Source organism: Micromonospora sp. NBRC 110038 (assembly GCF_020884815.1).
Classification (GTDB): domain Bacteria; phylum Actinomycetota; class Actinomycetes; order Mycobacteriales; family Micromonosporaceae; genus Micromonospora; species Micromonospora haikouensis.
Genome location: NZ_BBOL01000009.1, coordinates 160,866 through 216,426 on the forward strand (window position 1 = coordinate 160,866; position 55,561 = coordinate 216,426).

Consider the following 55,561-nt stretch of genomic DNA (forward strand, 5'->3'; position numbering starts at 1 on the left):
GCGGCTACCACTGTGGCTCCGACCGCGTCGTGTCCGGCGACTACTCCGTGGTGGAGTCCACCCGGGACAGCTCGGGGCTGACCCTCGACGCGTCCGGCCTGGACGTCGGTGACTTCAGCGTGAAGTCGGGCGGCCGCACCCACGACCTGCGTTCGTTCTCGGTCTGGTGCGTGCAGCAGTGCACCGCCGGCACGGCCGACACGCGGGACATCAGGGAGATCATCTATTCCCCCGACGGCAAGACGGTCAAGCGGTGGGACCGGCTCGGCAAGCGCAGCACCGGCGACAGCTCCCACCTCTGGCACACCCACTTCAGTTTCTTCCGCGACTCGACCAAGGCGGGCCGGGACCAGACCCCGCTGTTCCGCCGCTACCTGACCGAAATTGGGCTGATCAGCCCCCCGACACCGGAGGACGACATGAGCGAGAAGGCCGAGAACGAAATCCACCAGGTCTACCTAGGCACGTTCTACGGCGGGAGCAGCATGGGCCGAGCCGTCGACCCCGACGGCGCCGGTCCGGCGGGGGCCAGCAACAGCCTCGTCGCCAAGCTCGACTACCTGATGGCCCGTTTGGACGGCGTCGTCGCCGGGGTCACCACCCTGCAGGGCAAGGATTGGACGGACGAGCCCGCCATCATCGCCGGGGTGCTCGCCGGCCTGTCCCCGCAGCGGCTCGCCGAGGCGCTGGCGACCGCCGGGCTCACCCCGGCGGCCATCGCGGCGGCGGTGCCGCAGGACATGGCCCGCAAGGTCGTCGACGAGTTGACCGCCCGGCTGTCGAGCTGACGTCGTGTGGACCTGGCGACTCTCGTCCCGCCCGGCGGCCTCGGTGCGGTCGGAGCCGGCGGGTTGCTCGTCATGGTCGTCCTGTACCTCCTCAACGCGAACCGGGCCGACCGCAAGGAGTACCAGGAGGCCATCGACCGGGCCGAGCGGCGCGCCGACGAGGCGGAGGTGCGCCGCTCGGCCGCCGAGGCCCGGCTCGACACCCTCCAGCAGGCTGTGGACGAGGCGCGATCCGCCCGGCGGGCGGCCGAGGACCACGCCGACTCCCTGCTGCGGGAACTGACGAGACTGCGTCCGCACGAGCCAGGCGGTGATGCGTGACCGACGAGACCCTTCAGCTACGGCTACGGATGAACCGTCTGGGCCGCCGCCGCGCGGTGATCGCCGTCGCGGCGACCGCCCTCATCGCCGCCACGATCGGCTGGTGGGCGGCGTCGATGGGGCGGCAGACCGTCCAGCAGCAGCAGCGGGCGGCCACCGCCGTGTCCGGTGCCGAGCAACTGTGCCAGCAGGTCCGGCAGCTCGGCGGGACGTGCGTCTTCGACCCGGAAGACCTGAAGGGCGTACCCGGGGATCCCGGGCCGGCCGGTCCGCCGGGACCACCAGGGGTGCCCGGCCTCGACGGTGCCGCCGGTCCCACCGGTCTGCCGGGACCGCGCGGTGAGCAGGGCCCGCAGGGACCGCAGGGGCCATCCGGCCCCACCGGTGCGGTCGGCCCGAGCGGCCCTACCGGCCCGACCGGTCCGACTGGCCCCGGTGGCCCGCCGGGGCCGCCCGGTCCGGAGGGGCCCAGGGGCGAGGCGGGCCCGCAGGGGGAGCGGGGGCCGCAGGGCGAGGCCGGGCCGGGCGGCCCGAGCGGCCCGCCGGGGCCCTGGTGCCCTGACGGTACGACCGCACAGGTCGTCACCGTCGTCACCGCCGACGGCCCGCAGCGCATCGTCGCCTGCGTGACCGAATGAACGACCGATGTCCGCGACCGAGCCCCTAGGAGGCCCGTCATGCCCGAGTCCGTTCCCGTTCCCCTTCCCGCGCACGCGGCGGCGGCCTCCGAGCCGCTGCTGACCGTCGGCGGGGTCACCGCCGCCGGTGCCGCCGTGCTCAGCCTGCTGGTCGCCTTCGGGCTGCCGGTGTCGGCCGACCAGCAGACCGCGCTGCTCGGCCTGGTCGCGGTGCTCGCCCCGCTGGTCGTGGCGGTGCTTGCCCGTGGCCGGGTGTACTCGCCGGCCACCGTGGCCGACCTGCTGGCCCGCCACCGGTAGCCGCCCCGCCCGCCGGCCGGGGGAGGATGTCGGTGCCCCCCGCTAACCTGCGGCTCATGAGCGTGTCGGTGGACGGTGTCGCGAAGCTGCCCGGTGTCGAGGACGAGGCCCGGTTCTGGGCCATGGTGGAGGCCGCGTGGGAGCGGCTGGGCCCCGAGCCGGCGGCGCTGCGCCGGGCCCTGCGGGAGCGGGACCCGGCGGCCGGCGACGTCGACCCGTACGCCCTCGACGAGTGGTTGGACCCGTTCGTCGACCAGCTGCGCGCCCTCGCCGCCGACCTGTCGAGCGAGGAGCTGACCGCCCTGGACCGGGTGGTCGAGCGAAAGCTCTACGACCTCGACCGCGCCGACATCCACGCCGTCACCGACGGCTCCGACGACGGCTTCCTCTACGCCCGGGGCCACATCGTCGCCCTCGGCCGCGAGTTCTACGAGGCGGTGCGGGCCAACCCCGACCTGGCGGTCACCGACGCCGAGTGCGAGAGCATCTGCTACCTGTTCGCGCACCTGCACGACAAGCGGTTCGGCGACTGGCCGCACACCGGGTCGGGCATCTCCCGGGAGTCGTTCGGCAACGCCGACGGCTGGCGGCAGTAGCTCAGAACGCGCAGTACATGACGTGCAGGCCGACCCGGCCCAGGGCAGGGTGCGCGAACGCGCCGGGTACGGTGCCGACCACCTCGAACCCGAGCCGGCGATAGACCCCGACCGCCGCGCGGTTGGATTCGGCCACCGCGTTGAACTGCATCCCGGCGTAGCCACGCCCGCGTGCCCAGTCCAGCGCGTGCCGGCACAGGGCCGTGCCGACCCCGCGCCCCCGGGCGTCGGCGGCCACCATGAAACTCGCGGTGGCCACGTGCGATCCCGGCCCCGGCCGGTTGGTGCCCATCTTGGCCGTGCCCAGCACCCGGTCACCGTCGACCGCCACGACGGTCCGCCCGGGCGGGCGTTCCACCCAGATGTCGTACGCCTGCCCGGCGGTCGTCGCCGGGTCGTAGGTGAAGGTGTCCCCGGCCCGGACGACCTCGGCGACGATCTCCCACACCCGGGGCCAGTCCGTGTCGGTGAACTCCCGGATCAGCACGCCCGCGACGCTACCGCAGGGCGGCGCCGGTAGTGCTGGCACCACCATGGACGGTGGTGTCCCCTGGACGGCGGTCGGGCAGTGGGCGGCAATGACCCGGCCCCGGATGGTCGACATGCTCGAATGCATGACGACGACGCGGAACACCACCCCCAAGCAGTCCCGCCTGATGCGCGCCACCGCGATCCTGGCGACCGCCGCGGCCGTGCTGACCGCCCCCGGGGTCGCCACCGCCGCCGGGGCCGACGGGCACCCGGCCGCGTTCGCTCCCGCCCAGCGGGGCGGCAACCCCGTGCTGGAGGACGTCGCCCGCCGGATGATGGCGGTCGGCCCGCCCGGGTACGCGGCCCGGATCGGCGACGGCCACCGGGTGACCCGCACGGCCGCCGGCCTCGCGGACATCTCCACCGGGCGACGCATGGCCGCCCGCGACCAGTTCGAGGCGGGCAGCAACACGAAGACGTTCACGGCGGTGCTCGCCCTGCAGCTGGTGGACCGTGGGCAGCTCAGGCTGGACGCGCCGGTCTCCCGGTATCTGCCGCAGGTCGTGCCGAACGGCCGGAACATCACCGTCCGGATGCTGCTCAACCACACCAGCGGCCTGTTCAGCTACACCGGCGACGAGGCGTTCATGGCCGGCCTGGCGAGCGACCCGCAGCGGGTGTGGACCCCACAGGAGCTGCTCGCCGTGGCATTCGCGCACGAGCCGAACTTCGCGCCGGGCACGGGCTGGTCCTACTCGAACACCAACTACACGCTGCTCGGGATGATCATCGAGAAGCTGACCGGCAGGGGCCTGCCGGAGCTGGTGCGGCAGCGCATCGCCGCGCCGCTGGGCCTGCGGCACACCTACTTCGCCGACCCGCGCGCGGTCCACACCGGCCCCGGCTACGCCCACGGCTACGGGGTCAGGCTCGCCGGCCCGCAGCCCGGCTACGTCGACACGGCCACCTGGCCGATCGGCGGCTGGGGCGGCGCCGCCGGGGCCGTCATCTCCACCACCGACGACCTCTCCCGCTTCTTCTCCGCCGTGCTGCGGGGCGAGCTGTTCTCGGCCGAGCAGCTCAGGCAGATGACGACCACGGTCGAGCTGCCGGCGGACTTCCCCATGAAGGGCGGCTACGGCCTCGGGCTGATCAGGCTCGACTCGGCGTGCGGCACGGTGTGGGGCCACGGCGGCGACACCCTCGGCCACCACAGCATCGCCCTGGCGACCGCCGACGGCCGGCGCACCGTGGTCAGCGTCGCCAACGCGGAGCCGTTCGACGCCGAGCCCAACGCCGGCTGGGACCGCTACTACCGGGTGGCCATGGCCGCCACGGACGCGTCCGTCTGCGCGATGCTCGGCAGGCCGGTGCCGGCCTCCGTGCTGGAGGACCTGCACAGCGTGGGTGGCTGACGAGATCACGTCGGGGAGGTGGCGGTATCCGGAGACGGGGATACCGCCACCTCCCCGACATTCGCGTCAGCCGTAGATCTTGCGCTCGTACGCCGGGCCGTAGTAGACCTCCAGGTCCGCCAGGCTCTCCGTCGGGACCTCGAGCTCCTTGGCCAGCCGGGCCCGGGACGGCACCGCGTCGGGCCGCCAGGTCTCCGGCCGCCACAGCTCCGAGCGGAGGAACGCCTTCCCGCAGTGGAAGAAGATCTGCTCGATCTCCACGACGATCGCCAGGACGGGCCGGTGGCCCCGGACCACCATGTCGTCGAAGAACGGGGCGTCGCGCACCAGGCGGGCCCGGCCGTTGATCCGCAGCGTGTCCGTCCGGCCGGGGATCAGGAAGATCAACCCGACGTGCGGGTTGTCCACGATGTTGTGGTAGCCGTCCGCCCGCCGGTTGCCCGGCCGCTCCGGGATCGCGATCGTCGTGTCGTCCAGGACCAGGGCGAAGCCGGGCGGGTCGCCCTTCGGCGAGACGTCGCAGGCCCCGTCCGCGCCGGCCGTGGCGACCAGGCAGAACGGCGAGGCCGCCAGCCACTGGCGGTCCCGCTCGTGCAGGGCCTGCCGTTCCTTGGTCACCGCCCGGGGCAGCGGCGCCCCCAGCAGCTCGCGCAGTTCCTCGTGCGAGGTGATCTCCACCGTCACGTCAGCCTCCCCGTAACCGTTGACCCCGGTGGCGGCCCGCGGCGGCGCTGCCCGGCCCGTCGGGTCGAGCCTAGGCGAAGCGCCGCGAGCGCGAGGTTTGTCACCCGGCGTCCCGGGTACGGCCCCACGCAGCGCCGCCGAGCCCCACCAGCAGCCCAGCCCGGAACAGCAGCCCAGCCCGCAACCGTGCACGGACCGACCGACGGAGGCCGCGATGGAGAGCCGACTCAAGGTGCTCGGGCACCCCGTGCACCCGATGCTGATCACGTTCCCCGTCGGCCTGCTGGTCACCGCCGTGATCTTCGACGTCGTCGACACCGTCGGCGGCCCGGCCTTCCTCGGCGAGGTGGCGTACTGGAACATCACCGTCGGCCTGATCGGTGGCCTGCTGGCCGCGGCGGCCGGCGCGTTCGACCTGCTGGCCATCCCCACCGGCACCCGCGCGAAGCGGGTGGGCCTCACCCACGCCGCCGCCAACCTCGCGGTGATCCTCCTCTTCGCCGCCGTCTGGGTGGTCCGGCTCAACGCCGAGTCGCGGGCCGCTGGCGGCGCGTTGATCGCCATCGAGGTCGTCGCGCTGGCCATCCTCGGTGCGAGCGCCTGGCTCGGCGGCGAGCTGGTCGACCGGCTCGGCGTCGGCGTCGACACCGACGCCGGCCTCGACGCGCCCAGCTCGCTGCGGGCCCAGGCGGCCGGCCAGCGGATGCGAGACGTGCGATGAGCCAGCAGTCCGAGGGCCGTGGCTGGCGCGGCCGGCAGCAGAGCTGGGACCCGATGGGGGAGCTCCAGTCGCTGCGCGCCGAGCTGAGCCGCCTCGTCGGCGGCGGCCGGTCCGGCCCGCCCGAGGTGGAACTGGGCGAGACCGCCGACGGCTGGGAGGTCGTCGTCCGGCTGCCCGGCGTGGCCCCCGAGGAGGTGGCCGTCGAGCTGGACGACCGGGAGCTGTGCGTCCGGGCCCGATCGGAGGCCGAGGTCAACGCCGACCAGGGCATCCCCGGCGGCTTCGAGACCCGGGGTTTCGAGTACCGCGTCGGCCTGCCCGCCCGCGTGGATCCCGACCGCATCGACGCCGTGATGGACCACGGCCTGCTCCGGGTCCGGCTGCCCCGGGCGGCCCGGCCCACCCCGCGCACCATCACCGTCGGCCGCACCGGCTACCGGGGAGCCGACGGGGGCCCGGCCCACCGGGGAGCCGGCACCGGCCCGGGCCACCGGACGAGCACCGGCTCGACGGGCACGCCCGCCCCCGTCGATTCCGCCGCCGACCGGGAGCTGCACCACCCGGACACGGCCGTCGACGAGATCGACCGGCCGTAGCGGGTCGGGCAGAGATGGTCACCCCGTCGACGTCCGGCCCGCAGGGCGGTGCCGCCGCACCGGCCGCGCTGGGTGAGCGCGTCCCCGACGTCGCGCGGATCGCCGTGCTGCGCGCCAACGCGCTCGGCGACTTCATCTTCATCCTGCCCGCGCTGGAGGCGCTGCGCGCCGCGTACCCGCAGGCGGAGATCGTGCTGCTCGGCGCGCCGTGGCACGCGCAGCTCTGGCGCGACCGGCCCGGCCCGGTGGACCGGGTGCTGGTGGTCCCGCCCGCGCCCGGCATCCGTGAGCCCGGCGCGGGCGAGCCGGAGACGTCGATGGCCGACTTCCTGGCCGCCGCCCGCGCCGAACGCTTCGACCTGGCGCTGCAACTGCACGGCGGCGGGGGCAACTCCAACCCGATCGTCGGCGGGCTCGGCGCGCGGGTCACCGCCGGGCTGCGCGCCGAGGACGCCCCGCCGCTGGACCGGTGGATCCGCTACGTCTACTACCAGCACGAGGTGCTGCGCTACCTGGAGGTGGTCGGCCTGGTCGGCGCGCCGCCCGCCGGGATCGTCCCCGTGCTGGCGGTCACCGACGCCGACCGGGCCGAGGCCGACGCGGTGCTCGGCCCGCCGGGGCGGCCCCGGGTGGCCCTGCACCCCGGGGCCACCGACACACGGCGGCGCTGGCCGGCCGAGCGGTTCGCCGAGGTGGCCCGCGCCCTGGCCGGCGACGGCTACGAGGTGCTGGTCACCGGCACGCCCGCCGAACGCGACGTGGTGGACCGGGTGGTCGCGGCGGCCGGCGTGCCGGTGCGCCCGCTCGTCGGCGCGCTCGGCCTCGGCGGGCTCGCCGCCTGCTACGCCGGCTGCGCGCTGGTGGTCTCCAACGACACCGGCCCGCTGCACCTGGCCGCCGCCGTCGGCACCCCCACGGTGGGGGTCTACTGGATCGGCAACCTGATCAACGGGGGGCACCTGCTGCGCGGCCGGCACCGCCCGATCGCCTCCTGGACGGTGCGCTGCCCGGTCTGCGGCGTCGACTGCACCCCCGGGATCTACCCGCACCGCCCCGGCGACGGCGAGTGCCCGCACCGGGACTCGTTCGTCGCCGACGTGCCGGCGATCGAGGTGCTGGAGGCGGCCCACGACCTGCTGGCCGGGTAAGGAAGGCCCCCTGTTGACGCATACGGTCGAGAAGGGTCCCCTGCTCACACCCGCTCGGGAGAGTCGGCGAGCACGACCTCCCACGCCTCGACGTCCCGCTCGGTGACCGTGGTCGGCGACTCCAGGTGGTAGGCGCCGCTGGGCAGGACGCCCGCGCCGCCGTGGCGCTCCAGCACCGCGAGCTGGGCGGCCACGTCCTCGCCCTGGTGGTTGGGCTGCACCCGCCGCCAGAAGTCGAAGCCGCCCGAGTCGACCAGCGCAGCCCGGTCGTACAGCACGCACCCGCCGACCCAGGAGACCTTGTACGCCCGCCACGCCCCCGCCGGCAGGCGCAGCCCCTCGGTGACGTGCAGCAGGTTCGCCGCCGAGTGGATCGACGCCCGCTCCCACTGCGGCGTGCCGGGGCGGACCCGCTCCGGCACCGGCCGGCCCGCCCACTCCTCGTAGTGCCGGTGGGTCTGCGGCCGGACGTCGTCGACGTACGACAGCCCGTGCACCGCGTTGCCGACGAAGCCGCAGCCCAGCTCGCCGATCGCGGTGACCAGCCGGCGCAGGGTCCCCGGCTCCAGCCAGACGTCGTCGTCGAGGCAGAGCACGTAGCGGGCGACCGAGGCGTCCAGCAGGTACGCCCGGTGCTCGGCCAGCCCGCGCCGGGGCAGCCGTCGGGTCAGCAGCACCGGGTGGCCCCGGTGGCGCAGCGCCCGCACCATCGTCGCGGCGGCCGGATGGGCGTACGCGGGGTCCCCGTCGGACTGGTCGCTGACCACCACGCCGAACCCGGCGACGCCCTCCTGGGCGGCCAGCCCGGCGAGGGTGACCGCCAGCTCGGCGGGCCGGTTGCGCGTCGGGATCAGCACGTCGAGCTGCCGCTGGCGGCGGAACCCGTCGGCCGTGCCGGGGTCGAGCGGTCGGCCGACGCCATCCGATGCGGAGGCACGCGGTCGGTCGACGCCACCCGTGCCGGGGTCGAGCGGTCGGTTCACGCCGGCCGGCCCGGCGTCGACGCCGTGGAACCGTGGGCGTCCACCTGCTCCGGCTCGCCCGGGACAGCCGATCGGCCGCGCGCGTCCACCCGCTCCGGCCCGCCCGGCACGGTCCCGTGGCCGTGCGCCCGGATGCGGTCGATGATCGCGGAGGTGGACCGGTCGGGCACGTACCCGAGGGTGCGGACCTGCCCGCCGAGCCGGCGCACCAGCGGGGCCTCCGGCACCATCTCCGGCGGGTAGTCGCCGCCCTTGACGTACACGTCGGGGCGGACGACCTCGATCAGGTCCGCCGGGGAGTCCTCCTCGAAGATCACCACGTGGTCCACGCAGGCCAGCGCGGCGAGCAGCGCGACCCGGTCCTCCACCGGGTTGACCGGCCGGTCCGGGCCCTTCAGCCGGCGTACGCTGCCGTCGGAGTTGACCGCCACCACCAGCAGGTCCCCGAGGGCCCGCGCCTGCTCCAGATAGCGCACGTGCCCCGGGTGCAGCACGTCGAAGCAGCCGTTGGTGAAGACCACCGACCGGCCCGCGCCGCGCTGGGTCTCCACGATGGCCGCCAGCTCGTCCGGGGCCACCAGCACGGGGTGCCCGGCGTCGTCGCCGCGCGCGCCGAGCGCGCGCAGCAGGTCCTCCCGCCGGCACACGCAGGTGCCGGTGTCGGACACGGTGATGGTCGCGGCGAGCTGGGCGAGCTGCGCGGCGGTCGGCAGGGGCGCGGTGGCGGCCAACGCCAGCGTCATCGCGGCCAGGTAGGCGTCCCCCGCGCCGACGGCGTGGCTCGCCGGGACCGGGGTGCTGTGGCTGCGCCGGGAGGCGCCGTCCGCGCCGCCGACCACCGCGCCCTCGGTGTCCAGGGTCACCGCGACCACGTCCGCGCCGGTGTGCGCGCGCAGCTCGGCGAGGCGGGCCTCGGCCAGCACGGCCCGGTCCACCCCCTCGCCGGCCAGGGCGCTCACCGTCACGCCGGTGCCGGTGACGCTGAGCCCGTCGCCGGTCATCGCCACCCGGTCCTCGCCGGGCGTCGGCTCGCCGGTCCCGCCCGTGGGCGGGCCGAGCGGCACCCCGGCCGGCGGCGGCGCGGCCCCCGGCACTCCGGCCGGTGCGGCGACCGCCGGGGATCCCGCCGCGCCCGGCGCGGTGCCCACGCTCAGCTCCGAGGGGCCGTCCGCCGGGTCGGCCGCCGGGTGGTCCAGGTGCAGGTGCGAGTCGGTACGCGAGGCGGCGCGGGCGAGCAGCCGGGTCGCCTCCGCGAAGCTGGGGGTGACCACGGTCGGCGCGAGCCCCCGCCAGTCGGCCAGGTCGTGGGCGTCGAGGGCGATCGTGGCGTACCGGTCGCGGGCGGCGACCAGCCAGGCGCGTACGGGCGCGGGCAGCGCGCCCAGCCCGTAGTCGCAGACCACCAGGGTCGGCGCCTCGCCCCCGGCGGCGGCCCGCAGCTCCTCGGTGGCGCACTCCAGGGCGGTGAGCAGCCGCTGCACCCCGTCGCCGTCGAGCGCGTCGTCGGGGTCGCCGGAGTCCTCGCGCAGCAGGATCTGGTTGCCGGCGAGCATCCGCCGCTTCACGGGGGTGTGCCGGCCGGGCTGGGCGACGGTGCGGTCCCAGACCCCGGCCCGGTCGAGGCAGTCGTGCAGCTCGTCCCCGGCGACGTCCGCGCCGACCGGGGCGACCAGCACCGCCCGCCCGCCGAGGGCGGCCACGTTGACGGCGGTGTTCGCCGCCCCGCCGGCCGCCGAGATGCGCCGGCGCAGGGTGAGGACGGGGGCCGGGGCCTCCCGGCAGAGCCGGTCGGACTCGGCGAACCGCCACTCGTCGAGCATGGCGTCGCCGATCACCAGCACGGGGCGGCCCAGCCAGCTCTCCACGACGGTGGCGAGCCGGCGCTCTTCCGCTGCTGCTCCTGCCATGCCACCCCGGGTCCCCCGGCCCTGCGGGATCAAACCTGGGCCAGTTTCGCCGCGGCGGGCCCGGGAACCGTCCAGGGGTACCCCCGAGAGGAGAGACACGACATGGCAGGCACGACACTGCAGGGCAAGCGGATCGCCTTCCTGGCCACCGACGGCGTGGAGGAGGTCGAGTACACCCGGCCGCGCGAGGCGGTCGAGAACGCCGGGGCGACGGCGGAGCTGGTCTCGCTCAAGCCGGGCAAGATCCAGGCATTCGACCATCTGGACCACGGCGGGACGTACGACGTCGAGGTGACCGTCGCCGACGCGGACGCCGGCCGGTACGACGGCCTGGTGCTGCCCGGCGGGGTGGCGAACCCGGACTTCCTGCGCACCGACCCGGACGCGGTCCGGTTCGTGAAGGCGTTCTTCGACGCCGGCAAGCCGGTCGGGGTGATCTGCCACGGCCCGTGGACGCTGGTCGAGGCGGACGTGGTGCGGGGCCGCCGGATCACCTCGTGGCCGAGCCTGCGCACCGACCTGACGAACGCGGGCGCGACCTGGGTCGACGAGCCGGTCGTCACGGACGACGGGCTGGTCAGCAGCCGCAAGCCGGACGACCTGCCCGCCTTCTGCGCCAAGATCGTCGAGGAGTTCGCCGAGGGCCGCCACTGACCCGCCGAGGGCCGCCACCGACCCGCCGAGAGCCGCCAACGACCGGATCCGCCTTCTTCCTCCCGCCCGGCCCGCATGATCCGCGCCGGGCGGGAAAGAAGGCGGGATGACCACGCAAGAAAGCCCGGTGTTGAACCCCCGGCAGCTACGCCTGCTCATGTTCGGCCTGATGACGGGCATGCTGCTCGCCGCGCTGGACCAGACCATCGTCGGCACGGCGCTGCCCACCATCGTCGGCGAGTTGGGCGGGATCGACCACTACTCGTGGGTGGTCACCGCCTACCTGCTCGCCTCCACCGCCTCCACCCCGCTGTACGGCAAGATGGCCGACCTGTACGGCCGCCGCCCGGTGTTCCTCTTCTCGATCGGGACGTTCCTGCTCGGCTCGCTGCTGGCCGGGCTGTCGCAGGACATGACCCAGCTGATCGTGACCCGGGGCGTGCAGGGCCTCGGCGCGGGCGGCCTGATGACGCTCGCGTTCACGATCATCTCGGACGTGGTGTCGCCCCGGGAACGCGGTCGCTACCAGGGCCTGTTCGGGGCGGTGTTCGGCATCGCCTCGGTGGCCGGGCCGCTGGTGGGCGGCTACTTCGCCGAGGCCAACTGGCGGTGGATCTTCTACCTGAACGTGCCGCTGGCGATCCTGGCCATCGTGGTCTGCTACCACGTCATGCGGCTCATCCCGTTCCAGCGGCGGGAACACGCGATCGACTGGCTCGGGGCGGCGCTGCTGGTCGCCGGGGTGAGCTGCCTGCTGCTCGCGCTGAGCTGGGGCGGCAACTCGTACGCCTGGGGCTCCGCCGTGATCGTCGGGCTGTTCGTGGCCGGGGCGGTGCTGGGCGGGCTGTTCCTGCTCCAGGAGGCGCGGGTCGCCGAGCCGATCCTGCCGCTGCGGCTGTTCCGTAGCCGGACGTTCGCGCTGGCCAACGGGGCCGGCTTCGTCCTGGGCCTGGTGATGTTCGGGTCGATCATCTTCATCCCGCTGTATCTCCAGATCGTCAAGGGCGCGTCGCCGACCCGCAGCGGCCTGCTGATGCTGCCGATGATGGCCGGCATCATCGTCACCTCGATCCTCACCGGCCGGGCGATGACCCGGATCGGCCGGTACAAGTGGTTCCCGGTCGCCGGGTCGGTGGTGCTGCTCGCCGGCATGCTGCTGTTCACCCGCCTGGCCGTCGACACGTCGTTGTGGGTGGCGTTCGGCTACCTGACGGTCATCGGCGTCGGGCTGGGGCTGTCCATGCAGTCGCTGATCCTCGCCGTGCAGAACTCGGTGGGCCCCCGGGACCTCGGCGCGGGCACCTCCTCGGCGACGTTCTTCCGGTCGCTGGGCGGCTCGTTCGGGGTGGCGATCCTCGGGGCGGTGCTGTCGTCCCGGCTCGCCGACCAGCTCGCCGCCCGGATGCCGGCCGCGCTCGCGCAGCTCCCGCCGCAGCAGCGGGCGGCGGTGCTGGCCGGCGGCGGGAACAACGTGTCGATCAACGACCCGGCGACGATCCTGGCCCTGCCCGGCCCGGTCCGCGCCGCCATCCAGGCCGCCTTCGTGGAGTCGCTGCACCTGGTCTTCCTCACCACCGGGCTGGTCGCCGTCGTGGCGGTGCTGGTGACCCTGGCGCTGCCGAACGAGAAGCTGCGCGGGGCCGGGCCGCGCGGCGCGTCGGGCGGGGCCGACCCGCTGGGCGGGAAGGCCCCCGCCCCGGGCGGCAAGCCGCTGGCGAAGGAGTCGCGGGACGAGGCCGCCGCCGAGATGGAGGCCAAGAGCCAGACGATGCTGTGAGAACCCGCGGCTACTTCAGGATCATCCGGTTGGCCTGCTCGAAGACGTCGAGGTCGGCGAGGGTCTCGGTGACGGAGGCCGACAGCGGGGCGGGGAACCGGTCGCGGTGGAAGAAGCCCGCGTCGGTGGTCTCGTCGGTGGCCCGGACCAGCTCGCCGTCCCAGTCCTCGACGCGGAAGGCGACGGTGAAGACCTGGTAGGTGTGGCCGTACATGTTGGTGGTGATCCGGTCGGGACCGGTGTAGAGGGCGAACGCGCCCACCCGCAGGGCGCGCAGCCCGGTCTCCTCGCGCACCTCGCGCACCGCGCAGTCGGCGATCGACTCGCCCAGCTCCATCGCCCCGGCCGGCAGGGCCCACTGGCCGTTGTCGGAGCGCCGGATCAGCAGCACCCGGCCGGCGCTGTCGCGGACCACCGCGCGAGCGCCGACGAACATCAGGGTGCGGTCACCGGCGAGGGCGCGAAGCTGCCCCACGTACGAGTCGGCCCAGGAGATGCTCACCCGGACAACCTAACGGGGGTTCCCAACGGATGACCGCCGACACTAGCTTGTTACCCATGCGTAGCACGATGATGGACGCTCCCCTCCAGGTCGCCCGGATCCTCGAACACGGCGCTACGGTGCACGGCACCGCCGAGGTGGTCACCTGGACCGGCGGCGAGCCCCGTCGCATGTCGTACGCCGAGGTGGGGCGGGCGGCGGCCCGGCTGGCCCACGCGCTGCGCGACGAGTGCGGGGTGACCGGCGACGAGCGGGTCGCCACGTTCATGTGGAACAACAACGAGCACCTCGTGGCCTACTTCGCGGTGCCCAGCATGGGCGCGGTGCTGCACACGCTGAACCTGCGGCTCTTCCCCGACCAGGTCGCCTACATCGCCAACCATGCGCAGGACCGGGTGGTGCTGGTCGACTCGACGCTGATCCCGCTGCTGGCCCGGGTCATCGGCGACCTGGCCACGGTGCGGCACGTGGTGGTCGTCGGCGGGGGCGACCCCGCACCGCTGGTGGCGGCGGCCGGCGACCGGATCGCCGTACACCACTGGGACGCCCTGCTGGCCGGCAGGCCGGAGGTCTTCGACTGGCCGGAGGTCGACGAGCGCGACGCGGCCGCCCTCTGCTACACCTCCGGGACCACCGGCAACCCCAAGGGGGTCGCCTACTCGCACCGGTCGATCTACCTGCACTCGTTGCAGATCTGCATGCCGGAGGGGTTCGGCCTCGGGCCGACCGACCGGGAGCTTGCCATCGTGCCGATGTTCCACGCCATGTCCTGGGGGCTGCCGTACGCGGCGTTCCTCTCCGGCGCGTCGCTGATCATGCCGGACCGGTTCCTCCAGGCCGCCCCCATCGCCGCGATGATCGCCGCCGAGCGGCCCACCCTGGCCGGCGCGGTGCCGACCATCTGGAACGACCTGCTGGCCTACCTCGACGAGCACGACGTGGACACCTCCTCGCTGAAGGAGGTCATCGTCGGCGGCTCGGCCTGCCCGCCCGCCCTCATGCACGCGTTCGACGAGCGGCACCACGTCGACGTCATCCACGCCTGGGGGATGACCGAGATGTCCCCGCTGGGCTCGGTCGCCCGGCCGCCGGCGGGGGCGACCGGCGAGGACGCCTGGCGCTACCGGTACACGCAGGGCCGCGTCCCGGCCGGGGTCGCCGCGCGGATCGTGGGTCCGCTGGGCGAGCCGCTGCCCGCCGACGGGGCCTCCGTCGGGGAGCTGGAGGTCCGGGGGCCGTGGGTGACCGCCCGGTACGTCGGCGACGACGCCCCGGACGAGGAGAAGTTCCGCGACGGCTGGCTGCGCACGGGCGACGTCGGGACGCTGTCGCCCGACGGGTACCTCACCCTCACCGACCGGGCGAAGGACGTGATCAAGTCCGGCGGCGAGTGGATCTCCTCGGTCGAGCTGGAGAACGCCCTGATGGCCCACCCGGCGGTGCTGGAGGCCTGCGTGGTGGGCGTGCCGGACGAGCGCTGGGACGAGCGGCCCCTGGCCACGGTGGTGGTCCGCGAGGGCGCCGAGGTGACCGCCGAGGAGCTGCGCGACTTCCTGGCCGGTTCGGTGGCGCGCTGGCAGTTGCCGGAGCGGTGGGCGTTCGTCGACGCCGTGCCGAAGACCAGCGTCGGCAAGTTCGACAAGAAGGTCGTCCGGTCCCGGTACGCCGAAGGGGGCCTGACTGTCCGGGAGTTGACAACGCCGTAACAATTTCAGGCGCACCGTCGCCTGAATGGGCAGGGATGTACTCCTAGACCTCCCTCCCCCCAAGGGCGGCCCCGGCGTTCGCACCGCGCCGGGGCCGCCCGCCCAGGGGCGGTTCACCCGCCCCTCCATTCTTGCGAAACTTGTTCGGCTCTGTCCTGGCGACGGGGAAAACAGCCGGTGAACGCGCCCGTTCGGTGCCGGTCCGGTCGGTGGCCGTCCTATCCGGCGCTCGCCCCCTCGGCCGTCGTGACCAGCACCTTGCCGACCACCGAGTTCTCCACCGCCTCGTGGGCCGCCGCCGTGGCTGCCAGCGGGTGGTGGTGCAGTGGCAGCCCGGCCTCCTCGCCCACCCGCACGGCGCCCTGCGCGGCGGCCGCCGACACGTCGGCGACGGCCTGCGCCTTGGCCACCGCCGGGGCGGTGTAGACCAGCACGAACTGCCAGCGGGCGTTCGGGGCCATCAGCGGCCGGATCGGCAGCGTCACCTCGCCCCCGCCGTCGTCGGCGTAGACGCAGACCGCCCCGCCGGCCCGCAGCAGCTGCACGTCGGCCGCCGCGTTGCGCGCCGCCGACACCTCGACGATCGTGTGTACGCCGTCCGGGGCGATCTTGCGGACCTCCTCGACGACGTCCTGCTCCCGGTAGTTCACGACGAACGACGCGCCGGCCGCCGCAGCGAGGTTGGCCTTCTCCGCGCTGCTGACCGTGGCGACGACGGTGGCGTCGGCCCAGCGGGCGAGCTGGATCGCCGCGTTGCCGACCGCCCCCGCCCCGCCCTGCACCAGCACGGTGTGGTCGGCCAGCGCCCCGGCGTGCAGCTTGCCCGGCATCATCTCCCCGGCGGTCAGGCAGCGGTGCGCGGTGAGGAACGGGATGCCCAGGGCCGCCCCCACGTCGAAGGAGGCGTCGCCGAGGGGCACCGCCTGCCCGACCGGCACCACCGTGTACTCGGCGGCGGTGCCCCACGGGCGCTGCCAGGCGGCCTCCCAGAGCCACACCCGCTCGCCGATCAGGTTCCGGTCGACCCCCGCCCCGACCGCCTCGACCACCCCGGCGCCGTCCTGGCCGGGCGTCTGCCAGCCCGCCGGCGGCGGCGAGGCCCGGCGGGCCTTCCAGTCGGTCGGGTTCACCCCGGAGACGGCCACCCGGACGAGCACCGCGCCGGGCCCCGGTTCCGGCACCGGCCGGTCCACCAGGCGCAGCACCGAGGCGTCGCCGTTGCTCTCGTACACGATCGCCCGCATCGCCGTCTCTCCTCACCCTCGCCTGCGGCGGGCCCGTCGCGGGCCCGTCCCCGGTCCGCTACCCGGGTGATCTCGCTTCATTCCGATCCCGCCCGCCACCGGAACCGTATAACCAGGTACACGGAGGTAGGGGAGTGCTGATGCGGGACAAACCGGTGGTGGGCGCGCTGCCGCCCCCGACGGGCCGGACCGGACCGGGCGCGGGCCGGGTGAGGTCGGACGCGGGCCGCGCCGACCCGCCGCGCGACCAACCCCCGCCGGCCCCCGACGACCCGGCCGGGCGGCGGCTGCCGTGGACGAGCCGGAGCCGGGCGATCTGAGCCCGCAGGGCCCGGCGGCCTACGCCGCCGGCTTCAGCACCACCTTCGAGTAGCCCGCCTCCCGCTGGTCGAAGCGCTGGTACGCCTCCGGCGCGTCGGCCAGCGGCAGCTCCTTGCTCACCACGAAGCTCGGCTTCGCCCGCCCCGCCATGATCAGGTTCCGCAGGTACTCGTTGTACGACTTCACGTTGGCCTGCCCCGTCCCCATCCGCAGGCCCTTCTCGAAGAACTTGCCGACCTTGAACACCAGCTCGCCCCGGCCCGCCCGCTCGTCCGGCGCGCCCGGGTCGTGCGCCAGGTACAGCCCGACCACCCCCAGCGACCCCGTCGGCCGCACGACGTCCACCAGGCTGTTCAGCACCGCCGCCGGGTGCTCCTCGCCGCCGGCCCCGGACGCCTGGTAGCCCACCGCGTCCACGCCCCGGTCGGTGCCGACCCCGTCGGTCTGCTCCCGGATCTGCTCGACCGGGTCGCCGGCGGTGAAGTCGACCGGGATCGCGCCGATCGACTCGGCCAGCCGCAGCCGGTCCGGGACCTTGTCCACCAGGAACACCTCGGCCGCGCCCATCAGCAGCGCCGAGTACGCGGCCATCAGCCCCACCGGTCCGCCGCCCATCACGGTGATGTTCTCGCCGGGGCGCAGCCCGGTCATCGCCACCCCGTGGTATCCGGTCGGGAAGATGTCGGCCAGCATCGCGAAGTCGTTCTCGTGCTCCGTGCCGGGCGGCAGTCGCAGGCAGTTGAAGTCGGCGAACGGCACCCGCAGGTATTCGGCCTGCCCGCCCCGGTACGGCCCCATCGCGACGTAGCCGTACGCGCCCCCGGCGAAGCCCGGGTTGACGGTGAGGCAGAACCCCGTCTTCCCCTCCCGGCAGTTGCGGCAGAACCCGCACGCCACGTTGAACGGCATCGAGACCCGGTCGCCCTTGCGGATGTGCACGACCCCGGGCCCGACCTCCTCCACCACGCCCATGTTCTCGTGGCCGAACACGATGCCCGGCTCGGCCAGCGTGCGGCCCTCGTACATGTGCAGGTCCGAGCCGCAGATCGCGGTCGTGGTGATCCTGACGATCACGTCGTTCGGCGCCTCGATCCGCGGATCGGGGACCTCGTTGACCGCCACCTCGTGCGGCCCCTGGTACACCACAGCTCTCATGCCACCGACGGTAGGCGGGCAAGCCGGGTGAAGGCCGCGATTCAGGCAGACCGGCCGCCCGGCCCGCATGGCCGGGCTGCCCGCGCGGTCAGCCGAGGTCGGCGACGACCTCCGGGGTCAGGTCACCCACCGCCGGCAGCACCACGGCCGCGAGCGCCTCGGCGTCCGGATCCAACGGGTACGTCCCGTGCGGCACCGCCACCACCCGCATCCCCGCCGCGGCGGCCGAGCGCACCCCGTTCGAGGAGTCCTCCACCGCCACGCAGCGCGCCGGATCGACGCCGAGCCGCCGGGCCACCTCCAGGTAGACGTCCGGGGCCGGCTTGCCCCGCTCGGTCTCCTCCGTCGACAGCGTCGCGCCGAACGCCTCCGTGAGCCCCGTCGCCGCCAGCGCCGCCGCGATCAGCCGCGTCGGCGAGGAACTGGCCAGCCCCAACGGCCACCGCGCCGCCAGCCGGCGCACCACCTCGTCGGCCCCGTCGATCACCGGTACGCGCTCGGCGTACCGCCGGGCCATCTCGTCGACCACCTCGACGGCGACCTGCTCGGCCGTCCGGTCGACGCCCAGCTCGCCGCTGAGGTAGCGGGCCCACTCGCCCGTGCTCATCCCCATCAGCCGTCGCTGGGTGTCGGGCTGCCAGGTGCCGCCGTGCGTCGCCACGTACGCCCGGCGCACCTCCTCCCAGACCGGCTCGGAGTCCACGATCACGCCGTCCAGGTCGAAGACCACCGCATCCGCCACGGGCACCATCCTGCCCGAGCCCTCACCCGCCCGCTTCCCGGGGCGGCCCGGCGACCACTGTCGGCCTCTCGGGCGGGCTGGCGTCGTCGGCGGGGCGGGTCAGGCCGGCAGCGGCGGCAGGCGGATCGGGTTCTCCGGCGGGATCACCGTGTGCCCGGCCCGGGCCAGCGGCTCCAGCAACTCCCGCAACCGGTCGGTGCGCTCCGCGCCGAGCGCCTGCCACGGGTGCAGGGCGGCCACGTCGGTGGCGTCCTCCACCGCCCGGAACTCCGCCCGGCCGTGCTCGGTCGGCTTCCCGTCCCCGGTCAGCCAGCCCCGCTCGGCGAGCCGCCCGGCCGCCGCCTCCCACTCCTGCGGCGACCAGCCCCGGCCCAGCAGGTTCAGCTCCGGCATGCCCTCGGCGACCCGCCAGGCGAGCGTCTCCACCGGGTCCAGGCCGGCGGCGACCAGCGCCGCGATGTGCCCGTCGCCCCGGTGCTCCCGCAGCGTCGTCGCGGCCTGCCACAGCCGGGCCAGCGGGTATTCGGCGGCCAGCAGGGCGGCGTTGGCCGCACCCAGCACCCGGCCCTCCGGCCGCGCCGCCCCGGCGGCCTCCGCGAGGTGCCGCTCCGGCAGCTCGTACGCCAGCTCCGCCAGCGCCTGCACGGCACCGGTGAGCCGGGCCCGCAGCGCCTCGGCCGGCGTCACCAACTGCCACACCGCCGGCACGGCCCGCGCCACCACGGGCGGGGCGAAGCTGAAGAACGCGGCCACCACCGGGGCGGCCTCCACGGCGCCCAGCGGGGCGGCCCGGCCGGCGAAGTAGCCCCGCCAGAAGCCGCGCAGCCCGACCGCCTCGAACGCCGCCCGCGCCCGGGGATGGAAATAGGTCACGGTGTGCACCGGCTCGAAGTGCGTCCACATCAACCGGGCGATCCCCGGATCGTCCAGCGCCGCCACGTGCACCTCCGCGTCGATGGGGTCACCGTGCGGCGGGCGGGACCGCCCACGGTGACCCCGAACCTACTGGTCGTAGGCGACGGGAAGAAAGACTGTTGTGAACTACCGCACCAGGTGCGGGCTACTGCGCGGCGAGCACGTCGACGACGAACCGCAGCGGTCCGGCCGGCCGGCCGCCCGAGGAGTCGTTGCCGTACGCCAGTTCGGCGGGGATGTCGAGCTGCACCCGGCTGCCCACCTTTACCCCGACGAGGCCCTGGTCCCAGCCCTTGATGACCTGGCCGACGCCGATCGGGAAGGTGGCCGGCTGGCCGCTGTTCCAGGACGCGTCGAACTCCTTGCCGTCGGCGTAGAACACGCCCACGTAGTTGGTGGTGATCTGCTGCCCGGCCTTCACCGCCGCGCCCTTGCCCTCGATCAGCGTCTTGACGGTGAGCTTCTTCAGCTCGCCCTTGCCCGCCTCGACCTTCGGCTTGGTGGCCAGCGCCGGGTCCGACCCCTCGGGCAGCTGCGGGGCGGGCGGCGCGGTGGGCGGCTGCTCCTCGGCCGGCGCGGTCGCCGACGGGGCGGAGGCGACCTCCTCCGGCGCGTCGTCCTTGCCCTGGTTGACCACCACGAACACGGTGATCAGCACGCCGACGACGGCGACACCGGCGAGCGCGCCGACGATCGACTGGAGGCGGCGCTTCTTCTCGGCGGCCTTCTTCGCCGCCAGCTGGGCGGCCAGTCGCCGCTCCGCCTTGCCCGGGCCCTGGCCCGCCGACCGGTTCTGCACACGCTCGCTCACGTCGACTCCCTGATCAAGAGGTGGGGGGCCCGGCGGCCGCTGCCTAGGCCAGCGCACACGGTACCCGCCCTGCTGCCCACGGTGCTGCCTCGGCCGCCACCCCACCGGTCCGACCGGCTGCGGTTGCCGGCGCGCGGGCGTCGACGGGGGTAGCTTGTCGACCATGGCGATCCTCACCGAAGAAGACCTGGCCCTGCTGGCCGAACCGCAGCTCGCCCACGTGGCCACCATCGAGCCCGACGGCAGCCCGCACGTCACGCCGGTCTGGGTGGACACGGACGGCGAGCACATCGTGTTCAACACCGCCAAGGGGCGGCAGAAGTACAACAACATCCAGCGGACCCCGATCGTGGCCGTCTCCGTGGTGGACAAGGCCAACGACTTCCGCACCCTGTGGGTCAAGGGCACCGCCGAGTTCGTCGAGGAGGGGGCCGACGCGCACATCGACAAGATGGCGCAGAAGTACCTCGGCCAGGAGACCTACCCGTTCGGGCAGCCCGGCGAGGTGCGGGTGATCGTCCGGATCACCCCCACCCAGAAGCTCGGCCGCGGCTGACCCCCACCTGCAAGGAAGGGCCCCCTGTCAACACCCGCGGTGAGAAGGGGACCCCTCTCCACCGTTTGCGTTGACAAGGGACCCCTCCTCACCCCCCGATGTACGCCGCGAGGTGCTCGCCCGTGCGCGTGGAGCGGGCGGCGGCCAGGGCGGCCGGCGTGCCCTCGAAGACGATCCGACCCCCGTCGTGGCCCGCTCCGGGGCCGAGGTCGACGACCCAGTCGGCGTGCGCCACGACCGCCAGATGATGCTCGACGACGAGCACCGACTTGCCGGCGTCGACGAGCCGGTCGAGCAGCCCCAGCAGCTGCCCGACGTCGGCGAGGTGTAGGCCGGCGGTCGGCTCGTCGAGGACGTACACGCCGCCCTCGGTGCCCAGGTGGGTGGCCAGCCTGAGCCGCTGCCGCTCGCCACCGGACAGCGTGCTGAGCGGCTGGCCCAGGGTGAGATACCCCAGCCCCACGTCGGCGAGGCGGTCGAGGATCGCCCGCGCGGCCGGCGTACGGGCCTCGCCGTCGCCGAAGAACTCCCGCGCCTCGGTGACCGGCATCGCCAGCACCTCGGCGATGTCCCGGCCGCCGAGGCGGTACTCCAGCACCGACGCCTCGAACCGCCGCCCCTCGCACTCCTCGCACACCGTGGCGACCCCGGCCATCATCGCCAGGTCCACGTAGACCACGCCCGCGCCGTTGCAGCCGGGGCAGGCGCCCTCCGAGTTGGCGCTGAACAGGGCCGGCTTCACGCCGTTGGCCTTCGCGAACGCCTTGCGGACCGGGTCGAGCAGCCCCGTATACGTCGCAGGGTTGCTCCGCCGCGAACCCCGGATCGGGCCCTGGTCGACCGACACGACCCCCGCGCCGGCCGGGATCGACCCGTGCACCAGCGAGCTCTTGCCCGAGCCGGCCACGCCGGTGACGACGACGAGCACGCCGAGCGGGATGTCGACGTCGACGTCGCGCAGGTTGTGGGTCGACGCGCCCCGGATCGGCAGCCGGCCCGTGGGCGTGCGTACCGTCTCCTTGAGGGCGACCCGGTCGGCGAGGTGACGGCCGGTCACGGTGCCGCTGGCCCGCAGCCCCTCGACGGTGCCCTCGAAGCAGACGGCGCCGCCGGCCGCGCCCGCGCCGGGCCCCAGGTCGACGACGTGGTCGGCGATCGCGATGGTGTCCGGCTTGTGCTCCACGACGAGCACCGTGTTCCCCTTGTCCCGCAGCCGCAGCAGCAGGTCGTTCATCCGCCTGACGTCGTGCGGGTGCAGGCCCGTCGTGGGTTCGTCGAAGACGTACGTGACGTCGGTGAGCGGGGAGCCGAGGTGCCGCAGCATCTTCACCCGCTGCGCCTCGCCGCCCGACAGCGTGCCCGACGGCCGGTCCAGCGACAGGTAGCCCAGCCCGATCTCCACGAACGAGGCGAGGGTCTGGTGCAGCTTGTCCAGCAGCGGCGCGACCGACGGCTCGTCGAGACCGCGGACCCACTCGGCCAGGTCGCTGATCTGCATCGCGCAGGCGTCGGCGATGTTGACGCCGCCGATCCGGGCGGAGCGGGCGGCCTCGCCGAGCCGGGTGCCGCCGCACTCCGGGCACGCGGTGAAGGTGACCGCCCGGTCCACGAACGCCCGGACGTGCGGCTGCATCGCCTCGCGGTCCTTCGCGAGGAACGACTTCTGGACCTTGGGGATCAGCCCCTCGTACGTGAGGTTGACGCCCTCCACCTTCACCCGGGTCGGCTCCCGGTGCAGGAAGTCGTGCCGCTCCTGCGCCGTGAACTCGCGGATCGGCTTGTGCGGGTCGAGGAAGCCCGACTCGGCGTAGACCCGCACCGTCCAGAAGCTGTCGGCCTTCCAGCCGGGGATGGTGATCGCGCCCTGGGCGATCGACTTCGAGTCGTCGAAGAGCTGGGCGAGGTCGAGGTCGGAGACCGTGCCCCGGCCCTCGCAGCGTGGGCACATGCCGCCGGTGCGGGTGAAGGTCTGCCGTACGGTCCGGCCGCCGCCGCGCTCCACCGTGATCGCGCCGCTCGCCCGCACCGACGGCACGTTGAAGGAGAACGCGGCCGGCGGCCCGACGTGCGGCTGCCCCAGCCGGCTGAACAGGATGCGCAGCATCGCGTTGGCGTCGGTGACGGTGCCGACGGTCGAGCGCACGTCGCCGCCCAGCCGCTGCTGGTCGACGACGATGGCCGTGGTCAACCCGTCGAGCACGTCGACCTCGGGCCGGGCCAGCGTCGGCAGGAAGCCCTGCACGAAGGCGCTGTACGTCTCGTTGATCAGCCGCTGCGACTCCGCCGCGACGGTGCCGAACACCAGCGAGCTCTTGCCGGAGCCGGACACGCCCGTGAACACGGTGAGCTGCCGCTTCGGCAGGTCGACGCTGACGTCCTTCAGGTTGTTCTCGCGTGCGCCCCGCACCCGGATCACGTCGTGACCCCCGGCGCCGCGCCGCGCGGTCGACTCCGACCCCGTCTCCGCGGCCATGCTCAGCGCAGCTCCTGGATCCGGACGAGGTTGCCGGCGGGGTCGCGGAAGGCGCAGTCGCGCATCCCGTACGGCTGCTCGGTCGGCTCCTGGACGACCTCGGCGTCGCTGGCCTGGATCTTCTCGAAGGTGCCGTCCAGGTCGGGCGTGGCCAGCAGGATCCAGCCGTACGTCCCCTTCGCCATCATCTCGGCGATCGTGCGCCGCTCGTCGTCGGTGATGCCGGGGTCGACGGCCGGCGGGGCCAGGAGGATGCTGGTGCCGGGCTGGCCGGCGGGGCCGACGGTGATCCAGCGCATGGTGCCCGTGCCGACGTCGTTGCGGACCTCGAAGCCGAGCACGTCGCGGTAGAAGGCGAGGGACTCCTCCGGGTCGGTGTGCGGCAGGAAGCTCGTGTGAATGGTGATGTCCATGCCGGTCACGCTAGTTGCGGGCGACTGACCTGTGCTTCTTGATTCCTGATCGGTCCGGCCGTCGGTCCGTGTCGCCGGTCCGGCCGCCGGGCGGCAGCCTAGGCGGGCACCGGGGTCAGGACGACGATCGCGGTGTCCCGGCCCCGGTGGGCGGCGAGGCCGTCCAGGTCGCCGTAGCCCCGGTAGTCGTGCAGCGCCGACCACAGCCGGTCGCGCTCGGCTCCGGTGGCCCGGTGGGCGGTCACCTCGCGGGACTCGCCGCCGAGGTCGACGGTCGCCCGCGGGTGGGCCTGGAGGTTGAGCCACCAGGCGGGGTCGGCCGCGTCCCAGCCGTTCATGGCGAGGGTGACGAACCGGTCGCCGTCGCGGATGTAGCCGACGATGACGGCGCGCGGCCGGCCCGAGCGGCGGCCGGTCGTGTGCAGCCGCAGCATGCCGAACCGGCCGCCCGGCGTCGGGGCGCTCAGGCCCACCCGGTCGGCGGTGACGCGCAGCAGGGCCTTGTGGCCCAGCCAGGCGCTGCGGACGAACCACCTCGGCGGGGGTTTGGGGGACGTGCCCATGGCAGCCTCTTTTCTACGGTGTAGGTCTACACCGTAGGGTAAGCCCTACGCCGTAGGGCGGCAAGTAGGATCCGAAGGTGCCCCGACACGCAGACGACCGCTCCGCGACCCGCGCCCCCGCCCGCCTCAGCCGGGAGGCGATCGTCGTCGCCGCGATCGGCCTCGCCGACCGGGACGGCCTCGCCGGGCTGAGCATGCGGCGGCTCGCCCAGCACCTCGGCGTGGACGCGATGTCGATCTACTACCACCTGCGCGACAAGGACACCCTGCTCGCCGCGATGGTCGACGCCGTCGCCGCCGAGATCGAGGCCGACGGCGAGATCGGGGCCGCCGCACTCGGCGGCGGGACCGGGGCCGGCGGCGAGGCTGCGGCCGGCAGCGGCCCGGCAGGCGCAGGTGCCCCCGGGCCGTGGACCGACCAACTGCGGGCGCTGATCATGCGGGCCCGCCGGACGATGCTGCGCCATCCCTGGGCGGCCCGCGTGCTGGAGGCCCGCGACACGCCCACCCCGGCCGTGCTGCGGCACATCGAGCGGGTGCTCGCCGTGCTGCGGGGCGGCGGCTGCTCGGTGAGCCTGAGCCACCACGCCCTGCACCTGCTCGGCAGCCGGATCCTCGGCTTCAGCCAGGACCTGTTCGACGACTCGCCGAACACCGCCGCGACCGGGGAGGCGGCCGCCGCGCAGGCAGCCGCCTGGGCCGAGAGCATGCCGCACATCGCGGAACTCGCCGTCGCGGTCTCGCACAGCGGGGCCCTCGGCGGCTGCGACGACGAGGACGAGTTCGCGTTCGCCCTCGACCTGCTGATCGAGGGGCTCGACCGCCGGCGGCTCGCCGAACAGGGCTGACTGCGGGGCCGATCCCGGAACGACCCGGCTAGGCGGTCTTGCGGGGCGCCGCCTTCTTCGGGGCGGCCTTCCGCGCCGGAGCCTTCTTCTCGGCCTTCGCCCCCGCCGCCTTCGTCGTGGCCTTCCCGGGGGCCGCCTTCTGCGTACCCCCGGTGGCCTTCGCGCCCCCGGCGGACCCGCCGCCGCTCCCGCCGGTCTTCTTCGCCGCCGGCTTCTTCTCGGCAGCCTTCCGCGTCGGGGCCTTCGCCTCCTTCGCCGCCTTCGTGGCCTTCTGCGCCGACCGGGCCGACGTGATCGGGGTCGGTTCGCCGCCGCGCTCCGGCTGCTCCCCGCGCGCCGCCCGGGCCCGCTCCACCGACGCCTTCAGCGCCGCCATCAGGTCCACCGCCGCCGCCGGGGCCTCCTCGACCTCCTCCGGCGCGACGACCTCCCGGCCCTCCACCTTCGCGTCGATGACCTCCTGCAACGCCGCCCGGTAGTCGTCGGTGAAGACCTCCGGCTCGAACTCGCCCGCCATCGAGTCGATCAACGAGCTGGCCATCGCCAGCTCCGGCGGCCGGACCTTCAGGTCCTCGCCCAGGAAACCGAAATCGGGGGTACGCACCTCGTCCGGCCACAGCATCGTGTTGAGCAGCAGCACCCCCTCGCGCACCCGCAGGGTCGCCAACTGCTCCCGCTGGCGCAGCGCCACCTTGACGATCGCCACCCGCTCCGAGTCGGCCAGCGCGTCGCGCAGCAGCACGTACGGCTTCGTCGCCGCGCCCTCCGGCTCCAGGAAGTACGCCTTGTTGTAGAGGATCGGGTCGACCTGCTCCGCCGGGACGAACTCCAGCACGTCGATCGCGCGTGACGTGGTCAGCGGCAGGTCCGCGAAGTCCTCGTCGGTCAGGATCACCATCTCGCCGCCGCCGATGTCGTACCCCTTGGCGATGTCGTCGTAGGTGACCTCCTCACCGCACACCGAACAGGTGCGCTTGTACCGGATGCGCCCCCCGTCCTCCCGGTGCACCTGGTGGAAGCGGATGTCCTTCTCCTCGGTGGCCGAATAGAGCTTCACCGCGATCGAGACCAGCCCGAACGAGACGGCCCCCTTCCAGATCGCCCGCATCCCCCGCTCCTCTCCCCGGCTACAGATCAGGATCGCAAAGGATCGAAGCGGGCGCGATGACTTCTGTTGCCCTACTACAGTCAGGAAATGCCCGGCGCGCCGCTGAAGCCGATGCTCGCGACGACCGGCCCGCTGCCCGCCGGCGCCGACTGGGCGTACGAGTTCAAGTGGGACGGCGTACGCGCGCTCGCCGACATCGTCGGCGGCCGGCAACACCTGTACGCCCGCTCCGGCGTGCAGATCACCGCCGCCTACCCGGAGCTGATCACCCTCGCCGAGCAGGTCGACGACGCCCTGCTCGACGGCGAGGTGGTGCTGCTCGACCAGGCCGGTCAGCCCTCCTTCACCGCGCTCGCCGAACGGATGCACGTGCGCAATCCGGCGAAGGCGGCCCGGCTCGCGGCGAGCGTACCCGTGACGTATCTGATCTTCGATCTGTTGCGGTTGCGCGGCGCGGACCTCACCGGCCGGCCCTGGCGCGAACGCCGCGACCTGCTGGAGGGCCTCGGACTCGGCGGCGCCCGGTGGGCCGTGCCCCCCGTCTTCGCCGACGGGCCCGCCACCTACGAGGCGGCCGGCGAACACGGCCTCGAAGGGGTGATGGCCAAGCGCGCCGGCTCGGCCTACCGGCCCGGCGTCCGCTCGCCCGACTGGGTCAAGGTCAAGCTGGAGGTCACCGGCGACTTCGTCGTCGGCGGCTGGCGGCCCGGGGCCCGCAAGATCGGCGGCCTGCTCGTCGGCGTGCCCCGCCCCGACGGCCGGCTCACCTACCGGGGCCGCGTCGGCGGCGGCATCGGCGCGGCCCTCGAACGCGAGCTGCTGCGCGAGCTGGAGCCCCTGCGCTCGGGAAGCTCCCCGTTCGCCAGCGACGTGCCCCGCGAGGATGCCCGGGGCGCACACTGGGTACACCCCAGGGTCGTGGTGGAGGTGAAGTACGGCCAGCGCACCCCCGACGGCCGGCTGCGCTTCCCCCGGGTGCTGCGGCTGCGCCCCGACAAGCAGCCCGAGGAGGTGGACGATGCCGGCTGACCGGCTCAAGGTCGACGTGCAGGGCCGCGCGCTGGAGCTGTCCAACCTGGACAAGGTGCTCTACCCGGCCGCAGGCTTCACCAAGGGCGAGGTGATCGACTACTACACCCGCATCGCCCCGGTGCTCCTGCCGCACCTCGCCGACCGGGCACTCACCCGCATCCGCTACCCCAACGGCGTCGAGGACAAGAGCTTCTTCGAGAAGAACGCCCCCGCCGCCACCCCCGCCTGGGTACGCACCGAGAACCTTCCCGCCCCCGGCTCCACCAAGGGCCGCGAGACCATCGACTACGTGGTCGCCGACGACCTGCCCACCCTCGTCTGGCTGGCCAACCTCGCCGCCCTGGAACTGCACACCCCGCAGTGGAAGATCGGCAGCCACCCCGACCTGCTGGTCGTCGACCTCGACCCCGGCCCCCCGGCCGGGCTGCGCGAATGCAGCCAGGTGGCGCTGCTGCTGCGCGACCGGCTGGCTCTCGACGGGCTCGACTCCTATCCGAAGACGTCGGGCAAGAAGGGCATGCAGCTCTGCTGCCCGATCGCCGGCACCCAGTCCTCGGACACGGTCTCCGACTATGCCCACCGGGTCGCCCGCGAGCTGGAGGAAACCCACCCGAAGCTGGTCGTGTCGAAGATGGCGAAGAACCTGCGCGGCGGGAAGGTCTTCATCGACTGGAGCCAGAACAACGCGGCGAAGACGACCGTCGCCCCGTACTCGCTGCGCGCCCAGCCCGTGCCGGCGGTGTCGACGCCGCTGACCTGGGACGAGGTGGCGGCCGGCGCGGCCGGGAAGCGCCCGGCTGCCCGCCCCTACACGGCGGAAGAGGTGCTCAAGCGGGTGGACAAGCACGGCGACCTGCTCGCCGACGTGCTCACCGCCGGCCCCGAGGTGTAAGGAAGGGCCCCCTTTTAACGCATACGGCATAGAAGGGCACCCTTCTCACCGCCGCTCGCGGCGCAGCCGCAGGAACGCGCCGCCGACCAGGGCAACCGCGATGACGCTGACCGCTATGTCGCTGACCAGGGCCATCACCGGCGACGACGGCGCGTAGCTCGGCACGACGTAGGCGAAACTGGCGGCGGAGAGCAGGCCGGCGGACCAGGCGGCGAGGACGTGCCGCTGACCCCATCCAGCCCGCCGCGACCACCCGACCACCAGCGCCACGATGCCTGCGGTGAGCATCGTGCGCAGCGCCACCCCCGCCCAGCCGGGCACCAGGCCGACGGTGGCGTGCCCGGCGTACACCAGGATGCCGACCCACAGCGGAGCCGGCGCCGCCCGCCGGCCCGGAGCTGGCGCGGGCCGGTCGCGACGCCAGCGCGGCAGCAGCGCGGCGGCGACGAGCGCCAGCACGACCAGCACCGCGAAGACGAGCTGGGCCGGGGCGAGCACGAACCCCTTCCGGCCGTCCTCGCTGTCGGCGAAGATCAGCAGGCTGCCGGCCAGGTAGAGCGCGCCGACCACCAGCAGGCCGGGCCACCGCAGCCAGGGCCGGTGCCGACGGTACGGCGAGACGAACGACTCCACGACCGCGATCGGCGCGCAGATGCTCAGCGCGACATGATTCCCGACGTAGTCGAACGCCTGCCCGACGCTGAACCCGAGCACCGGCACCCGGGTCTGCGCGGCAGCGGCGGCGAAGTCCGCGAACTCCGTGTCGTCGAGGAAGCCGGTGTTGAACAGCGACTGGTCGACCAGCCCGGCCTGGACCACCCCGAACGCGGCGGCCAGCAGGACTATCGCCGGCCAGCCGCCGCCGGTGCGCCGGGCCGTCTCCCGCACCAGCAGGGCGGCCCCGCCGTACAGCGGGCTCAGGAAGATCAGGACCAGCGGGTAGTCGGTGACGACGAACCCGCCCCAGGAACACTCGGCGGCCCACGGGGCGAGCACGAACAGGGCGAGCACCGGCGCGAGCCGACGCCAGCGGCCCGGCGTCGGTGGTGGCTCGCTTCCCTCGGCAGGTGAGGCGGTCCGTGGCTCCCCGTGACCAGTCATCCGTCCACTGTCCGGAGTCGACGGTCGTCGGGCAACGGCCGTAGGTCTAGGCCGGACACACCAAGGTCTACGCCCCCGGTGGCTTGCGCCGCTCGTAGGCCCGCTGGTTGCGGCGGGTCGCGCACGGCGCGAGGTGGTCGCTGGGCAGGCCGCACCGCGCGCCGCCGGCCAGCCGCCGGTCACAGAACACCCGATGATGTACGCGCTGGTCGTCCTCGGTCGACACGGTCACCTCCCCGACGTCGACACACCGGGTGAGCTGGGCCAGGACGCGCGCCGCCGTGCGGGCGAGGATCCGGGCGCGGAGCAGGTCCGGCACGACGATCGGCACGTGCACCACCCACCTGCTGTTCGGCCCTCTCATCGGCCGACCGGTTCGTGGCGGCTCGCAGGCTCGTACGAGTCGGATGCTCTCGGGACGGGCTGTGATCGCACTCGGGGCCGCCTTCCGCTCGGAGGTCGGGGTGGGCCCTGCCGCCGCAGCCTCGTTCGGCGGGTACGGCGGCAGGGCGTGTCGGGGTGCCCGGGGTGGCCGGGCCGGGGGAGTCCGGCCACCCCGGGCTGGGGGAATGCGCTGGGGTGATGAGCGACCGCACGGAGAGCGCCAACCGACCGCATGGAGCACGTCACTTTCGGCGACGCTAGCGCCATGCATCACCTACGTCAAGTACAGATCCTGCGGCTATGTCGGCACCTTCATCATCGTCACCTTCTTCAGTAGGTGCATTGCCTACCTCAGATTGCGGCTCGATACTGGGAGGGCCAACCGACTGCAAGGGGCATGAAGTGCCTATACCGCCCACAATGGATGAGTTGCTTGACGATCTTGTGAGGAGGATCAAGAGCGGCGAATACCCGCCGGGATCGCAGTTGCCCTCCGGCCGGACCATGGCCGACGAGTACAACGTCTCGCACTCGACCATCCAGCGGGCGATAGCTACTCTGCGGCAGCGAGGCGTCCTCGTCGGTCGGCCGGGGCGCGGCGTCTTCGTCGCCGAGTCGTAGCAATGCCGGGGCCGGGCATGGTCTCGAAGGGCCTGGGCGGTGCGTAGTTGATCTGCAAGGGGCCGCCCCCTGCTGCACGGGAAGCGGTGGGCGGACGTCGCCTCCGTGGTGCAGTCGGGTGGATTACCCCCGCGTGCGCGGGGAGTAGATGACCTGAGCTCACTGCATCGAGTCCCAGTCCGGATCATCCCCGCGTGCGCAGGGAGCAGAAGCTGTTTGTCTTGGCGAACACAAGACGCTTCGGATCATCCCCGCGTGCGCGGGGAGCAGCTTGATCTCCGGCGGCGGCAGGGACAGCTTCACCGGATCACCCCCGCGTGCGCGGGGAGCAGTCTTCCTGACCTGCGGCGCTAAAGATCAACTACTTCGTTTTCCTTCACTTTGCCTTGCAAGATCATTTCCGTTCGAAGGGTGTGACGATCGGTCGCAGTCAGTTCAGCGTACCGGTGGGATCCCTTTCGGGTCCTGGTCCGGGGTGCCACGGGCTCCGTCGGTCTCAGGCGGGATGGGCCGATGAGGGCGACGTGATGCCGAGGGTGCCCACGACGAGGTTGTCGCCGATTTCGCGGGCCAGGGTGGCACCGGTCGTCGCCGCCTGCCCAAGGGCGTTGCGGAACTCGGCCAACTGCCGGAAGGCGCGGCCGTACGCCTGCTGCTGGTGCAGCGGCAGCACCGGGATGGTGAGGCGTCGTACGTCGATGCGCAGTGTGCCACCTGCGGTGCTGGAGCTACGGCCGGCGACGCGCAGGTTGTCCGTGCGGGAGATGACCCCGGCGACGAACCACGGATCGAAGCGGGTCGTGTCGACGCGCAGCAACTGGATGCCTGGCCCGATCTCGGCACCGACCTGGTCCGGGGTGGCGACGCGGGCGCTGATGGTGTGGCCGACCACGGGGATGAGGATGTCGCCGGCTAGCACCTCCGGCCCGGAGCCGTCGGCCGCCCTGCGGGCCGCCGAGCCGGTCGCGGGGCCGCCGGACAGGATGTCGGAGACGGTCAGCACGGCGGCGCTGCCGGTGGCAGCGGTCGATCGGCTGCGGGAGACGGCCCGTTGCACGGTGATGCTGCCGGACCGGATCAGGTCGGCGACATCGGCCTGGGGCGCTTCGCGTAGCGGTGCTTCTGGTGCTTCCTGCACAGCGGGCAGCGTGCGCTTCAGCCTGTCGAGGAGCTTGCCGAAGTCGGCGATGCCGGCGATGACCTGCGCTGGGCTGGTGGCCAGTGCGCTGCCCTGTGGAAGGTGGCGTTGCGGTGTCAGGTCGACCTGGTCGTCGAGCAGGTCGATGACCGGCAGGGCGCGGTGGACGCCGGGCAGCTCCGCGTACTGGTTGGATCGGTAGGAATCCCACGCGGAGCCGACGATCTCGCTGGGCGGTCGGTCCGCCGAGGCGGTGGCGTCGACCATGAGCAACTCTCCGGCGCGCGGCCGGTGCGGGTCGGGCTGGGCCAGGACCCAGATGTGCAGGCCGATGCCGGCTGGCGGCATCATGCCGGCGGGGAGGGCGACGACCGCGCGCAGTGCCCCGTGGCGGATCAGCTCCGCGCGCACCCGGCGACCGGCCGGGCGTGACGCGGCAGCCGGGGGCATCAGCACCACGGCGGTGCCCGTAGGTGAGAGATGAGCCATGGCGTGCTGCACCCAGGCCAGCTCGGGCTCGGTTCGCGGGGGCAGGCCGTAGGTCCAACGGGGGTCGTAGGCGAGGCGGTCGTGGCCCCAGTCGTGGACGCCGAAGGGGAAGTTGGCCACGACGACCTCGGCCCGCAGATCGGGCAGGCCGTCGGCGAGCAGGCTGTCTCCGATGTGTACGACGGGTGGCTTCGCATCGTGCCTCGCCTGTCGGGCGCGCAGGTGCACGAACCACAGCCGCAGCAGGGTGATCATGGCGTACTGCGGGTTGATCTCCTGGGCGTAGCACCGGATGGTGGTGCCGTCGCGCAAAGCCCGGTCGGCGGCCATGCGCAGGATCGACCCGGTGCCGCTGGCGAAGTCGAAGACGTGGGCCCCGGAGCCGGCAAGGGTCAGCATCACATCGGCGACGGCGTCCGGGGTGCCGGCCAGGCCGGACAGGGAGTGGGCGGAGGTCACGTACCGGTGGTGCAGGTGCTCGAAGGCGGCTTCTGCTCCCTGCTCCGCGCCGAGTTCGTCGACCGTGCGCAGGAGCGTGGCGAGCTGCGGAGTCCACTGTTGCGGCAGCACGTCGCCGATCAGCGTCGCCAGGTCGGGGTCGAGGGTGCGGAGGTGGTCGACGAGCTGCCCCGGGGGCGGCAGGTCGTCGCCGCCGGGTTCGGCCTGGTCAGTGCGGACGAGCAGGAGTACGCCGGCGATGCCGAGCACATCGCTGATCTGCGAGGCGGGCTGGTAGCTCTCGATGTGCCGCCAGGCCCAGTGTGCGGTGCCCGCCTGATGCAGCCGGCCGTGTCGGCGCAGCCAGTCCGTCACCTCTCCGGCGTTGAACGACGGACTGGCCGGGGTGCCGCCCACGGGTGCCGGGAAGTCGGCATACCGGCGACGCCAGTTGCTGACCGCCGCCCTGCCGACGTTGGCCAGCCGAGCGATGTCGCTGGCGGTCAGGGTGGCCTCGCTGGAGGCGGCCGTGCTCCGCGCTTTCCTCACACGTGAACGCTAGCATGGCGATCTGTCTTGTGTACTCGGTTCACAGGATCTATCTTCCTTGGTGATCCCCTGGATTGACGCCTTTGGAGGGCCCATGCCACGCCGTGGCCGAAGCACGACCATCGGGAAGTTCGCCAAGTTCCACCAGGACCGTCGGGTGTCCGAGATCCGGGTGCTCGGCGAGTTGCTGCGCCGCGAAGGGCACCACGCCCCCGGCGCTGCTGCGCAACCGCCGCCCGACGTGCGGGAGGTCTCGGCAGCCAGCTGACCGGCCAGCTCTGCACGCAAGGCCGAACCCGCACCCGCACCGACAACCGAAGGAGGACCATGAACACCCTTGCTCGTACCGCCGCCGTCAACCGTCCTGTCGTCGTGCTTTCCGCCGATCCCCTACGTCCGCCGAGGCGCGCGGCGGTATGGCTGCCGCGCCCCGGACGGCATGGACTCCCAGGCGTACGCACGGGTGCGCCTTGACCCGGTTGTGGGTGCCGCCATCGCGGACGCCTACCTGGCGGCCCCGGTCCGGGACGAGCGGGCCCGGGCCGCGTACGCCGTGTTCTGCCGGGAGACGGTCCGGCAGTACGCCTTCCTGGTGGGTCGGGTCGAGTTCGGTGGCCTGGGGGTGACGGTGCGGATCGTCGACGCCGACCCCTACCCGGACGCCGTGTCGATGGTCGACGACGTGCGGCGGCACCGGTTGAAGGTGTGGGCCAGCGCGGCCACCGGCAACCCGCATCCCTTCCTCAGCGACGAGGAGAACGACATGTTCCGGGCCGTCCACGACGTGTTCGGGCACGCGGCGACCGGGCGTGGCTTCGATCGGCACGGCGAGGAGGCGGCCTGGTTGAAGCACAGCGCGATGTACTCGCGGCTGGCGGGGCGTGCTCTGGCGACCGAGACGCGCGGGCAGAACTGTGCCCGGGTCTACCACTACCCGGACGCTCGCTTTCCGGAGCAGAAGGCGGTGTTGCTGTCCCGGGCCTTCAGTGATCCGTGCCGAGTGTGGAAGGCGAGCGTGGAGAGGAGTCCAGCCCCTGCCCGGTGAGCTGCGCGATCTCCTGCCGCAGGCCCAGCACCTCGGGATGGTCCCGGTCGTCGGCCCGAACCCGGCCGTCCAGCAGCGTCTGGAGCTGGCGCAACGCCCGGCCGTGCTCGCCGAGCGCCACATGCGCCCGAGCGACCCGCAGCCGCAGATCGAAGGCGACGGGATCGCCGTCGCCGTGCTGTGCGGCGCGCTGGTCGGCGAGCCGTCGCCACAGTCGCGCGGCAGCCCGGAACTCGCCTGCAGCGTGCAGCCGGTCTGCTTCCCTGGCGGTCGGCTCCACGTTGGGCTCGGTCTGGGCGGAGCTGGTCGTCGTCGTGGGGCGAGTCTGCTGCGGGACTCGTCCCACGATGGCGGCATAGCTCTGCACCGCCTCGGCGGTGTCGGTGAGCACTCCGGGAATCGGCGGCCGGTCCAGGGAGAGCGGTGCTAGCACTTGATAGACGTCGGCGACGGAAGCCGGCCGGTCCCGGGGGTCGATCGCCAACAGCGTGTGCACCAGGTCGTCGAGCGCGGCGGGGGTGTCCGGTCGTAGCCGGGCGGGGCGCGGTGGGGGGCCGTCCAGTTGGTGCCGCACCGTCGTCATGGTGGTCACGCCGTCGAATGGCGGGCAGCCGGTGAGCAGGTCGAAGAGCGTGGCACCCAGGCCGTACAAGTCCGTGCGGTGGTCGGTGGGCTCCCCGAGGATCTGTTCGGGTGCCATGTAACCCACCGTGCCCAGGCTCTGCCCGCTCTGGGTGATCCGCGAGTATCGGTCGTCGCCGTGTATCGCCGCCAGGCCGAAGTCCAGCACCTGCACCGCGCCGCTGGTATCCAGCATGACGTTGCTCGGCTTGAGGTCGCGGTGCACCAGGCCGATCCGCCGCGCGGCGAGCAGGACGCTGCTGATCTGAGCGCCGATGGCGGCGACCCACCCGAACGGAAGCGGGCCCTGCTCGGCGACCAGGTCCGCGAGCGTGAGCCCGTCGATCTTCTGGAAGACGACGTACGGACGGCCGGCCTCGTGGCCGAGGTCGTAGACGGCCGGTACGCCAGGGTGGTCGAGGCGGGCGGTCAGCAGCGCCTCCCGCCGGAACCGGCGTACGGCCTCCGGGGCAGGGAGGGTGGCGCTGACGAACTTCACGATGACCTGGCGGTCGAGCAGGGTGTCCCGGGCCGGCCAGACCTCGCCCATTCCTTTGTGTGCCAAGGGGTTCCGGCCTAGCTCATACCGGTCCTTGAGGCGCTCGCCGGTCAGCACGGGGCCCAGCATAACCCCTGAATCGGACGGCCTCCGCCGATAGTCGACTGCCCGGGTGTGCACTTTGGTGAACCCCGAACACAAGATCAGCCTTGCAAACTATGTTCACAAGGTGCTTCAATGTGCCTCGGCGGGGACGGCTTCGCCTGCGCCGCCGTTCATGTTGCGGGAAAGAGCGCCGGTCGCGTGTCTGGTTCGCGACAAATCTGACTCTCGCGCCCACGCCCAGGCGCCAGGCAAACAGGGGATTGGTATGGCTGAGTTGGCCATTGGTCGGGGCTTCCTGCCCGCCTTTGCCAGGCTGGAACGCCGCGTGCAGCATGCCGTTCTCGCGGCCATCAGCAGGTTCGCCGAGCACACCCACGCGGGCCTGCACCTGGAAAAGCTGACCGGAGCACGGGACCCCAACATCCGCACCATCCGGATCGGCAGGTTCTATCGCGGCGTGGTGCTCGCCCTCGGCGAGGAGAAGTACGCGCTTCTCGACGTTCTGCCCCACGACGACGCCATCTCCTTCGCGGTGAGCCGCCGGTTCACGGTCAACCAGGTCCTCGGCGTGCTGGAGATGCGCGATCAGGACGGCATCGAGGAGTTCGCCCGCACCGAGCCCGCGCACCCCCCGAGCGTCGGCCTGTTCGACCACGTCACGACCGCCGACTTCGTGCGCCTCGGCGTCGAGGCGGACCTGGTGCCGCTGCTGCGCGTCATCGCCACGGACAAACAGCTGGAGAGCCTCGCCGGCCGGCTGCCGGAGGCGCAGCTCGACATCCTGCTGGGCCTGGCCAGCGGGATGACCGTGGAAGAGGTCTGGGCGGAGCAGGCCGACCGGATCATCTCCGGCGTGGACACCGACGACCTCCTGACCGCAGCGCGGCGTACGCCCGAGCGGATCGCCTTCGTCTCCGGCCCGGTGGAACTCGCCGCCATCCTCGCCCACCCGTTCGACGTGTGGCGCACCTTCCTGCACCCGACCCAGCGCGACATCGCCTACCGCGAGACCTACAGCGGCCCCGCGCTGGTGACCGGCAGCGCCGGGACGGGAAAGACGGTGACGGGCCTGCACCGGGCGGTGTTCCTCGCCGAGCGGCTGCCGGAGGGCGAGAAGGTCCTGCTGACCACCTTCACCCGCGCGCTCGCCGACGCGCTCACCCGACAGCTCCACCGGCTCACCACCGACCCGGCGGTACGGGCACGCATCGACGTGATCAGCGTCGACCGGCTGGCCTACGACACCGTCGCCCGAGCCGGCAAGAGGTTGTCGATCGCCGAGAGCGAGATCGTCGACCAGCTCTGGCAGGTCACCGCGAAGTCCGGTCCCACCTTCGTGAACCGCGCAGGCCAGGTCACCACCTTCAGCCCCGCCTTCCTCCGGCACGAGTGGGAGCAGGTCGTGCTGGCGCAGCGGCTGACCACTCTGGACGCCTATCGCGACGCATCCCGCAAGGGCCGCGGAGCGGGGCTGCGCGCGGCCCAACGGGCCCAGGTGTGGGCCGCGATCGACGCCTTCGTGCGGGAACTGACGAAACGCCGCCTGCGCACCCACACCCAGCTCGCCGACGACGCGGCGGCGATCCTGCGCGATTCGCCGGCCCGATACCGGCACGTCGTCGTCGACGAAGGTCAGGATCTGCACCCGGCGCAGTGGCGTCTGCTGCGGGCACTCGTCGCGCCCGGGCCGAACGACATGTTCCTGCTCGCCGACCCGTACCAGCGCATCTACGACAGCCACGTCTCCCTCGCCCAGCTCGGCATCGAGGTGCGTGGCCGGACGCGGCGGCTGACCATCAACTACCGGACCACCCACGAGATCCTGGAACTGTCGACCAGGGTCCTCAACGGCGACGCCGCCGTCGGGTTGGACGGGCAGGACGACACGTTGCGCGGCTACCGCTCGATCACTCGGGGCGGCGTGCCCGAGATCGCGGTGGCCGACAGCCGCGACGGCGAGTGGGAGACGCTGATCGAGCGGGTCGGGACCTGGCTGGAGCAGGGGGTGGAACCGCACGCCATCGGCGTGGCCGTTCGCACCGGCCAACTCGTCAGGGCGATCAGCAGAATCCTGGGCGAGGCCCACATCGACGTCGCCGACGACAAGCGCGGCATCGACGGGGTGCACGTGGCGACCATGCACCGTATGAAGGGGCTGGAGTTCCAGTGCCTCGCGGTCGTCGGGCTCGACGCGGGTGTGCTACCGGCGCCGAACGCGCTCACTTCCGCCGCCGAGGACCCGCATGCCCACCGGCAGGATCTGCAACGCGAACGGTGTCTCCTCTTCGTCGCCCTGACCCGCGCCCGGGATGTGCTCTACCTGTCGCACAGTGGCACGCCGAGTCCGCTGCTGCCGCTGGCGGGCCGGTGAGCGTCCGCGCCGCCGCCAGCGGCCCCCAGCTGGGCGACGCGGCACGGTCCGTCTGGGGCAAGACCGATCGGAGGGGCACCTCCCCGGTGGGCTGGCTGCCGCTCTGGCGGCACCTGGCCGACACCGCCGACGTGACCGGCGAACTGTGGGACCACTGGCTGGGCCGGGCGGTTCGTCGACGCGTCGCCGACGAGCTGCCCGGGGGCGAGGCGGACGCCCGCACCCTGGCCGTCTGGATCGCCGGGGTGCACGACATCGGCAAGGCCACCCCCGCCTTCGCCTGCCAGGCGTACGCGCTGGCGGACCGGATGCGCGACCACGGGCTCGGCTACCACCGGGACCTGATCCGCGCCGACCGCAGATACGCCCCGCACGCCACGGCGGGCCACATCGTGCTGGCGGACTGGCTGGACCAGCAGGGCTGGACCGACCCCCACCCGTACGCCGTCATCGTCGGCGGCCATCACGGAGTGCCGCCGACCGACGAGGGCCTCCGCGACGTGCAGGTGCGTCCACACCTGCTCGGCGATCCAACCTGGCAGCGGGTGCAGCAGGAACTGCTGACCTGGATGGCGGAGCGGTCGGGCGCGGGGGAACGGCTCGTCGAGTGGAGCGGCGTCGCGCTGTCGCAGCCCGTGCAGGCCGCCCTGACCGGCCTCGTCATCGTCGCGGACTGGATCGCCAGCAACGAGGACTTCTTCCCGTACGTGCTGGACAGCACCGACGAGGGCCGGCTGCGATCCGGCTGGGAGCTGCTGGACCTGCCCGTTCCCTGGCAGCCTGTGGCACCGCCGTCGACGGTGGACGAGCTGTTCGCGGCGCGGTTCGCGCTACCCGCCGGTGCGGTGCCCCGCCCGGTGCAGCGAACGGTCGCCGAGCTGGCCGCGACCATGCCCGTGCCCGGCATGATGATCGTCGAGGCGACGATGGGCGAGGGCAAGACCGAGGCGGCCCTCGCGGCGGTGGAGATCCTCGCCCGGCGGACCGGGGCGTCCGGCTGTTACCTGGCATTGCCGACCCGAGCCACCAGCGACGCCATGTTCGGGCGGATGCTGTCCTGGCTGCGCCGGCTGCCCGACACGCAGGTCGGCCGGGGCGACCGCGACGTGCGGCTGGCACACGGCAAGGCGGCCCTCAACCCCGAGTACGACCGCCTACGCACGAGGTCGATGCCGAGCGGCATCGCCGAGGACGCCGGGGGTGCCGACATCGGTGTGCACGTCTGGCTCGCCGGCCCCAAACGGACCCTGCTGTCCAACTTCGTCGTGGGAACCATCGACCAACTGTTGTTCGCGGCGCTGCGCAGCAAGCACCTGGTGCTGCGCCACCTCGGCCTGGCCGGCAAGATCGTCCTCATCGACGAGGCGCACGCCTACGACGTCTACATGGGGCGGTTCCTCGACCGGGCGTTGGAGTGGCTCGGGGCGTACGGCGTGCCGGTCGTCGTGCTGTCGGCGACCCTGCCGGCTCACCGACGGGCCGAGCTCATGAAGGCGTACGACGCGGGTCGGCTCGGGCCGCTGCCCCCGCTCACCTGGCGCGACCGGGGCAAGCCGCGCGTCGATCCGTACGCCGCGCTCCGTGCCGATCTGCGTTATCCCCTGGTTTCGGTCTCCACGCCCGAGCGCGGCGTCACCGCGACGAGCTGCGCCGACTCGGGGCGAGTCAGCCAGGTCCAGGTGCGGCGCCTGGCCGACGACGTACCGGCGCTGGTGGAACTGCTGCGTGACCAGTTGACCGACGGCGGCTGTGCCCTCGTGGTCCGCAACACCGTGGCCCGGGTCCAGGAGACCGCAGCCGCGCTGCGTGCGGCCCTTGGACCGGAGACCCCCGTGTCGGTGGCGCACTCCCGGTTCATGGCCATCGACCGTGCGACGAAGGACCGCTGGTTGCGCGACACCTTCGGCCCGCCGGGCACCGCCAGCCGCCCGGCCCGGCACGTCGTCGTGGCCAGCCAGGTCGCCGAGCAGTCTCTTGACATCGACTTCGACCTGCTCGTGACCGACCTTGCCCCGGTCGACCTGGTGCTGCAACGCATCGGCCGACTGCACCGTCACCCGCGCGACGACCGTCCGGCCCGGCTCACCACGCCCACGTGCTGGATCACCGGTGCCGACTGGACGACCGAGCCACCGCAACCGGTCGCCGGATCACGCCGTGTCTACCAACCGGCCATGCTGCTCCGCAGCGCCGCAGTGCTGTTGCCGCACCTCGACGGCATGCCGCTGCGGCTGCCGGCGGACATCGCCCCGCTCACCCAGGCCGCCTACGGCGACGCGGCGCTCGGCCCGCCGTCCTGGCAGCCGGTGATGGCCGAGGCGGAGGCGAAGCAGCGCGACGAGATCACCACCAAGGAACTCAAGGCCGACGGCTTCCGCCTCGCCGCCGTCGCCGAGGCCGGGGTGCCACTGATCGGCTGGCTCTCCGGTGGCGTCGGCAACGCCGACGACCGCGCGGCGAAAGGTCACGTCCGCGACACCGATGGCGAGTCCCTTGAGGTCCTGTTGCTGGTACGCACGCCGGACGGGCTAGTGGTTCCCCCATGGATCGACGGCGGTGGGGTGGTCGTCCCCGCCGCGTCCGCGCCCGGCTGGCGGCTGAGCCGCCTCGTCGCCGGCTGCACCCTGCCACTGCCACGAGCCATGACCGCGGCCGACGTCATCGACGAGATCATCGCCGAGCTGGAGGGTCGGATCGATCTGAGCGCCTGGCAGGACAATCCCTGGCTCGCCGGGGAACTCCTCCTTGAGATCGACGGTGACGGCCATGCCCGCGTGGGCCCCTTCGATCTTCACTACGACCTGCACGGAGGTCTCCATGTCGTCCGCGTTGATTGAGAAACCCCGCCTACGCGGGGAGCGTGGCTGCGATCCAGTGTGCCTAGGGATCACCCCTCCCCTGGGAGGGCTGCTGCAGCCGAGATTTGCCTCAGGCACTCAGTGTGCCTAGTTTGCCTTACGTGTGGTCGACAGTAGACGGTATGGAGCGAGTTTGACAAACATCGACCAAGGGTCGGGCTTCTCGCTGGTCGACGAGCCGTGGATCCCGGTGTTGGACGCTACGGGTCAACGCCGCGACGTGTCGCTGCTCGGCCTCTTCGAGCAGGCCGGTGAAGCACGCATGATCGCCTGCGAGCTGCCCACCCAGGCCTTCGTGATCCTGCGGCTCGGGCTGGCGATCCTGCACCGCACCACCGGTGGTCCACCCGGTGAGGCAGCCTGGCGAGCGCTGTGGCGGCAGCGGCGGTTGCCGCTCCCGGACATCGCCGACTACCTCGACGCCTTCCGCGACCGCTTCGACCTGTTCCACCCGGAGCACCCGTTCTACCAGGTCGCAGACCTGCGGGCGGCGAAGAACAACGCGTACGGGCTGGAGCGGCTCATCGCCGACGTGCCGAACGGCATGCCGTTCCTGACCACCCGCGCCGGGCCGGGCATGGACTCGATCACCCCCGCCGAGGCGGCCCGCTGGCTGGTGCACTGCCAGGCGTACGACCCCTCCGGCATCAAGACCGGGGCGGTCGGCGATCCACGGGTGAAGGGCGGCAAGGGCTATCCCATCGGCGTCGCGTCGCTCGGGGCCCTGGGCGGCGTCCACCTGGAAGGCGCGACCCTGCTGGAGACCCTGCTGCTCAACCTGGTGCCGGTCGCGCCCGGCTGGCAGGCGGCCGACGAACGGGACCTGCCGGTCTGGGAGCGCGAGCCGCAGACCGCTGCCGAGGAGGCTGACTCCACCCGCGGCCCGTACGGCGTGCTGAGTCTCTACACCTGGCAGTCCCGCCGGATTCGGCTCTTCGGCGACGCCGACGGCGTCACCGGTGCCATGATCGCCAACGGCGACCAGATCGAGTGGCAGGACCGGCACCTGCTGGAGCCGATGAGCGTCTGGGGACGCAGCGCCCCGCGCGAGCAGAAGCAGAAGCGCAGCCCGATCTACCTCCCCCGGCCGCACGACCACGGCCGGGCGCTGTGGCGCGGACTGCAAACCCTGCTGCCGGCACCACCACCGTCCGTCGCCGAGGCACCGCAGCGACTCTCCCCGATGGTGGTGCAGTGGCTGGCCCGGTTGACCGTCACCGGTGTCGTCGGGTCGGACTTCCAGACCCGGACGCGCGCCACCAGCGTCACCTACGGCACGCAACAGGCGGTGGTGGACGAGGTGTTCAGCGACGCGCTCACCATGAACGTGCTGCTGCTGGTCGAGGACTCGCCGCTGCGCGCCGCAGCCGTCGATGCCACCGCCGACGCCGAGGCCGCGGTGAGGGTGCTGCGCCGGCTCGCCGACAACCTGGCCCGCGCCGCCGGCAACCGGGCCACCGACGTCGGCGAGGCCGACCGGGCGGCCGAACGCGCGTACGCCCTGCTGGACCGCGCCTTTCGCGACTGGCTGGCCCGGCTCGGTCCGGACCGCGACCCGGCCGCCGAGCGCGCGTGGTGGCAGCGGCTGGTCTTCAGGGCGATCGACCAGCTCGGCCGTGAGCTGGTCAGAACGGCCGGGCCGGCCGCCTGGGTCGGCCGGACGGGCACCGACCGTGCCGGCCGGGAGGTGCACTACTCCAGCTCGCAGGCTGACGCCTGGTTCCGTTCGGGCCTGGCCAAGGCGCTACCGATGACGGCCGAGCGGGAGCCGGGGACTGGGCCACCACACCAGAGGCAGGAGACCGCAGCATGACCATGCTCGACACCGAGCCGCCGGCTCGGCTCGGCGGCGACGAGCCGCCCGGCACAGGTCGCAGGCCGTGGGGGCGACGTCGCAGCAGGCTCGGCGACCACGTCGCCCGGACGGTCGGCACCCTACAGGCGCGGGTGCTGGCCACCGTGCCGCAGCCCGAGGCGATCAGCGCGCTGGCCCGGCTCCGGCGCGGCATCGGCCGGGCTCCGGGCTTCGACTTCACGCTGGAGCGTTACCTCCAGGTGCCCGAGGAGCTGCTGGGCCGCCGGCCGGACGACGACGCGGAGGCGGCGGACACCGAGTACGCCGTGCACGACGCGGTGACCCTGTACGCGCTGCACCAGCAGTCGCGCCGGGAGCGGATGCACCTGGACGGACGCGGGTTGGGCCAGGCTCTGGCCGACCTCGTCCGCAAGACCGCCGGGCCGGAGGGCGTGCGGCGGCGCTTCGCCGCGCTCGGTACCGCCAGCACCTACCACGAGAGCCTCCACCACCTGCGCAGCCTCGTCACGATGCTGCGCGAGCACCAGATCCCACTCGACTACGGCCTGCTCGCCGACGACCTGCGGACCCTGCGCCTGCCGGATGGACCGTCGAAGGTCCAGGCCAGCTGGGGCCGGGAGTTCTTCCGCAGCCGGCCCAGCCCCGACGCCACCACCCATTCCGAGGAGGACCCTTCATGAGCCGCGCCATCATCGACGTCTACGCGTTGCAGACCGTGCCCCCGAGCAACCTGAACCGCGACGACACCGGCTCGCCGAAGACCGCCGTCTACGGCGGCGTACGCCGCGCGCGGGTCTCCAGCCAGGCCTGGAAGCGGGCGATCCGACTCGCCTTCGCGGGCCTGCTCGACCGCTCCCAGCTCGGCGAACGGACCAAGCGGGTGGGCGAGTCGCTCGCCGCTCGGATCAGGGCCCTCGACCCCGGCCTGACCGACGAGGCGGCGTCCGCCCTCGCCGCCGAGGTCTTCGTCACCGGTGGCCTGGCCAAGGTCGACAAGAAGACGGGGGAGATGAAGGACGTCGAGTCCGGCTACCTACTGTTCCTGAGCCACCGGCAACTGGACAATCTCGCCGCCGCAGCGTTGGACGCGTCGCGGGCCGGCAGCGCCCTCGACAAGGCCCGGTTCAAGGAACTGGTCAACACGGAGCACTCGGTCGACATCGCCATGTTCGGCCGAATGGTGGCCGACATGGCAGACATCAACGTCGACGCCGCCTGCCAGGTGTCCCACGCCATCAGCGTGCACGCGGTCGACAACGAGTTCGACTACTTCACCGCGGTCGACGACCGCAAGGCCGATGCCGCAGAGACCGGTGCCGGCATGATCGGCACTATCGAGTTCAACTCGTCCACGCTGTACCGGTACGCGACGGTCGACGTCGACGCGCTGCACCGAACCCTCGGTGACGAGGGCGCGACCCGGGCAGCCGTCGAGGCATTCCTGACCGCGTTCGCCCGCAGCATGCCGACGGGCAAGCAGAACACGTTCGCCCACCGGACGCTCCCCGACGCCGTGCTGGTGCGGCTGCGCGACACCCAGCCGATCAACCTGGTCGGAGCCTTCGAGACGCCGATCGTCGAGACGCACGCCGCCGGGCGGGTCGAGCTGGCCGCCGCCGCGCTGGCACGGCACACCGTCGCGGTCGAAAACGCCTACGGGGAACGGCCCGTGGGAAGCTGGGTCACCCAGGTCGGGGAGAAGACCGCCGTGCTGGCCGACCTCGGCAAGGCGGTCAGCTTCACCGAACTGGTCACCGGAGTGGGGGAGCAGGTCACCGTCGCGCTCGGACAGCCGGCATGAGCGTCCTGCTGCTGAGGCTGGCCGCCCCCCTGCAATCCTGGGGTTCGTCCAGCCGCTTCGCCCGCCGGGGCACCGAGATCGCTCCGACCAAGAGCGGGGTGATCGGCCTGCTCGCCGCCGCCCGGGGGGTCCGACGCACCGAACCGCTCACCGACCTGCTCGGCCTGGAATTCGGAGTACGGCTGGACCAGCCCGGTCAGATTCTGCGCGACTTCCAGACCGCCCGGAGTCTCGACGGCCGCCACAGCGCACCGCTGACGTACCGCTTCTACCTCTCCGATGCGGCCTTCCTCGTCGCCGTCGGCGGCGAGCGGGACCTGTTGGATGGGTTGGCAGAGGCGCTGGATCGGCCACGATTCCCGCTCTACCTCGGGCGTCGGTCGTGCCCACCGGTCGGTCCGATCAGCCTCGGCGTACACGATCTGGCCCTTGACGAGGCGCTGAAGGACTGGCCGTGGCTCGCGGCCGAGTGGTACAGACGCCGGGCAGCACGGACGGTCCGGCTGGAGATCATCCGAGACGCCCGTCCGGGCGAGCCGGTTGCCGAGACAGTGCCCGACGAGCCGATCAGCTTCGACCCTGCCCACCGGCAGCACACCTGGCGGTCGGTGCTGCGCCGGCATGTCGACGTCACCAACGACCTCGCGGAGCGGGCCGGGGTCGCCGAGCACGACCCGCTGAGCCTGCTGGGAGGCTGAGCATGTTCCTGACCCGATTCCAGATCAACCCGGCTCGCCGGAACGCGCGCAGGCTGCTCTCCTCACCGCACGCCATGCACGCGGCGGTCCGAAGCGCCTTCGCCGCCGTGGAAGACTACGAGCGCCCCGACGCCCGTACGCTGTGGCGGCTCGACACGCCGGGCACCGCGACCGTCCACCTCTACATCGCCAGTCCCGGCCGACCCGATCTCACCCATCTGGTCGAGCAGGCCGGCTGGCCCACCACCGAGACCTGGATGACCCGAGAGTACGACGGATTGCTCAGCTCACTGCGCGCGAGCCAGGAATGGGCGTTCCGGCTCACCGCGAACCCGACGCACAGCGGACGCAAGACCGCCGACGCCAAGGAGACGCAGCGCTTCGGCTACCTGCGCGAGCAGGAACAGATCGATTGGCTGGCCAGGCGGGCCGACCGGCACGGGTTCGCCCTGGCCAGCCAGCACGACAGGCGGCCCAACCTGCGGCTGCACCGTCGCCAGACACAGACCTTCAAGCGTGGCACGGGCACCGTCACCCTCACCACGGTGACGTTCGACGGCCTGCTCCGAATCACCGACGTGGACACCTTCCGGCGGGCCCTGACCGGCGGGATCGGGCACGCCAAGGCGTACGGGTGTGGGCTGCTGACCCTCGCGCCCGCGCAGCCGACCTCGTGAAGAAGATCCCGGGTGTGCCGCCGGCCGAACTGGCGGAACTCAACCGTGCGCAGGACCGGGTCAGCTTCGTCTACCTCGAACGATGCGTCCTCCACCGGGACAGCAACGCCATCACGGCCACCGACGAGAAAGGCGTCGTGCATCTGCCGGCCGCCACGCTCGGGGTCCTCATGCTGGGTCCCGGCACCAGCATCACCCAGCAGGCGATGATGCTGATCGCCGACAACGGCGCCACGGTCGTCTGGGTTGGTGAGCACGGCATCCGGTACTACGCACACGGGCGCTCGCTCGCCCGGTCAAGCCGCCTCCTCCTCGCCCAGGCCGCCGCCGTCTCGCACCGGGACCGGCGGCTCCAGGTGGCGCGCGCGATGTACCGGATGCGCTTTCCCGGGGAAGACACCAGCAGGCTCACGATGCAACAGTTGCGCGGCAAGGAAGGGGCGAGGGTCCGCCGCTGCTACCGGGAGCACTCGCTGCGCACCGGTGTGTCGTGGAACAACCGAGAGTACGACCCGGACAACTTCGACGGCAGCGATCGAGTCAACCAGGCGTTGTCGGCGGCGCACGCCTGCCTGTACGGCATCGTGCACACGGTCATCGTCGCCATCGGCGCATCGCCGGGGCTCGGATTCGTCCACACCGGCCACGAGCGGTCGTTCGTCTACGACATCGCTGACCTGTACAAGGCCGAGATCAGCATTCCGGTCGCCTTCGACATCGCGGCCGGCGAGTCGACCGACATCGGCTCGGACACCCGTCGGGCCGTCCGTGACCGGGTCCACGACGGCGCGCTCCTCGACCGGTGCGTCCGCGACATCCGAAGCCTGCTGCTCACCGATGGCTCGGCCGGGCCGATCGACGAGGAACAGCTCGACGAGGAAGCCGGCAGCGATGCCGTACGCCTGTGGGACGAGGGAGGCTACGAACTCGCTGGCGGCCGGAACTACTCCGGGGACGTGGACTTCTGATGACCGTCATCATCCTCACCGCCTGCCCGGAAGGGCTGCGTGGGCACCTGACGCAGTGGCTGCTGGAGATCTCTGCCGGGGTGTACGTGGGACACGTGAACAGCCGGATCCGACAGCGGCTCTGGGCCAAGGTCGTCGAGATGGCCGGGCCAGGCCGGGCACTGCTCGTCTACAAGCGGCCAGGCGAGCAACGACTGACCTTCGAGGTACACGACCATCACTGGGAGCCGGTGGACTTCGACGGGATCACGCTCATGCGTCGGCCTACGGATCGGAGTTCGTACAACCCAGCAGTGGGGCGGGGATGGAGCAAGGCGTCCAAGCGTCGGAAGTTCGGGCGGAGGGCCCCAGATAGGGGCAGCGGATCGTCCGTTCCCTCCGAACAAAGTGAAGGAAATGGCGGTAGTTGATCTTTAGCGCCCCAGCTCAGGAAGTCTGCTCCCCGCGCACGCGGGGGTGATCCGCTCGGCCGGTGGCTCTGTTGTTCACCACCTCGCTGCTCCCCGCGCACGCGGGGGTGATCCCGTCAACCTGACTGCCGGTGCGGGGCTCCGGGTCTGCTCCCCGCGCACGCGGGGGTGATCCCGTGCTGGACGCGGGGGAGTCGGGGCAGCTCGTCTGCTCCCCGCGCACGCGGGGGTGATCCCTGCTTGTCGTTGATGTAGACCTGATAGCCGTCCTGCTCCCCGCGCACGCGGGGGTGATCCCTCCTTCGTCGCGTTGGTCAGGGTCCGCAGGAACTGCTCCCCGCGCACGCGGGGGTGATCCCACGTCGGCGGTCTGCCCCGTCTCGGCGGCCATCTGCTCCCCGCGCACGCGGGGGTGATCCCGCCCGCAACGCCGCCAACCTCGCACACCTGAGCTGCTCCCCGCGCACGCGGGGGTGATCCCTGCTGCGGGAGGGCGTTCGGCACGCCGGGGACCTGCTCCCCGCGCACGCGGGGGTGATCCCTCCTCGATCGTTCGCCACTGGCCCGGCGACAGCTGCTCCCCGCGCACGCGGGGGTGATCCCGGTATTGCTTGGCTTGATGGTGATGACACACCCTGCTCCCCGCGCACGCGGGGGTGATCCCGGGCCCCCTTCCTCCGGGGGCCCGTTCTGCATCTGCTCCCCGCGCACGCGGGGGTGATCCGTCGGCCTGATCGCCCGCGCCGGCCGGACCCCGCTGCTCCCCGCGCACGCGGGGGTGATCCGTTGGGCCGGGCCTCCAGGTCCGCCGCGACGCCCTGCTCCCCGCGCACGCGGGGGTGATCCGTTCACAATCCGTGATGATCGAGAACCCCTCCCCTGCTCCCCGCGCACGCGGGGGTGATCCCGCCGACCACAACCGCGGTGACCTGACCTTGAGCTGCTCCCCGCGCACGCGGGGGTGATCCGGGGCGTGACCGGGATGCGGCGCCGAACCCGGACTGCTCCCCGCGCACGCGGGGGTGATCCCGCAGGGAGGGGTCCTTCGCCGTCGCGGAGGACCTGCTCCCCGCGCACGCGGGGGTGATCCCGGGAACGCGGGGCACGGACCCAGGTGCTGGAGCTGCTCCCCGCGCACGCGGGGGTGATCCCAGGTCCGGGCGCTCGGCGACCACCTGGGCGTCCTGCTCCCCGCGCACGCGGGGGTGATCCTCAGTACGTCATTCGGAAGCTCAGGGCCGCCTGATCACTGAACGCTCGGCGCGGTGCGTAGTCGCTACATGCCGTCGTCGTAGCGTCAGCTCGTGGCGGTACGGTGACCTTCCGTGGCCCGAGCGGGCCGCGCTCACAGGGAGGTGCGCGATGGGAGCGCCGGACGTGGTGGCCCAGCCGGTCGCCGGGCTCAACGAGGTCGACCGGCCGCTGTTCACCTTCTGCGACGACGCGACCGGTGACCGGGTCGCGCTGAGCGCCGCTGACCTGGGCGGCTGGGCGGCGCGCACCGCGGGGCTGTTGCGCGACGGCTGCGGGCTGGCCCCGGGCAGCCGCGTCGCGGTGCTGCTGCCGCCGCACTGGCGTACCGCCGCAGTGTTGTTGGGCGCCTGGTCGGTGGGGCTGGCCGTGTCGTTCCGGCCCCGGGCCACCGCCGGGTTGCCGGTCCTGGAGCCGGGCGGCGACCGGCCGTACGACGCTGTGTTCGTCACCCCGGAGCGGCTCGACGACTGGCTGGAGGACGTGCCCGACGGGGTGCACCGGTACCTCGTCGGCACCGGGCCGGGCCCGCTGGCGGACGTGCCCGTCGGCTGGCTCGACTGGGACGCCGAGGTGCTGCGGCACACCGACTCGCCGCCCGACTATGCCGGCGTCCACCCGGCGGAGGCGGCCACCCCCGACGGCACGAGCTTCGGCGCGTGGGGCCGGCTCGCCAGGGAGGTGGCCGACCAGCTCGGGCTGCGCTCCGGCGACCGGCTGCTGGTCGACGCGGCCGAGCACGAGCAGCCGCTGAAGTGGCTCCTGGCCCCGCTGTCCGTCGGCGCGTCGGTGGTCGTGTGCGCCAACCTCGACCGGTCCCGCCTCGACGCCCGGGTCGCCGCCGAGGAGATCACCCGCGTGCTCTGACCGACGACGCCATGCCGGGCAGGTGGGGGTATCCGGACGGCGGGATACCGCCACCTGCCCGGCATTCGAGCAGAGGAGCGGGGCGTCAGCGGCGGCCGAAGACCTTCGCGGCGGGGCCGAGCCGGAGCAGGACCGTCTCGCCCGTGGCGTCCTGGACGCCGTCGTTGTCGGTGATCGCGTACACCTGGCCGTTGCCGGCCACGGTCAGGCCCTCCAGCTTCTCCTGGGTCCAGCCGTTGGTGGCGCGCAGCGCCGGCAGCACGTCGACGGCGAGCGTCTTCGGCAGCACCGTCAGTGGGCCCGGCGCGGCCGGGCCGGCGGGCATCGGCACCGTGTAGACGCGCTTGAGCGCGGCGGCCGGGCCGTTCAGCTTGTCCCGTTCGATGATGGCGAGCCGGTTTCCGACCACGGTCACCTCGGACAGCCCGATCCAGTCGCCCGCGACGGCGGTGGACTCCAGCCGGTAGCCGAACCAGCTCCACGTCCCGGCGGTCACGTCGTACCGGCCGATGCGGGCGACGCCCGCCGGGTCGGTGGACGCCTCGCGCTGGAGCACCGCCCAGACGATCTCCCGGCCGTGCCGGTCGGTGCCGGCGGCGACCCCCTCGAAGCCCTGCTTGCCGAGCCCGGCGGCGACCTCGGCCGGCAGGGGCACGGTCTGCTGGGTCCGCCCGGCGGCGTCGAGCCGGACCAGCCTGTTCTCCGCGCCCTTGGCGCCTTCGACCGCGAGCCAGAAGCCGCCCTGCGGGCGGGCGAAGATCCCCTCCGCGTCGTAGGCGGCCGGGTTGCCGTCGGCGTCGGTCACCGGCAGGGAGTCGGTGATCACCGCCGGGGACCGGCCGGCGTCGACCGTCAGGATCCGGGTCGGGGTGTACGCCGCGTCGGTGACGCTGTAGAGCTGCTGCGGCCGGCCCGGGGCGGCGGAGAGGGCACCGAGCGCCCCCCAGCCGATCGGTGCGCCCTGCGCGTCGTCGGCCGAGACGATGCTCGGGAAGCCGGGGATGCCCCCGCCCAGCCGGTAGAGCGACACGGAGGCGCGTACGCCCGCGTCGGCCTCGTCGGTCTCGCTGGAGACCGCGAGCAGCCCTCGCGACGGGATCGGCAGTAGGCCCTCCGGGCCGTTGGTGGTGGGCAGGACCTGCCGGAAGACCGGGGCGGTGGGCCGGCTGAGGTCGTAGACGGCGACGAAGTTGCTCCGCTCCGAGCCGACGAACGCGTACCGCACGCCGCCGTACTCGGCGATCGCGACGCCCTCCGGCTCGGTGCCCTTCTTCGCGGCCCGGTCCTCGTTGTGCAGGCCGTGACGGACGGCGAGGCGCTCGAAGGTGTTGCCGGCGTCCCAGGCCACCTGGCCGGTGCGGCTGTCGAAGACGGACCAGCCGCGGGTGCCGCCCCGCCAGTCGCCCTCGTTGGCGGTGGCCAGGTAGCGGTCGTCCACCCACGCGACGGCGTCGGGCTCGCGGGGCACGTCGGTGATCGAGCCGGTCAGCTCGATCCGGCCGTCCTTCACGGTGTCGATGCCGCCGACCGAGGCGGTGCCGGCGCTGAAGGCCCGGGTGACCCGGCCGGTGGGCAGGTCCACCAGGACGACGCCGTTGTTTTCCTGCAGGGTGACCGCGAGCTGGTTGCGCCCGTTGATCGAGACGTACTCGGGTTCCGGGTCGGTGGGCTCGGTGATCCCGGCGGCGGCCAGCGCGGGCAGGGCCTGCCCGTCGGCGGCGGTCAGCGGCACGGTCCGCAGCTTCCACCGCTGCGGCGTCGACCTGCCGTCGAGGTCGAGGATCTGCACGAAGCCGGCGGGGGCCTGCGGCAGGTCGCCCTTCTTCCGACCGGGCGGGGTGGCGTCCTCGTCGCGCTCGTTCTCGATGGCGATCGCCGCGTACCGCTGGTCGTGGCTGATGGCGATCGAGTCCGGCTGGCCGCCGAGGTCGATGCTGCGGACCCGCTGGCGGGTGGCCAGCTCGATGACGTCGAGGCGGCCGGAGGGGGCGGTGTAGCTGGCGCTGGTGTTGACCACGACCAGGACGTACCGGCCGAGGACCGCCACCGAGGTGGGCTCGTCCTCGGCGTCGCCGAGCTGGGCGAGGGAGAGCGTGCCGAGCCCGCGCGGCCGGTCCGGGCGGGCGATGTCGAGGAAACCGATCCGGCGGGCCGCCGCGTCGGTGTAGACCAGGGTGCGGCCGTCGGGGCTGACCGCCGAGATCTCGGCGACCGTCTCCGTCGCCGGGTCCTCGCCGGCCGGCCGGTTCTGGAACACGGGGTAGGTGGCGGTGCGGTCGAAGGTGAGGCCCCCGGCGGGGTGGTGCCGGCCGTCGTCAGTTAGGCCGGCGGCGGCCGTGCCGGTGACGGCCAGCGTGCCGGCGATGGCCAGCGCAGCGGCGGCGATGCCGGCCGTCGGGGTGGGGGTGCGTTTCGGTGTCACGTCGTCCTCCGTCATATCGCTGCGACGGAGGCTGGCACGCAGGGCCGAGCGGGAGCTGGCCCGGCCGTGAACGGCGGGCGAACAACCTCAGGCCAGGCCCTGCGTGGGCGCTACGACCGGTGAGAGGGGTGGGGCGTCAGCAGGTGGTGTTGCCGCCCGGGACCCAGCCGTCGATGGCCGGATCCTCGGCGCCGTGGCCGTAGATCCAGACGTCGTCGTCCTCCGCCCACACCTGGCCGTGCCAGCGGAAGCCCCGCCCGGCGGTCAGGGTGCGCAGGACCTGGGCGTGCGGGGCGGCCCGCAGCCAGGTGTTCTGCGTGAGGTTGCAGACGATGCCCCACGCGTCGCTCGCCGAGGCGGCCGTGGGGGCCACGGCGGAGCCGGCGAGAGCGACGGTGGCGACCGTCAGTGCGGGCAGGATTCGACGCTTCACTCGGGTCCCTTCGGCGGGTGTCGGTGACGGTCCCCGATTGTGCCACTGTGGACTGACGTCGGGGTGCCCACGCAGGACGACTCGGCCAGGTTGGCGTCAGTCGAGGGCAGCGGCGAACATGCCGGGCTGGTAGGAGCCGCCCCGCTGGTGCACGATCACGGCCAGCCGGTTGGCAGCGTTGATCAGGGCGACCAGGCAGACCAGCGCGGCGATCTGGTCGTCGTCGTAGTGCTTGCGCACCTGGGCCCAGGTCTCGTCGGACACGCCCTGGTGGGCGTCGGCGAGCCGGCTGCCCTCCTCGGCGAGCGCCAGCGCGGCCCGCTCCGCCTCCGTGAAGACCGTCGACTCGCGCCAGGCGGCGACCAGGTGCAGCCGGACCTGACTCTCACCGGCGGCGGCCGCCTCCTTGGTGTGCATGTCGATGCACCAGCCGCAGCCGTTGATCTGGCTGGCCCGCAGCGACACCAGTTCCTGCGTGGCCTTCGGCAGCGGCGACTGGTGGATCACCATGCCGGCGTTGGCGAACCGCTTGGCGAACCTCGTGGCCAGCTCGTTGCTGAACAGGTCGAATCGGGTGTCCATGGCTACCGTCCTTCGCTCGTTCGCTCGTGCAGTGGGACGAACAAGAGATGCCGGCGCTCGGGCCCCTGTGACGGCCGGGATGGGTGACGACTGCCACACCCGGAGGTGTCACACGGCGGCGGGGTCCGGCGTCTGATGGGCGACGCAGTCGAGAGCGAACGGGGGTCACCCATGGTCGGCACACCGCAGACCGCAGCCGACGCCGGCCGGGGCGCCGGCTCGCCCGACCCGGCCACCGAGGCGTTCCTCGCCCACCGGAACCTGCTGTTCACCGTCGCGTACGAGCTGCTCGGCTCGGCCGCCGACGCGGAGGACGTCCTGCAGGAGACGTGGCTGCGGTGGGCGGGCGTCGACCTCGGTGCGGTGCGGGACCAGCGCGCCTACCTGGTCCGGATCGCCACCCGCCAGGCGCTCACCCGGCTGCGCGCGCTCGGCCGCCGCCGGGAGTCCTACGTCGGCCCGTGGCTGCCCGAGCCGCTGCTCACCGCGCCCGACGTGGCCGACGACGTCGCGCTGGCCGACAGCGTCTCGATGGCGATGCTGCTGGTGCTGGAGACCCTCGGGCCGACCGAACGGGCGGTGTTCGTGCTGCGCGAGGTGTTCGACCTCGGGTACGACGAGATCGCCGAAGCCGTCGACAAGAGCCCTGCCACGGTCCGGCAGATCGCGCACCGGGCCCGGGCGCACGTGGCGGCGCGCCGGCCGCGCCGGGTCGTGTCGGCGGCCGAGACCCGCACCGTGCTCGACGCGTTCCGGCGGGCGGTCGAAACCGGCGACCTCCAGCGCCTGCTCGACCTGCTCGCCCCGGACGTCGTCCTGCTCGGCGACGGCGGCGGAGTCAAGCAGGCCGTCCTGCGGCCCGTCGTGGGCGCCGACAAGGTGGCCCGCCTGCTGGCCGGCGGGTGGGGCAGGGTTCCCGGTGTCACGTCGCTGCTGCCGACGCAGGTCAACGGCAGCCCGGCGCTCGTCATCCGGCTCGACGGGGAACTCGACACCGTGCTGGCCGTGCACGTCGACGACGGCCGCATCGGCGGGCTCTACGCCGTACGCAATCCCGAGAAGCTGTCGCACATGGCGCGGGAGACGAGGCTGAGTCGTTGAGCCGGCCGCACCAGCGTCAGTCCACGCTGGGCAGGGGCGGGCCCAGGACGTCGTCGGCGTCCACGATCGTGTACGCGTAGCCCTGCTCCGCCAGGAAGCGCTGCCGGTGGGCCGCGTACTCCGTGTCGATCGTGTCCCGGGAGACGACCGTGTAGAAGTGCGCCTGCCGCCCGTCGGCCTTCGGCCGCAGCACCCGGCCCAGCCGCTGCGCCTCCTCCTGCCGCGACCCGAACGTGCCCGACACCTGGATCGCCACCGCCGCCTCCGGCAGGTCGATGGAGAAGTTGCCGACCTTCGAGATCACCAGCGTGCGTACCTCGCCCGACCGGAACGCGTCGAACAGCCGCTCCCGCTCCTTGTTCGTGGTGGACCCCTGCACGATCGGCGCGTCCAGGTATTCGCCGAGCTGGTGCAGCTGGTCGATGTACCCGCCGATGACGAGCACCTGCTCGTCCGGGTGCCGGTCGACCAGCGCCCGCACCACCGGCAGCTTCGTGCGGGCCGTCGCCGCCATCCGGTAGCGCTCCTCCGCCTCCGCCGTCGCGTACGACATCCGCTCGGCGTCGGTGAGGGTCACCCGCACCTCGGTGCACTGCGCCGGGGCGATCCAGCCCTGCTGCTCGATGTCCTTCCACGGCGCGTCGTACCGCTTGGGGCCGATCAGGCTGAACACGTCGCCCTCCCGGCCGTCCTCGCGGACCAGGGTCGCGGTGAGACCGAGGCGGCGGCGGGCCTGGAGGTCCGCGGTGAACCGGAAGATCGGCGCGGGCAGCAGGTGCACCTCGTCGTAGACGACCAGGCCCCAGTCGCGCGCGCCGAACAGGTCCAGGTGGGTGAACGCGCCGCCGCGCCGCGAGGTGAGCACCTGGTACGTGGCGATGGTGACCGGCCGGATCTCCTTGCGCTCGCCCGAGTACTCGCCGATCTCCTCCTCCGTCAGCGAGGTGCGGGCGATCAGCTCCCGCTTCCACTGCCGGCCGGCGACCGTGTTGGTGACCAGGATCAGGGTGGTGGCCTTCGCCTCCGCCATGGCCGCCGCCCCGACGAGGGTCTTGCCCGCGCCGCAGGGCAGCACCACCACGCCGGACCCGCCGGCCCAGAACGCCTCCACGGCCTCCCGCTGGTACGAGCGCAGCGTGAACGGCTTCCCGCCGTCCTTGCCGGCCTCGGCCAGCTCGATGGGGTGCGCCTCACCGTCGACGTACCCGGCGAGGTCCTCCGCCGGCCAGCCCAGCTTCAGCAGCGCCTGCTTGAGCCGCCCCCGCTCCGACGGGTGCACCGCGATCGTGTCGTCGTCGAGCTTCGCGCCGAGCATCCCGGCGAGCTTCTTGCTCTTGGCGACCTCGATCAGCACCAACCGGTCGAGGGCGCGCAGCACCAGGCCGTGCGCCGGGTCGTTGGCGAGCTGGAGCCGGCCGTACCGGTCCATCGTCTCGGCCACGTCGACCAGCAGCGCGTGCGGCACCGGGTAGCGGCTGTACTTCAGCAGCGCGTCCACCACGGCCTCGGCGTCGTGGCCGGCGGCGCGGGCGTTCCACAGGCCGAGCGGGGTCAGCCGGTACGTGTGCACGTGCTCCGGCGAACGTTCCAGCTCGGCGAACGGGGCGATCGCCATCCGGCAGGACTGGGCGTCGGGGTGGTCGATCTCCAGCAGCAGCGTCTTGTCCGACTGCACGATCAGTGGTCCACCGCTCACGCCGGCGTCCTCTCTTTGGCCTGGTCAACGGCCCTCCGCCGGGCGGCTACCCACCCCGGGCCGACCAACCAGTGTTGCACGAAGCCCGAATGGGGCCGAAAATTCGGACACCAGGTGCAACCATTCCGGTACGTCCGGCGTCTAGGCAGTGGGACGACCGACCCGGGGAGGCCCCATGAGACAGGTTCGCTTCAGCGCCCGGGTCGTCGCCCTGGCTGTGGTCACGCTGGTCGGCGTCGGTGCGTGCACGCCCGAACGCCAAGCCGACCCGGGTGGCCGTGGAGGAGGGCTCGCCCAGGCCGGCTCGGCGGAACGGGAAACGGGGGCGGGCGGTTCGTCC

The 55,561-nt window shown here is 73.0% G+C and carries 54 protein-coding genes and 1 CRISPR repeat array (2 of these 55 only partly in view); of the genes, 32 read left to right on the top strand and 22 right to left on the bottom strand.

Going from position 1 to position 55,561, the window contains the following annotated elements:
* The 5 genes in view from LPU61_RS26240 to LPU61_RS26260 are tightly spaced (at most 56 nt apart) and all read left to right on the top strand, a layout consistent with a single transcriptional unit that may run on beyond the window.
* Nucleotides 1-788, top strand: partial view of a hypothetical protein gene (locus tag LPU61_RS26240; protein WP_043961505.1) — the 3' portion only. The gene continues 136 nt to the left of window position 1, outside the view; only the last 788 of its 924 coding nucleotides appear in the window; its start codon lies beyond the left edge, outside the window; it ends in the stop codon at nt 786-788.
* Nucleotides 789-794: 6 nt separating this feature from the next.
* A complete protein-coding gene (locus tag LPU61_RS26245; protein ID WP_043961506.1) occupies nt 795-1,109 on the top strand; it encodes a hypothetical protein in 315 nt (104 codons plus the stop codon).
* Nucleotides 1,106-1,747, top strand: coding sequence for a hypothetical protein (locus LPU61_RS31665; protein ID WP_277814335.1), 642 nt, complete (start codon nt 1,106-1,108; stop codon nt 1,745-1,747). Before LPU61_RS26245 ends, LPU61_RS31665 begins: the two co-directional genes overlap by 4 nt.
* 39 nt (nt 1,748-1,786) lie before the next feature.
* A complete protein-coding gene (locus LPU61_RS26255) occupies nt 1,787-2,047 on the top strand; it encodes a hypothetical protein (RefSeq protein WP_077935728.1) in 261 nt (86 codons plus the stop codon).
* 56 nt (nt 2,048-2,103) lie between these two features.
* Nucleotides 2,104-2,643 (top strand): DUF4240 domain-containing protein, encoded by a 540-nt coding sequence (locus LPU61_RS26260; RefSeq protein ID WP_229406464.1) that lies wholly within the window; start codon nt 2,104-2,106, stop codon nt 2,641-2,643.
* Nucleotide 2,644: 1 nt separating this feature from the next.
* Here the strand turns inward: LPU61_RS26260 and LPU61_RS26265 are convergent, their stop codons facing one another.
* On the bottom strand, nt 2,645-3,130 hold the full coding sequence (locus LPU61_RS26265; protein ID WP_229406465.1) for a GNAT family N-acetyltransferase: 486 nt from the start codon (nt 3,128-3,130) through the stop codon (nt 2,645-2,647).
* Between the two features lie 127 nt (nt 3,131-3,257).
* Between LPU61_RS26265 and LPU61_RS26270 the strand changes: the two genes are divergently transcribed.
* Nucleotides 3,258-4,529, top strand: a complete 1,272-nt coding sequence (locus LPU61_RS26270) for a serine hydrolase (RefSeq protein WP_229406466.1) — start codon at nt 3,258-3,260, stop codon at nt 4,527-4,529.
* Between the two features lie 66 nt (nt 4,530-4,595).
* On the opposite strand, the gene LPU61_RS26275 is transcribed toward LPU61_RS26270, so the two are convergent.
* Nucleotides 4,596-5,213, bottom strand: coding sequence for a pyridoxamine 5'-phosphate oxidase family protein (locus LPU61_RS26275; protein WP_229406467.1), 618 nt, complete (start codon nt 5,211-5,213; stop codon nt 4,596-4,598).
* Between the two features lie 214 nt (nt 5,214-5,427).
* Here LPU61_RS26275 and LPU61_RS26280 point away from each other — a divergent pair, with 214 nt between their 5' ends.
* Genes LPU61_RS26280 through LPU61_RS26290 form a run of 3 tightly spaced genes read left to right on the top strand, consistent with a single transcriptional unit; the run spans nt 5,428 to nt 7,678 of the window.
* Entirely contained in the window at nt 5,428-5,934 is a 507-nt protein-coding gene (locus LPU61_RS26280; protein WP_043961511.1) for a DUF2231 domain-containing protein, read from the top strand.
* Nucleotides 5,931-6,530: an Hsp20/alpha crystallin family protein gene (locus tag LPU61_RS26285; protein WP_229406468.1), complete on the top strand. Its 600-nt coding sequence runs from the start codon at nt 5,931-5,933 to the stop codon at nt 6,528-6,530. Before LPU61_RS26280 ends, LPU61_RS26285 begins: the two co-directional genes overlap by 4 nt.
* 14 nt (nt 6,531-6,544) lie before the next feature.
* Nucleotides 6,545-7,678 carry a glycosyltransferase family 9 protein gene (locus LPU61_RS26290; protein ID WP_229406469.1) on the top strand — a complete coding sequence of 378 codons (1,134 nt, stop codon included), beginning with the start codon at nt 6,545-6,547 and terminating at the stop codon, nt 7,676-7,678.
* Between the two features lie 44 nt (nt 7,679-7,722).
* Here the strand turns inward: LPU61_RS26290 and LPU61_RS26295 are convergent, their stop codons facing one another.
* Both LPU61_RS26295 and rfaE2 read right to left on the bottom strand, forming a co-directional pair.
* Nucleotides 7,723-8,535, bottom strand: a complete 813-nt coding sequence (locus LPU61_RS26295) for a glycosyltransferase family 2 protein (RefSeq protein ID WP_229406625.1) — start codon at nt 8,533-8,535, stop codon at nt 7,723-7,725.
* Nucleotides 8,536-8,657: 122 nt separating this feature from the next.
* The gene (rfaE2, locus tag LPU61_RS26300; RefSeq protein WP_229406470.1) at nt 8,658-10,568 is read right to left on the bottom strand and encodes a D-glycero-beta-D-manno-heptose 1-phosphate adenylyltransferase; all 1,911 of its coding nucleotides are present in this window, start codon (nt 10,566-10,568) and stop codon (nt 8,658-8,660) included.
* A gap of 102 nt (nt 10,569-10,670) precedes the next feature.
* On the opposite strand from rfaE2, the gene LPU61_RS26305 reads away from it, so the two are divergent.
* Nucleotides 10,671-11,222 (top strand): type 1 glutamine amidotransferase domain-containing protein, encoded by a 552-nt coding sequence (locus LPU61_RS26305; protein ID WP_043961515.1) that lies wholly within the window; start codon nt 10,671-10,673, stop codon nt 11,220-11,222.
* A gap of 106 nt (nt 11,223-11,328) precedes the next feature.
* Nucleotides 11,329-12,999 carry an MDR family MFS transporter gene (locus LPU61_RS26310; RefSeq protein WP_043961516.1) on the top strand — a complete coding sequence of 557 codons (1,671 nt, stop codon included), beginning with the start codon at nt 11,329-11,331 and terminating at the stop codon, nt 12,997-12,999.
* Nucleotides 13,000-13,009: 10 nt separating this feature from the next.
* Here the strand turns inward: LPU61_RS26310 and LPU61_RS26315 are convergent, their stop codons facing one another.
* Nucleotides 13,010-13,501: an NUDIX domain-containing protein gene (locus tag LPU61_RS26315; RefSeq protein ID WP_043961517.1), complete on the bottom strand. Its 492-nt coding sequence runs from the start codon at nt 13,499-13,501 to the stop codon at nt 13,010-13,012.
* Between the two features lie 56 nt (nt 13,502-13,557).
* Here LPU61_RS26315 and LPU61_RS26320 point away from each other — a divergent pair, with 56 nt between their 5' ends.
* The gene (locus LPU61_RS26320; RefSeq protein WP_229406471.1) at nt 13,558-15,207 is read left to right on the top strand and encodes a fatty acid--CoA ligase; all 1,650 of its coding nucleotides are present in this window, start codon (nt 13,558-13,560) and stop codon (nt 15,205-15,207) included.
* A gap of 218 nt (nt 15,208-15,425) precedes the next feature.
* Here the strand turns inward: LPU61_RS26320 and LPU61_RS26325 are convergent, their stop codons facing one another.
* The gene (locus LPU61_RS26325; protein ID WP_229406472.1) at nt 15,426-16,451 is read right to left on the bottom strand and encodes an NADPH:quinone reductase; all 1,026 of its coding nucleotides are present in this window, start codon (nt 16,449-16,451) and stop codon (nt 15,426-15,428) included.
* Between the two features lie 140 nt (nt 16,452-16,591).
* Between LPU61_RS26325 and LPU61_RS26330 the strand changes: the two genes are divergently transcribed.
* Nucleotides 16,592-16,771 (top strand): hypothetical protein, encoded by a 180-nt coding sequence (locus LPU61_RS26330; protein ID WP_229406473.1) that lies wholly within the window; start codon nt 16,592-16,594, stop codon nt 16,769-16,771.
* A gap of 19 nt (nt 16,772-16,790) precedes the next feature.
* Here the strand turns inward: LPU61_RS26330 and LPU61_RS26335 are convergent, their stop codons facing one another.
* From LPU61_RS26335 to LPU61_RS26350, 4 genes are all read right to left on the bottom strand, one after another.
* Nucleotides 16,791-17,927, bottom strand: a complete 1,137-nt coding sequence (locus LPU61_RS26335) for a glutathione-independent formaldehyde dehydrogenase (RefSeq protein WP_043961521.1) — start codon at nt 17,925-17,927, stop codon at nt 16,791-16,793.
* Nucleotides 17,928-18,015: 88 nt separating this feature from the next.
* A complete protein-coding gene (locus tag LPU61_RS26340) occupies nt 18,016-18,678 on the bottom strand; it encodes an HAD family phosphatase (RefSeq protein WP_229406474.1) in 663 nt (220 codons plus the stop codon).
* Nucleotides 18,679-18,768: 90 nt separating this feature from the next.
* A complete protein-coding gene (locus LPU61_RS26345; RefSeq protein WP_229406626.1) occupies nt 18,769-19,572 on the bottom strand; it encodes a hypothetical protein in 804 nt (267 codons plus the stop codon).
* Nucleotides 19,573-19,729: 157 nt separating this feature from the next.
* On the bottom strand, nt 19,730-20,395 hold the full coding sequence (locus LPU61_RS26350; RefSeq protein WP_229406475.1) for an FKBP-type peptidyl-prolyl cis-trans isomerase: 666 nt from the start codon (nt 20,393-20,395) through the stop codon (nt 19,730-19,732).
* 163 nt (nt 20,396-20,558) lie between these two features.
* On the opposite strand from LPU61_RS26350, the gene LPU61_RS26355 reads away from it, so the two are divergent.
* On the top strand, nt 20,559-20,951 hold the full coding sequence (locus LPU61_RS26355) for a PPOX class F420-dependent oxidoreductase (RefSeq protein ID WP_043961524.1): 393 nt from the start codon (nt 20,559-20,561) through the stop codon (nt 20,949-20,951).
* A gap of 88 nt (nt 20,952-21,039) precedes the next feature.
* Here the strand turns inward: LPU61_RS26355 and LPU61_RS26360 are convergent, their stop codons facing one another.
* From LPU61_RS26360 to LPU61_RS26370, 3 genes are all read right to left on the bottom strand, one after another.
* Nucleotides 21,040-23,424 (bottom strand): excinuclease ABC subunit UvrA, encoded by a 2,385-nt coding sequence (locus tag LPU61_RS26360; RefSeq protein ID WP_229406476.1) that lies wholly within the window; start codon nt 23,422-23,424, stop codon nt 21,040-21,042.
* 2 nt (nt 23,425-23,426) lie between these two features.
* Nucleotides 23,427-23,837, bottom strand: coding sequence for a VOC family protein (locus tag LPU61_RS26365; protein ID WP_229406477.1), 411 nt, complete (start codon nt 23,835-23,837; stop codon nt 23,427-23,429).
* A 98-nt stretch (nt 23,838-23,935) separates the two neighbouring features.
* Nucleotides 23,936-24,400 carry a nitroreductase/quinone reductase family protein gene (locus LPU61_RS26370; RefSeq protein WP_229406478.1) on the bottom strand — a complete coding sequence of 155 codons (465 nt, stop codon included), beginning with the start codon at nt 24,398-24,400 and terminating at the stop codon, nt 23,936-23,938.
* Between the two features lie 77 nt (nt 24,401-24,477).
* On the opposite strand from LPU61_RS26370, the gene LPU61_RS26375 reads away from it, so the two are divergent.
* A complete protein-coding gene (locus LPU61_RS26375) occupies nt 24,478-25,248 on the top strand; it encodes a TetR/AcrR family transcriptional regulator (RefSeq protein WP_229406479.1) in 771 nt (256 codons plus the stop codon).
* A gap of 28 nt (nt 25,249-25,276) precedes the next feature.
* On the opposite strand, the gene LPU61_RS26380 is transcribed toward LPU61_RS26375, so the two are convergent.
* Nucleotides 25,277-26,356 carry a Ku protein gene (locus LPU61_RS26380; protein WP_229406480.1) on the bottom strand — a complete coding sequence of 360 codons (1,080 nt, stop codon included), beginning with the start codon at nt 26,354-26,356 and terminating at the stop codon, nt 25,277-25,279.
* An 87-nt stretch (nt 26,357-26,443) separates the two neighbouring features.
* Here LPU61_RS26380 and ligD (LPU61_RS26385) point away from each other — a divergent pair, with 87 nt between their 5' ends.
* Nucleotides 26,444-27,385 carry a non-homologous end-joining DNA ligase gene (gene ligD, locus LPU61_RS26385; protein WP_229406481.1) on the top strand — a complete coding sequence of 314 codons (942 nt, stop codon included), beginning with the start codon at nt 26,444-26,446 and terminating at the stop codon, nt 27,383-27,385.
* Nucleotides 27,375-28,280, top strand: a complete 906-nt coding sequence (gene ligD / locus LPU61_RS26390; protein WP_229406482.1) for a non-homologous end-joining DNA ligase — start codon at nt 27,375-27,377, stop codon at nt 28,278-28,280. Before ligD (LPU61_RS26385) ends, ligD (LPU61_RS26390) begins: the two co-directional genes overlap by 11 nt.
* Before the next feature lie 45 nt (nt 28,281-28,325).
* Here the strand turns inward: ligD (LPU61_RS26390) and LPU61_RS26395 are convergent, their stop codons facing one another.
* Both LPU61_RS26395 and LPU61_RS26400 read right to left on the bottom strand, forming a co-directional pair.
* Nucleotides 28,326-29,291 carry a hypothetical protein gene (locus tag LPU61_RS26395; protein ID WP_229406483.1) on the bottom strand — a complete coding sequence of 322 codons (966 nt, stop codon included), beginning with the start codon at nt 29,289-29,291 and terminating at the stop codon, nt 28,326-28,328.
* A gap of 157 nt (nt 29,292-29,448) precedes the next feature.
* The gene (locus tag LPU61_RS26400; RefSeq protein WP_229406484.1) at nt 29,449-29,745 is read right to left on the bottom strand and encodes a hypothetical protein; all 297 of its coding nucleotides are present in this window, start codon (nt 29,743-29,745) and stop codon (nt 29,449-29,451) included.
* 440 nt (nt 29,746-30,185) lie between these two features.
* On the opposite strand from LPU61_RS26400, the gene LPU61_RS26405 reads away from it, so the two are divergent.
* Nucleotides 30,186-30,386 carry a winged helix-turn-helix domain-containing protein gene (locus LPU61_RS26405; RefSeq protein ID WP_229406485.1) on the top strand — a complete coding sequence of 67 codons (201 nt, stop codon included), beginning with the start codon at nt 30,186-30,188 and terminating at the stop codon, nt 30,384-30,386.
* Between the two features lie 496 nt (nt 30,387-30,882).
* Here the strand turns inward: LPU61_RS26405 and LPU61_RS26410 are convergent, their stop codons facing one another.
* Nucleotides 30,883-33,000, bottom strand: coding sequence for a class I SAM-dependent DNA methyltransferase (locus LPU61_RS26410; RefSeq protein ID WP_229406486.1), 2,118 nt, complete (start codon nt 32,998-33,000; stop codon nt 30,883-30,885).
* Nucleotides 33,001-33,094: 94 nt separating this feature from the next.
* Here LPU61_RS26410 and LPU61_RS26415 point away from each other — a divergent pair, with 94 nt between their 5' ends.
* Together LPU61_RS26415 and LPU61_RS26420 are read left to right on the top strand one after the other, a co-directional pair.
* Entirely contained in the window at nt 33,095-33,268 is a 174-nt protein-coding gene (locus LPU61_RS26415) for a hypothetical protein (protein WP_229406487.1), read from the top strand.
* Between the two features lie 195 nt (nt 33,269-33,463).
* The gene (locus LPU61_RS26420) at nt 33,464-34,045 is read left to right on the top strand and encodes a hypothetical protein (protein ID WP_229406488.1); all 582 of its coding nucleotides are present in this window, start codon (nt 33,464-33,466) and stop codon (nt 34,043-34,045) included.
* Here LPU61_RS26420 and LPU61_RS26425 read toward each other — a convergent pair.
* Nucleotides 33,984-35,231 (bottom strand): serine/threonine-protein kinase, encoded by a 1,248-nt coding sequence (locus LPU61_RS26425; protein ID WP_229406489.1) that lies wholly within the window; start codon nt 35,229-35,231, stop codon nt 33,984-33,986. The genes LPU61_RS26420 and LPU61_RS26425 overlap by 62 nt on opposite strands.
* A gap of 364 nt (nt 35,232-35,595) precedes the next feature.
* Between LPU61_RS26425 and LPU61_RS26430 the strand changes: the two genes are divergently transcribed.
* The 10 genes from LPU61_RS26430 (at nt 35,596) to LPU61_RS26475 (ending at nt 48,987) form a co-directional block, all read left to right on the top strand.
* Nucleotides 35,596-37,641, top strand: a complete 2,046-nt coding sequence (locus tag LPU61_RS26430; protein WP_229406490.1) for a UvrD-helicase domain-containing protein — start codon at nt 35,596-35,598, stop codon at nt 37,639-37,641.
* Nucleotides 37,638-40,478 (top strand): CRISPR-associated helicase Cas3', encoded by a 2,841-nt coding sequence (gene cas3 / locus LPU61_RS26435; protein ID WP_229406491.1) that lies wholly within the window; start codon nt 37,638-37,640, stop codon nt 40,476-40,478. Before LPU61_RS26430 ends, cas3 begins: the two co-directional genes overlap by 4 nt.
* Before the next feature lie 154 nt (nt 40,479-40,632).
* A complete protein-coding gene (gene casA / locus LPU61_RS26440; protein ID WP_229406492.1) occupies nt 40,633-42,312 on the top strand; it encodes a type I-E CRISPR-associated protein Cse1/CasA in 1,680 nt (559 codons plus the stop codon).
* Nucleotides 42,309-42,995, top strand: a complete 687-nt coding sequence (gene casB, locus LPU61_RS26445; protein WP_229406493.1) for a type I-E CRISPR-associated protein Cse2/CasB — start codon at nt 42,309-42,311, stop codon at nt 42,993-42,995. Before casA ends, casB begins: the two co-directional genes overlap by 4 nt.
* Nucleotides 42,992-44,116, top strand: coding sequence for a type I-E CRISPR-associated protein Cas7/Cse4/CasC (gene cas7e / locus LPU61_RS26450; protein WP_229406494.1), 1,125 nt, complete (start codon nt 42,992-42,994; stop codon nt 44,114-44,116). The genes casB and cas7e overlap by 4 nt, the downstream gene beginning before the upstream one ends.
* On the top strand, nt 44,113-44,814 hold the full coding sequence (gene cas5e, locus LPU61_RS26455; RefSeq protein ID WP_229406495.1) for a type I-E CRISPR-associated protein Cas5/CasD: 702 nt from the start codon (nt 44,113-44,115) through the stop codon (nt 44,812-44,814). Before cas7e ends, cas5e begins: the two co-directional genes overlap by 4 nt.
* A gap of 2 nt (nt 44,815-44,816) precedes the next feature.
* Nucleotides 44,817-45,491: a type I-E CRISPR-associated protein Cas6/Cse3/CasE gene (cas6e, locus tag LPU61_RS26460; RefSeq protein WP_229406496.1), complete on the top strand. Its 675-nt coding sequence runs from the start codon at nt 44,817-44,819 to the stop codon at nt 45,489-45,491.
* Nucleotides 45,488-46,459 carry a type I-E CRISPR-associated endonuclease Cas1e gene (gene cas1e / locus LPU61_RS26465; protein ID WP_043961540.1) on the top strand — a complete coding sequence of 324 codons (972 nt, stop codon included), beginning with the start codon at nt 45,488-45,490 and terminating at the stop codon, nt 46,457-46,459. The genes cas6e and cas1e overlap by 4 nt, the downstream gene beginning before the upstream one ends.
* Complete coding sequence (gene cas2e, locus LPU61_RS26470) at nt 46,459-46,869, top strand: type I-E CRISPR-associated endoribonuclease Cas2e (RefSeq protein WP_229406497.1); 411 nt, start codon at nt 46,459-46,461, stop codon at nt 46,867-46,869. Before cas1e ends, cas2e begins: the two co-directional genes overlap by 1 nt.
* Before the next feature lie 25 nt (nt 46,870-46,894).
* A CRISPR array of direct repeats spans nt 46,895-48,081; the repeat unit is 28 nt; unit sequence CTGCTCCCCGCGCACGCGGGGGTGATCC.
* 150 nt (nt 48,082-48,231) lie between these two features.
* Complete coding sequence (locus LPU61_RS26475; RefSeq protein ID WP_229406498.1) at nt 48,232-48,987, top strand: TIGR03089 family protein; 756 nt, start codon at nt 48,232-48,234, stop codon at nt 48,985-48,987.
* An 85-nt stretch (nt 48,988-49,072) separates the two neighbouring features.
* Here LPU61_RS26475 and LPU61_RS26480 read toward each other — a convergent pair whose 3' ends face one another.
* The 3 genes from LPU61_RS26480 to LPU61_RS26490 all read right to left on the bottom strand — a co-directional run bounded on the left by LPU61_RS26480 (nt 49,073) and on the right by LPU61_RS26490 (nt 52,424).
* Nucleotides 49,073-51,409, bottom strand: a complete 2,337-nt coding sequence (locus tag LPU61_RS26480) for an esterase-like activity of phytase family protein (protein ID WP_229406499.1) — start codon at nt 51,407-51,409, stop codon at nt 49,073-49,075.
* Nucleotides 51,410-51,545: 136 nt separating this feature from the next.
* A complete protein-coding gene (locus LPU61_RS26485; protein ID WP_229406500.1) occupies nt 51,546-51,842 on the bottom strand; it encodes a hypothetical protein in 297 nt (98 codons plus the stop codon).
* A gap of 96 nt (nt 51,843-51,938) precedes the next feature.
* Entirely contained in the window at nt 51,939-52,424 is a 486-nt protein-coding gene (locus tag LPU61_RS26490) for a carboxymuconolactone decarboxylase family protein (RefSeq protein ID WP_043961544.1), read from the bottom strand.
* A gap of 171 nt (nt 52,425-52,595) precedes the next feature.
* Here LPU61_RS26490 and LPU61_RS26495 point away from each other — a divergent pair, with 171 nt between their 5' ends.
* A complete protein-coding gene (locus LPU61_RS26495) occupies nt 52,596-53,525 on the top strand; it encodes an RNA polymerase sigma-70 factor (protein ID WP_229406501.1) in 930 nt (309 codons plus the stop codon).
* Between the two features lie 16 nt (nt 53,526-53,541).
* Here the strand turns inward: LPU61_RS26495 and LPU61_RS26500 are convergent, their stop codons facing one another.
* A complete protein-coding gene (locus LPU61_RS26500) occupies nt 53,542-55,221 on the bottom strand; it encodes a DNA repair helicase XPB (protein WP_043961547.1) in 1,680 nt (559 codons plus the stop codon).
* Nucleotides 55,222-55,396: 175 nt separating this feature from the next.
* On the opposite strand from LPU61_RS26500, the gene LPU61_RS26505 reads away from it, so the two are divergent.
* Nucleotides 55,397-55,561: the start of a L,D-transpeptidase family protein gene (locus tag LPU61_RS26505; RefSeq protein WP_043961548.1), read on the top strand. The gene runs 711 nt beyond the window's last position; only the first 165 of its 876 coding nucleotides appear in the window; it begins with the start codon at nt 55,397-55,399; its stop codon lies beyond the right edge, outside the window.

Bases quoted from the DNA above. Each gene is read 5' to 3' on its own strand.
- ligD (WP_229406481.1), top strand. From the start codon at position 26,444: ATGCCCGGCGCGCCGCTGAAGCCGATGCTCGCGACGACCGGCCCGCTG.
- LPU61_RS26400 (WP_229406484.1), bottom strand. From the start codon at position 29,745: ATGAGAGGGCCGAACAGCAGGTGGGTGGTGCACGTGCCGATCGTCGTG.
- LPU61_RS26320 (WP_229406471.1), top strand. From the start codon at position 13,558: ATGCGTAGCACGATGATGGACGCTCCCCTCCAGGTCGCCCGGATCCTC.
- LPU61_RS26285 (WP_229406468.1), top strand. From the start codon at position 5,931: ATGAGCCAGCAGTCCGAGGGCCGTGGCTGGCGCGGCCGGCAGCAGAGC.
- cas6e (WP_229406496.1), top strand. From the start codon at position 44,817: ATGTTCCTGACCCGATTCCAGATCAACCCGGCTCGCCGGAACGCGCGC.
- LPU61_RS26365 (WP_229406477.1), bottom strand. From the start codon at position 23,837: ATGGACATCACCATTCACACGAGCTTCCTGCCGCACACCGACCCGGAG.
- LPU61_RS26270 (WP_229406466.1), top strand. From the start codon at position 3,258: ATGACGACGACGCGGAACACCACCCCCAAGCAGTCCCGCCTGATGCGC.
- cas5e (WP_229406495.1), top strand. From the start codon at position 44,113: ATGAGCGTCCTGCTGCTGAGGCTGGCCGCCCCCCTGCAATCCTGGGGT.
- rfaE2 (WP_229406470.1), bottom strand. From the start codon at position 10,568: ATGGCAGGAGCAGCAGCGGAAGAGCGCCGGCTCGCCACCGTCGTGGAG.
- LPU61_RS26330 (WP_229406473.1), top strand. From the start codon at position 16,592: ATGCGGGACAAACCGGTGGTGGGCGCGCTGCCGCCCCCGACGGGCCGG.
- LPU61_RS26305 (WP_043961515.1), top strand. From the start codon at position 10,671: ATGGCAGGCACGACACTGCAGGGCAAGCGGATCGCCTTCCTGGCCACC.
- LPU61_RS26340 (WP_229406474.1), bottom strand. From the start codon at position 18,678: ATGGTGCCCGTGGCGGATGCGGTGGTCTTCGACCTGGACGGCGTGATC.
- LPU61_RS26345 (WP_229406626.1), bottom strand. From the start codon at position 19,572: ATGTGGACGCACTTCGAGCCGGTGCACACCGTGACCTATTTCCATCCC.
- cas2e (WP_229406497.1), top strand. From the start codon at position 46,459: ATGACCGTCATCATCCTCACCGCCTGCCCGGAAGGGCTGCGTGGGCAC.
- LPU61_RS26475 (WP_229406498.1), top strand. From the start codon at position 48,232: ATGGGAGCGCCGGACGTGGTGGCCCAGCCGGTCGCCGGGCTCAACGAG.
- LPU61_RS26380 (WP_229406480.1), bottom strand. From the start codon at position 26,356: ATGCGGGCGATCTGGAAGGGGGCCGTCTCGTTCGGGCTGGTCTCGATC.
- ligD (WP_229406482.1), top strand. From the start codon at position 27,375: ATGCCGGCTGACCGGCTCAAGGTCGACGTGCAGGGCCGCGCGCTGGAG.
- LPU61_RS26325 (WP_229406472.1), bottom strand. From the start codon at position 16,451: ATGCGGGCGATCGTGTACGAGAGCAACGGCGACGCCTCGGTGCTGCGC.
- LPU61_RS26370 (WP_229406478.1), bottom strand. From the start codon at position 24,400: ATGGGCACGTCCCCCAAACCCCCGCCGAGGTGGTTCGTCCGCAGCGCC.
- LPU61_RS26355 (WP_043961524.1), top strand. From the start codon at position 20,559: ATGGCGATCCTCACCGAAGAAGACCTGGCCCTGCTGGCCGAACCGCAG.
- LPU61_RS26490 (WP_043961544.1), bottom strand. From the start codon at position 52,424: ATGGACACCCGATTCGACCTGTTCAGCAACGAGCTGGCCACGAGGTTC.
- casB (WP_229406493.1), top strand. From the start codon at position 42,309: ATGACCATGCTCGACACCGAGCCGCCGGCTCGGCTCGGCGGCGACGAG.
- LPU61_RS26310 (WP_043961516.1), top strand. From the start codon at position 11,329: ATGACCACGCAAGAAAGCCCGGTGTTGAACCCCCGGCAGCTACGCCTG.
- LPU61_RS26335 (WP_043961521.1), bottom strand. From the start codon at position 17,927: ATGAGAGCTGTGGTGTACCAGGGGCCGCACGAGGTGGCGGTCAACGAG.
- LPU61_RS26415 (WP_229406487.1), top strand. From the start codon at position 33,095: ATGCCACGCCGTGGCCGAAGCACGACCATCGGGAAGTTCGCCAAGTTC.
- LPU61_RS26290 (WP_229406469.1), top strand. From the start codon at position 6,545: ATGGTCACCCCGTCGACGTCCGGCCCGCAGGGCGGTGCCGCCGCACCG.
- LPU61_RS26360 (WP_229406476.1), bottom strand. From the start codon at position 23,424: ATGGCCGCGGAGACGGGGTCGGAGTCGACCGCGCGGCGCGGCGCCGGG.
- LPU61_RS26495 (WP_229406501.1), top strand. From the start codon at position 52,596: ATGGTCGGCACACCGCAGACCGCAGCCGACGCCGGCCGGGGCGCCGGC.
- LPU61_RS26260 (WP_229406464.1), top strand. From the start codon at position 2,104: ATGAGCGTGTCGGTGGACGGTGTCGCGAAGCTGCCCGGTGTCGAGGAC.
- LPU61_RS26255 (WP_077935728.1), top strand. From the start codon at position 1,787: ATGCCCGAGTCCGTTCCCGTTCCCCTTCCCGCGCACGCGGCGGCGGCC.
- cas7e (WP_229406494.1), top strand. From the start codon at position 42,992: ATGAGCCGCGCCATCATCGACGTCTACGCGTTGCAGACCGTGCCCCCG.
- LPU61_RS26405 (WP_229406485.1), top strand. From the start codon at position 30,186: ATGGATGAGTTGCTTGACGATCTTGTGAGGAGGATCAAGAGCGGCGAA.
- LPU61_RS26280 (WP_043961511.1), top strand. From the start codon at position 5,428: ATGGAGAGCCGACTCAAGGTGCTCGGGCACCCCGTGCACCCGATGCTG.